Raw genomic sequence first — 57,671 nt, 5'->3', positions numbered from 1 at the left:
GTTGGCACTGTTCCAGGGGCTGGCTATTTTTCGGCCAGTGGCTTTTTGCGCGACGGGACACTGGAACTCACGCGGATGGCGGACCATTTGGGACCAATGGGCAAGTTTAGGGCGGACAAAGAGCCCTATGGCACCCGCCTCCCTAGACCACTCCCTTGAAGTCGAGTCGGGGTAGGTCTAGTTTGCCCATAATATAGAAACCAATTCCATTCATTTGCCGATAAATAGTCGGCATGATTGGTTCTTTTGAATTAAATTTTCTCACTGTAGTGCTTGCTCTTGTGGTCGGCGCATTGGCCCTGACCTTGGGGTATTGTTCTCATTTGCGCCACCAGCTACGAAATGAGAAAGATCGTTTTAAAACCTTGATTGAGGCGGTCCCCTGTACCATTTCCTGGGTGGATGAAAACCTCACCTACATCGCCGTGAACGAGAATCTTGCCAAATTGTTAGGCCTTGAACCCGAGCAGATTGTCGGCAAAAGAATTGGATTCCGCGGCGGAAACCAGGACTACCTGGAATTCGTCAAACGCCTTTTTCACAGCCCTTCAGACCAGCTCAACTACGAGTTCTTGGTGAATACGGAGCAGGACCCACGCACAATTTTGAGCGTGGCGAAGAAATACAGTGGCGGCACCGCCGCCACTATTATCGGCATCGATATCACCGAACAAAAAATGGCCGAGAAACTCATTGTTGATCAACAACAGGCCCTTGTCGCTCAAGAAAAACTCTCTGTTTTAGGACAGGTTTCAGCCGGCATTGGCCACGAAATCAAAAATCCCTTGGCAGCCATCATTGGCCTACTGGATCTACTTGAGTTTCGTGTTAACTCCAAGAAAGAACTTCCCCCTGAGGATATCCTCGTCAATATCGAAAAAATGCGCAAGATGACCATGAGGGTAAATGCCATCGTCGATTCCCTTAAGTCTCTTTCCAGGAACAGCGAAAACGATCCATTTGTTGAAACCTCAGTCAAGCAGATCATAAATGAGGTGAGGGAAATCTACGAGAGCAAATTAAGATCCGCCGAAATCCAGTTTGATGACAGCGCCATCCCTGAACATCTCAAAATTGCCTGTCGTGAATCACAAATTGGCCAGATTTTTCTCAACCTAATTGGAAACTCTATCGATGCCTTGCAGGACCTAGATGAAAAGTGGATCCGCATACACGCTGTATGCGACCAGAACCAGATTGTCATCACCTTCACTGACAGCGGATCCGGGATTCCCAAGGATTTAGCCGATAGGATTCTTGAGCCCTTTGTCACCACCAAGCCCCGCGGCAAGGGTACTGGCTTAGGACTCAGCATCTCCAAAGGGATCATGGAACAACATGGGGGGACCCTCAGCATTAATAGCGAATGTCCCAACACCCAATTTATCCTGACCTTCCCCGTCCGCACCCAAATGAGCACCCCCCTCGCCAGTTAAGCACACCCCCACCCTCTCAAAAGTTGATCTCATTAATGCGTTTCTTACTTGGCCGCCAGACTCCTACGATCAACACGCTTAAAACCTCAGACACAGCGTCCGGCAGCAGCGCTCTCTCTCAGAGCGCAGCGCCAAGCCGAACTCGGTTTTAAGCATATTGATCCTCCGGAGTCTGGCTCGTCAATTCAGGAACCAGTATTAATTTCGATCGAAGGGCAGTCGCCTTCGTCGGGGGCCCCTTGACTATTGATCCACAAAACCATGTGCCGCCTTTGTCCGGGAGAATGGTCGGCAAAGGGCCTGTTGTCACTGACAAAGGATTTTGTGGATCAATAAACAAGGGGCCGGCTTTAACGGCTAAACTCGACCCAGAGAAGCCCACGCAGGTCTCCGGCATGAAAGCCAGTGGCCTGATCATCTGGATAGAGTTTCTTGATCTGCTGTGCCACCTCGGGCTTTAGGTTTTGCCCGTGGCAATTCACACAAAGGGGCATGGTATAAAGAGGCTCTGCATAGCCGATGCGGCCATTGGCGAGCACCACCACTCGGGCTGCGGCCGGAGTGTTTAAGCGTGTGGTTTGCCATTCTTTCAATAAATCCTCCATCCATGGCTCCCCTTTATTGTTTACATTGCGCAATTTCCAACTCGTGCGCCCCATGCGAACTCCCTTTTTTGCCGCCTGGGCTGTCACTTCTTCAGCCCTATCTTTGCAGACGGCAATGGCCTTCACCGGACCGCCCTCCTTTAAGCCTTTGGAAAGCTCACCCACCAATTTTGTTTTAAGTTCCAAAGCCTCCTGTTGTCCGCGCTGCATGTAAACCTTCAATTCGGACTCCATCATATCAGATTTTTTGTTTGAAACACCTGGCCCCACGCAGGCGGACAAACCGCCAATCACCAGCAACGTGAACAGACCTTCAAAGCTTCGACTCAACACAGGTGGCCTCCTTGATTTCTATTCCAGGATGCTCTAAAAAGGGACCAGGAGCAAGGATGAGTCTTGAAGCAAAAAAACTGTTTGACCTGTTGGGACTGGAATTCGATGAGGCCCGCCATCATTTTCAAATCAGCGAGTTACGCCTTAACCTTTCGCAACGACTCGGAGCAGAGCTTCTCCAGCCCCCACATCAATATCGGGTTCCGCGCATTTCAGAGGACAACACCTGTGGATTTGGCATGGTTCAAAACCCTTTTGAACTCAAGTGGGCCTTCGAGCTTCACGACAAAAACCTTCTTCGCCTAAGTCGCCTTTATACGGCTCTGCATTGGCTCAATGAAAAAGTCCATCTCGATTGGCTCGGACTCTACCAAAAGTGTGAGGGCCTGAGCCAGCCGAGTTTTATTGACGATAATTATGGAAACGAACTCGATCAACCCAATCTGATTAAGCTGTGTTACATCGGAGCCCCAAGTCGAGCGGCCTTCCCTTTGACTCAGGAGTTTGCCCGGCAGAGCAACAACTCCCGAGCCTTCCTGAATCAACAACCTCTCTTGATTCAGGATGTGAAGGAAGCTGTGGCCGATGGTGCCCCCTATTATGAATGTGATCCGGCTGTCAAAAGCGAGCTCTGTCTGCCCCTTATCTGGCAAGGACTGGAGATTGGCCTATTTGATGGCGAGGCCTTCACCAAGAACTTTTTTGATGGCGACAAGATCAACGCCTGTTTGGCCTTGGCAGACTTTATCGCCGAAGAGGGACTCCTGGTTTAGTCTAATAATCGGATTTTAGGGACTGATCCCGCTTTCCTCTTTCAATGGCCAGGTGAATAAGCTTTTCGATCAAATCCGGGTAGGAGATTCCTGAAGCTTTCCACAAGGAGGGGTACATACTGATTCGGGTAAAACCCGGCATGGTGTTTATCTCGTTCACCCAGAACTTTCCGTCGGCGGTCAAAAAGAAATCCACCCGCCCCAAGCCAAAACAATCCAAAGTGGCAAAGGTTTTAAGGGCAAGGTCCCTGACTTGGGAACTTTGATCATCCTCAAGGCGGGCGGGAATGACCAAGTCGGCGCCGTTCTCGTCCACGTATTTGGCTTCATAGGAGTAAAAATCCCCCTTAGGTACGATTTCGCCAGCAACCGATGCCTGGGGAGGATCGCCATCCAGAACAGCCACTTCAATCTCGCGGACCTTCTCGCCCTTTTCTACTAACACTTTGTGATCAAACTGAAAGGCCTCAGCGATGGCCGCATCCAGTTCTGATTCACTTGTTGCCCGATTGACGCCCACCGAGCTTCCCATGTTGGCCGGCTTGACGAACACTGTTGGTCCCAGCTCGCCCAATATTTTTTTTGCGTCCCACTTGTGCCCTTGGCGGCGATTCAATGTGACCCAGGGTAAGACTGGCAAGCCGCTATCGCGCAGAAGGCGCTTCATCACATCCTTATCCATGCCTACCGCCGAGCCTAAAACATCTGAGCCAACAAATGGAATCCCAGCCAGCTTTAACAAGCCCTGGACAGTCCCATCCTCACCCATCGGCCCATGAAGAATTGGGAACACCACATCCACCCCTTCAAGAGTCCCTGTTGAGGCCACCAAGGCGCGGTCCGAAGTCCCCGGGGCTACAGAGATCGGCATTCCTGCGGCATTTAATTTAATCAATTTTGGATTCTGAGACTCCAGCAACAATTGAGAGGACTCATTGAGATGCCAACAGCCCTTCTTGTCCACGCCAATTAGGACGACATCAAACTTCTCCCGATCCATGGCCTCAATAATATTGCGGGCACTCAACAGCGAAATTTCATGTTCCGCTGATTTGCCGCCAAAAAGAACTCCGACACGAATTTTTTTCTGCTTGGTCATAACCGAATCCTATCATTTCAAACCCGCAGGGCAACAGGCACATCTATGTAAATTCCCAACCACCGATCATCGCAAAAGTGACATTTTGTTCGACAAAATAGGTCGAATTTTTTTCGGCCAAATCTCATTTTCTGTCAATCGACTCAACAAAATGAACGAAAAAGACAATTTTCACAATTTAAATTCATCTTTGATTTCAAGGCATTATGTTTCTCATTTTAAGTCACGCTACGAGAAGTCGTGGAGTCCCGCTCAGTTAGGCCCAGGACACACCTATGGCTTCACCCTCTTTAAAAACCAGGACTTTCGTCGATAAGATCAGTAACACCTGCATGTAAGCTCCTATTTCTCTAAAGTTCCTACAAAAGGTTGGACGTGTATCAACGGACCATTGGTCCGAACAGGGGGCTTTTTGCCATGAAAAGAACAGGCGCTTTATTGGGCGTTAGTTTCGCCGTTCTTTTGTTGACGGTTGGGTGTGATAAGAATTCACCCAGTTTTTCAATTTTGCCAGACACGGAAGTGTTCTTTCAGAACACTGGCGCGGTGTCGGCCAAGATTGACTTGCTGTGGGTCATCGACAATTCAGGGTCGATGCACACTTCGCAACAAAATATTGCTGATAACTTCGAAAGCTTTATTGGCGATTTCGCCTCGCGAAGTTTCGATTACCGGATCGCTGTCATTGGCTCCGATGCCTATCGTGAAGCCTTTACTGGTAACTCCAATGTTTCTCTGTTTAAGAGCGCCGGAGGAGTTCCCGTCATCACGCCGCAAACCCCAGACATTGCCAACGTCTTTATTGGCAATATCATGGTTGGGACCAGCGGCTACGGTGATGAGCGGACGCTTCACAGCATCCCCTGGGCACTTAACAACCCCGGGAATGCCGGCTTCTTGAGGGCGGACAGTTTTTTTGCCGTCATCCTTGTCAGTGACGAAGACGACTTTTCTCACGATGGTAGCGCCTACATTAAGAACCAATACGACGCTTACACCAATCCTGGTCACTCCTATTACGATTCAGCAAAGGGACATACCATTGCCAAATATATGGAGTACTTGGAGACCCTCACGAACTCGAGCGGGGCGACCAAGCGGTTTAGTGTCAACTCCATTGTTATTCGCGATGGCGATTCTGATTGCCTCTCAGCGCTTTCGGGTGGTGGCCGCATCTACGGCAAGCGTAACCAGGCCATGGCTGAAGCCGCTGGCGGCGTGGTCGGAAGTCTCTGCGGTGACTTCGCTACCGAACTTGAAACCATCTCAGAGAATATTCTGACTCTCTCGACTCAGTTCTTCCTCAAGCGAGAGCCAATTCCTGAGAGCATTACAGTTAAAGTCAACGGACAATTCGTGCCGCGGGTCGAGGAAAATCCTGGACCCCTGTCTGGTGGTTGGGTCTATAATGCTGAGGCTAATAGCATTTTGTTCTACGGGGATTACATCCCTCAGGCCGGGGCTCAGATCTTGGTCGACTTCGATCCTGTTAATATTGAAATCTAATTGGTCTACCTAACGCGTCAGTTTAACATAAGGGAATGAACCGGTTTCTAAAGTTACTAGTGCTGGTCATTCCCTTTTCTTTTTTGATGGGAACCTGGTGGGGACTGCGCAGTATTGAAAAGCGCTTCCTCTTTCGCAACCGGGCCGGCACAGAGATCAAGCTCCTTTATCGTCGAGGTTACCTGCCCCCTCAGGTCTTAACTGGATTCGAGGAGAAAACCGGCATTCAGGTCGTAGGCATCCCCATGGAGACGGATCAAGCCCTCTGGGAGGAAATTTCCGAGCGGCCGGCCAACTACGACCTGATACAGCTTTTCTCCTACATGGCTCAAGACCCCGTCGGCTCGCAAATTTTTGCTGATTTAGACAAATCACGAATCCCTAAAATCAGTAAGGTCTCCGTTGATTTCATCCGCCTTGCCTATGATCCTGATTTTCGTTTCCTTCTCCCTTTAAATTGGGGACTCAACGGCTTTCTTTGGAATCCCAAGGTGGGCTTGCCTCCGGGTGACATGAAATCTCTGATGATCGACAAAAAGCTAAAGGGACGTATTTCCCTACTTCCTCAACAGGTCGAGATTTTTAGTTTTCTTGAAAAAACGGGCACCCTCCTTCCCGAGTGGCTGGAACAGGAAAAGTGGGAACAGCTGGCCATGGCCACCAAAGATCTCCTAGATCAAGTGTCCATTTCCAATGATTTGCCTGGCGAAATGTGGAAACAGGGCAAAGCCGATGTGATTCAGGTTGCCAATGGGCCCGCTTCCGAAGTGATTATGAATCAAGGGGAAACACCCCCCACTTACTGGCTTCCCGAGGACAAAACCAACTTGTGGATCAGCCTGGTCGGTATCTCAAAAACTACCTCTCACCTCAATGAGGCCCATGACTTTCTCAACTACTTGCTAGAGGATTCAACCATTCAACATTTTGTCGCCTTTAACTCCCATGCCACGGCCATCAAACCGACCAAGGCTCAGCACATCCACCCCATGCAACACCCCGAGTATCTGCGGCAGATTGCCCTAAATCGGGTACAACTCCAGTCTGACACGGCTTCCTTGACTCCCATTTGGTTTCGGACCTTGAGTAAAGCTCTACCTGAGGTATTTCCTGATCCCAGGGAAAAGCGAGATGAAGCTCCACCTCCACCGACTGAGACACCCGTCGATCCAAAGGCGCCCAAGTCCTCCGAGAAGCCAATCATCCAAGTCGTAAAGGAAGCTCTCCCGCCTTCAAAACCCGTATCAAGAGCCCCCTCACCCCTTGCAATCAAAGAGAACAAACCCAAACCGCCTGAGACCAAGGCGGCTCCGGCTCCACCACCACCTCCTCGCGAGCAGAAAACCACAGCTCCCGCTGAGAAACCCAGACCAGTGGCAAGAAAGGCCAGTCCACCGCCTGAGCCAAAACCAAAGCCGGTGCTAGCGAAACCTCAACCCCGTCCTGTCATGAAGAAACAATCTGCCGCAGAGGACTCGAAATCTCCCCCAACCAATCACCCAGCTCCGGCTCAAACCAGTCCAACGCCCCCACCAACACCGGTGACGGAATCTAAGGCTGAGAGTAAACCCGTCTCACCGCCTGCGACCAAACCAGGATTGCGGCCCGTCGGCTCCACCTCCAAAGTAAGGCCCGTGGGTACGACAGTTACCGCTCCCTCTCCCCCGTCCGTCACAACTCCTCCCGCGCCAGTAAAAAAGAAAACCACATCTCCCCCGGAAGAGGCGACGGAGGAAGAACCCACAACCGACGTGATCCCCGCCGATGCCGACACAATAACTGAGCCCGCAGGCGAAGAGGGCGAGTCCTCAACCGATGAGGATTCCCCATTTGACTAACTTTCCCATAAATTGCGATATCAACAATTGCTAGACAGACAGATAGCGAAATGACTAGGATCACTCCATGACTCCAGTCAAACACCCATATGTGGCATTGGAAAAGGTCCCACCCGCGCAGGACCTGATTTATGTCCTTTGGACAGCATCAGGAGTGTGCAACCAAAAGTGCAGCTACTGCCACCCGCGTTTTCACGACGGCAAGACGTCCTTTCCAGAGATCAACAAGGTGATTGGCTTTCTTCAACACCTGCTGGACTCGAATCCTGAGAAGCGCCTTTATCTGGTATTTTCAGGTGGCGAACCCACTCTATGGAAGGACATTGGCCCTTTTTTGACATTCTGCCGCGAACAAGAACGCTTGATACTGGAACTCGATTCCAATGGTTCACGACATCTCAATTGGTGGAAAGAAAATTTGGACTCCATTAATTTTCTCGTTCTCAGTTACCATTGGGAGTTTGCCAACCAGGATCGTTTCATTGAACTTCTCCAGGTCGCGGGCCCCAGTATCCCGGTTCATGTCTCGATCCTTGCATTGCCCGAATTTTTTGAGCAGAGTCGGCGGCTCATGGACACAATTCAGGAGTTAGCTCCTGAATGTTCAGTCAAAGCCAAGGCCGTACGATTGGCAATGGGCGCGGAGAATTATCCCTACACTCTAGAACAAAAGAATTGGCTTCTCAAACATGGCAGCCGCCACCCGAGAACCCCCATTCACCCAATCCCTTTGGATCTCAGCAAGCACATTGTGCAACGAAGTGCCGATGGCCACATCAAAGCCTTCAATCGTTCTACGGCAAGCCTTCTGCGCCAAAACCGATGGAAGGGCTGGAAGTGTTTCGCGGGTATTGAGAGTTTCAGTATCGATGTCGATGGTTCCATCTATCGAGCCACCTGTCGTGTGGGTGGCTCGATTGGCAATCTTCACGAGGAGGTGATTTTCCCTCGCCAACCTGTCATTTGCGATAAAGATAATTGTGTTTGCTTAGACGACATTTGGATTAGCAAAAGATTGCCAGAAGTTCGTTCTAGCGGGGAACAAGAGTGATATTTTTTCGCGCTAAAAGGGGGTTCTTGAAAATTTGCCCCTCCGCATCCATACCGACGATCTCCACTTCCAATCGGTGTTCGCGACGAACCCCACCAGTATCCTGAAGACCGGGACGCACGAGGCGGACTCTCATTGAAAAACGGCCGTTGACACACAGGCCATTTAAGCCCAAGAACTGGGACGTCTGAATCATAGTGTTATCCAGGAACAACTCCCAAATGATCACATTTTGGATGTATCCTCCCTCATTGCAATCTCCACCCACATCAAATTCAGTTTCGGCGGGACCGATGGGGAGGTTATTTTCCGAGTTAATTTTAAGCTCCATAAACTCAGAGCTCTGATTGATACAGTCGTCCGTATCCACACAACGAGTGGTCAACTCGGCAAACAGATTGTTCTCTGAATACACGTCGCAGTTGGTGAAGTAGGTCAATAAGACCGCCACCCCAAAACTGACAAACCCAATGGATACGAATTTTCTCATCTTCTCCCGATCCCTATAGGCTTCCGATATCTCATATCGGTACATAGGGCTGAATTCTTAAGCCCCACCCTGGTCTTATTGACTGCATCCTCTGTACCAGGCCACCTCTAAGATGGCGATGTCTGAGGGTTTTTGCCTGTTTATCTTTTTTTCATGTTTCAGGATCTAAACAACTGAAATCACTAATTTTCATTCATTCTGAATAAAAACAAAGGTATAAGCCCCCATGGCAAAAATCTGGAGATCACTGCGCTCAAAATTTGGTCTAATTCTGCTGATCGCCATCAGCCTGCTTTCCTTCAATGCCATTTCAGGTCTGTTGCTTTCGGGAAAACCGGCGGTGTTCCGTTTTCACCTCCTCGGCGAGCCCATGGACTTGGATCCTGCTCACATTTCAGGAGCTTCGGGCAGTTATCTCCTCTACAACTTATATCGATCTCTCTATCGTTATCGGCCCGGCATCGGACTCGTCCCAGAAGGTGCCACCCATTGCAATTGGCAAAACCAAAAGCGACTCACCTGCTATCTGGACCCTTCGCGAAAATGGAGTGACGGAAGCGCGGTAACAGCGACCCAGTACGTGAATGCCTTCCGCCGGCTGGTTGATCCTGCCACTCGCTCGGTACAAACCGAGCTGCTCCTCAGCTTGGCAAATGCCAGGGAAATCCTGGCCGGAAAACTGGAGCCTTCCAAGTTGGGAATCAAGGCAAGGTCTTCTCACATTTTAACCTTTGATTTGGCGACTCCCGATTCAGATTTTGAGTACCGTTTGGCATCTCCTGCTCTGGCTCCACTCCACAGCCTTCCCATAGCCAACAAATCCCGGGCCCAGGAAGTTGTGGTCAATGGTCCCTATCGGGTTGCGGAATGGGGAAACCGAGGGCGCATTCGGCTGGAAGCCAACCCTCATTATCCTGACGCCCAAAAGAGACCGGCAGTTGAGGTATTGCTCGTCGATGATGACACCACAGCCTTGCGCCTTTACGAGACAGGGCACTTGAATCTGCTTAGGCGCCTGCCATCTATTTTGATCGATAAGTATCGCTCTCGCGCTGATTTTTTCCAGGTACCTCTGGCCCGCTTCGATTACCTTGGTTTTGGCCCGGCACTTAAAGATAAGCCTGAACTCCGTCGAGCCCTTACTCTTGCCCTGGATTATGACAAACTCAAAGAACTCTATCATGCTCTTGGCCGACCAGGCTGCCCCAGCCTTCCTATTCACTACATGAAACGTCCGCCCTGTTACCCCTTTGACCAAGATGAAGCTCGTGCGCTGGCTGCTAACCACAGGTACCCTCCGCTGTCCCTTTCAGTGATTGGTTTTAGCAAAATGGGGGGAGACGACATCCAGCGCGGAATGGAATGGCTACAGGGACAGTGGAGCCAGAACCTGGATTGGAATTTCCAGTTAGATGGCCGCGAACAGGGAATGTATCTCCACCAGCTGCAGGTGACTCCCGCTATGGTTTTTCGCAAAGGTGTTTCTCTCGATCGACCCACCTGCCTAGCTGCCTTGGAGAATTTTACTTCTCAACACAGAGAGAACTACCTGAAGTACCACAATCCTGCATTTGACCTTTTAGTTGAAAGGCTCCGGCTGGAGACCCAGGCCCATCGACGCCAGGATATCTGTCAACAGGCGGTAGAGACCCTGATGGCAGATCACATCATGGTGCCACTGGGTGAAATTCATTTCTCCATGTTGCAGGACCAAAACTTTAAGGGCTGGGAAATCAATGAGTTAAATCAACTCGACCTCACTCAGCTTGAAGTGGCAAATGCCGAGGACAGGGCCAACGTCTCGAATTAAAGCACTCCATGGGGACAGCCGATAAGACTGTATTGGCCTAGCAAGGAGTGAATATGGCAAAAAAAGGCAATCCAGAAAACCAGAATCAAGGTGGCGGATCAGTTGCGAAAATACCTGAGCGCTGCCCGGTCGAAAAATGTGGCAAAAAGGTGGTTCGATCCGCATTTTGTGAAGAGCATTTTGTATGGTTCAAGGAAGGACTTGTGAATCGCAAGGGCGAAAAGCCAAAGGACTTCGACAAGAAGTATCAGGCTTATGTGCGCAGACAGCACAAAGCCGCCTGATCCATCGCCAAGGAAATGGAAACAAAAAAGCCGACTTCACCAAGTCGGCTTTTTGCTTTTCAAGGGGGCCAAATCGCCCGTCAAAATTGGGCGAGAAACACCCAGCTGAGCGCAAATGAGATGGCGAACACTTTAAGACCGAACACCATCAGATGGTAACTTGATACTGGGCGCATGAACAGAGTCCTTCCTGGACGCAGAGTTTACCCAATTGTCAATCCTCGACAGTTTTGCTAGTTCTAGTTTACCCATCACCACATGGGCGATGTAGTCCACTCGACCACAACCTGACCAAAGGAGTGATCCATGGCGAAAACGGCTCTGATAACCGGTGCGGGAAGCGGCATCGGTCAGGCTATTGCGCAAGCCTACTCAAAGGCAGGATACGAGGTCTGGCTCCTCGGGCGAAACCCTAAGAAGCTGGAAGCCACCGCGCAGTCTTTGGATGGCCCTGCCCAGGTTTTTCCCTGCGACTTGGCAGATTTGGACCAGGTGGAAAAGATGGGTAAAAGCATCCTCTCCTCGGTTGGCAGCAAAGGCTTAAATGCTCTTATTCATAATGCCGGCTTGATCAAAAGAGCCACCTTTCTGGAATCCACCCGTAATGAATGGCAAGAGAGCTTTCGCGTCCACCTTCTCGGCCCCGTTTTGCTCACCCAAGCTCTACTGCCTCTTCTGGAAAAGGCCGCCCCATCCGCGATCGTCAATGTGTCATCGACTTTGGGACATCGGCCCGTTCCTGGGACAGCCAGTTACTCGGCATTAAAATCCGCGGTGATCAATTGGACACTCTCCTTGGCGGTTGAATTGGCCGACAGAGGCATTCACGCCAACTGTGTGTGCCCTGGAATTGTGGACACCCCCATTCACGGCACACTCTCAGAGGACCAGAGGAATTACCTGGACAAGCTTCAGCCCTTGGGTCGCGTCGGCACCGCGGAAGAAGTCGCCAGAGCCGTGTACTTCTTAGGCTCAGGGGAGTCTTCCTGGACGACGGGAAGCGTTCTCAATGTAGACGGAGGCATATCTCTTGTGTAGAGGCTCCGACAAAGGAACTTTATGAATTCTCAATCCTCTTCTCCATCGGCCACCTTTGTTCGTCGCGTTCATTTTTCCTGCGGGCACCGCTACGAGAACCCTGCCTGGAGTGAATCTAAAAATCGCGAGACTTTTGGTGCCTGCTACTCACCCCATGGACACGGACATAACTATGTGTTGGAAGCCCACTTCACGGGACCGATTGATTCCGCCAGCGGAATGGTGATCAACCTCGTTGATGCCGACCGATTGCTGGCTCAAATCAGCCTGGAACTGGATCACCGGTTTCTCAATCAGGACGTGGAATACTTCAAAAACCACATCCCGACCACTGAGAACATAGCCCTCTATGTGTACCAACGACTCAAATCCTTGGTCGCCGACCCTGCGCTTATTCAACGAGTCCGACTTTTCGAATGTGACGACATTTGGGCTGAAGTGGGCGCTAGCGGTGGGCTGCTCTAATGGAGAAGACCACCAAGGTGCGATTGGCTTACACTCTGCCTTTACAAATCTGGTTTGACTCTGTAACCATGGGTGGACCACTAATCTCTGACTTTCATCTCACCTTTCATTTGCTGGGTATACCCAGCCCGCAAAGTGGCTGGGTATACCCGCGCCCAAGCCTGGAGGCTCTGGCCCAAAATGAGGCAGTTAAATTGGCTGGTAAAAGGGGCGAGAATGGTCCCTATGAGTTTCTACAGAACGTTTGGGGCGACATCAACAAGACAAAGCTGGGGCCCTGCCTTGAGGCGATTAGCCTCTCCTGGAACCAAGGCTATCGTTGCCTGTTCCTTCCTTAGCTATTCGATATCAGCAAATACACAAATGTCGAAAGCACCATGGCCACGGCCGAAAACAAGGCAACTCCCTGAATAACGTCGACCCAGCGCCAAAGGCTGCTCATCGCGGTTTTCTGCTGACGTACCACTCTTTGACTCATATACTCCCACCATCTGGGCCGCACCACCGACCCAAGATTAATTTTAGTCAATCCCCGGAAAAGGTGAGAAGATTTTGACAATCTCTCGGAAACTTTCTCGAAAGAACTCAATGTTTGCCTCATTTGGATTCGATTCATTCCCATTTTTAGGCGGAGGTCACACCCATGGGTGAGGAAAAACTGAGGCTTTCCAAGTTAATGGCCAGTCAAGGAATTTGTTCCCGTCGTGAGGCCGACGACTTGATCTCCAAGGGCTGCGTACGTGTTGATGGAGAGACCATTACTGAACTAGGAACTAAAGTCCTTCCCTCGGCAAAAGTCACTCTCAGTCAAAAAGGCAAGGATCTTCTTGGGAAGAAAGTCACCATTATTCTCAATAAGCCCATTGGCTATTTGTCGTCACCATCGGATGACCCTTATCCTCTCGCCCAGAAGCTGATCCTACCTACCAATCAAGATCGTCGTGATCGTAGCCGCAACCGGTTTAGCCCCTATCATCTAAAGGGCCTTGCATCAGCGGGCCGCCTAGACATCGACTCTAAAGGCTTGTTGATTTTGACTCAAGACGGAGTGCTGGCGAAAAAGATCATTGGTCAGGAAAGTCGCATCGACAAAGAATACCTTGTACGTGTCGAGGGAGACATTACAAAGGCAAAATTGGAGACTCTTCGATTTGGTTTGAGCCTGGACGACAAACCGCTCAAACGAGCAGGAGTCAAGGAGTTGGAACCGTGCCTGTTGCAGTTTGTATTGCTTGAGGGGCGTAAAAGACAGATTCGGCGCATGTGTGAGGCGGTCGATCTAAAAGTGGTCTCCCTGAAGCGAGTTCGTGTTGGACGGCTGAAACTAGGCCCCCTTAAAGAGGGGCAATGGCGCTATTTGGGTAAGAAAGAACAGGTCTAAGCCCTCCCCCCCTCCGTTTATTTCCAGCCTTGTCAAAGCTTGCCTTTTACCAGTCCCGCAGACATCATGTTGACTCAAATCGAATACCGACAAGGATTAGGCTCATGGGAAAAGGTTGGAAAAACGCAAGTAAGGTGGCAATGGCGGCAAAGAAGGGCGCCATGTTCACCAAGTTCGCCCGAGAAATCGCCGTATCGGCAAAACTAGGCGGGCCCGACCCAGCATCCAACTCCCGGCTTGCCTTGGCCATTGCCCAGGCAAAGGCGGCCAGCTGCCCAAAGGACACGATTGAACGGGCGATTAAAAAAGGGGCTGGTATCGGTGACGACGGTGTCACCTATGAAGAAACGGCCTACGAGGGATTCGGCCCCCACCAGGTGGGAGTGATCGTTGAATGTCAAACGGACAACAAAAATCGAACGGTCACGGAGATCCGCAACATCTTCAAAAAACATGGCGGCCAAATGGGAGATTCCGGAAGTGTTGCCTGGATGTTTGACCGCGTGAGCTTGGTTGAAGGGAAAAAAGAAGCCGTTGGGGACCCGGAGGAAGAAGCCATTGAGGCCGGAGCCAACGAAGTCGAAGGCCCGAGCGAAGAAGGAACCTATAGTTTTTATGGGGTCCCCGAAGATTTGGACAATATTCGCTCAACCCTTAGTGAGAGAGGCTGGGAGGTCACCGTTGCTGAGCTCAGTTACAAGGCCAAAAACATCACTGAACTTAACGAAGAGCAGACCCAAGAGGTGCTTACATTTTTGGAAGCTCTCGATGACAACGATGACTCTCACCGGGTACATGCGACCCTTCCATAAGGTTTCCCTCCTGGCGGATCTAAGATTGCCATGAAGGCCCCCGGATGTTAGGACCACCTCATGTCTAATCTTACTCTCCGTCAAAAAGAACTCATTGAGGAGTTCTCCCAGCTCAACTCTTGGGAGAATAGATACAAACGCCTGATCGCTATTGGCAAAGAACTCCCTGAGTTACCTGAGGAAAAAAAACGGGACGACTACAAGGTGAAGGGCTGCCAAAGTCAGGTATGGCTACTCGCCCGTCTCGATGATAATAAGAAAATTCAATTTGAGGCAGACAGCGATGCCATGATTGTACGGGGACTGGTCGCCATCCTATTGCGAGTCTATTCTGATGCCACTCCAGACGAAATACTCTCTACGCCGCCTGATTTCGTCAAAGAAATGGGTTTCGAGGCAAACTTGTCACCCAGCCGCGCCAACGGACTGATTTCGATGATTAGACAAATCATGTACTACGCCACGGCCTTTAGGGCCTTGCTGGCAAGCCAACAGGCCTAGGAGATTTGGCCTTCCACGAACATCGACGATAAGCCTGCACCACCCCATCAACATAAGGGCGAGCCTCTCGCGCAAATTCCCGTTCCCAGTCTTTCGGCCTCAATCCTTGAACCCATGAATAGGCGCCAAGGAGAAACTCCCTTTCTCTCCCCAGCCAATGATCCCAAATTCTTTGGTGTTCCCAGTCGGAGAGACACCAATTCTGGCCATCTCCACTTTTGAACTCAAGCCGTTTCAAAAGAGCCATTTGGGATTTGAAGTCTACGGGCAAAAAGCCGGTAAGCAAAAGATACTCCTGGCTCAGATTGACCTCCACGAAAAACAAAAACTCGTTAAAGGCTCGCCAAAAACGTTCGCCGGCCTCCCCTTGTTCGCTTTGACAAAAGTAGGAGCGACATTCGGAACTCCTCAGACGCCACACTCCACAGCCACCCGTGCCCTTCGCAAAAAAGGGGCAGAGAAGATCGGGGTTATTGCCAAATGCCCCTGCGCTTTTGTTAACAAATCGCCATTGATAGGCCGGAGATGGGCCAAGGCCGACAGGAAGGATAAATTGTCTTTGCTCCAGCTGCCTGAGAATCAAACCCCTGCCCTCCCCTGGCTCTGCTAAAACGCCTCCAACCAAATAGTTGGGCATTAAGGGATAAAAAGTGCAGCATTTTAGACTCTCTTGATAGCGCGGTCGGGACCCTTTCCGGATTTGAGGGCATGATTCACAGGTGGCCAATGATTCCTGCACCCGCAGCTCCAAAACTGGCGCAGGAAGAAAGGAATGATAAAGATCAGGTAACGACTCACCAATGAGGCCCATTCTTTTTGCCTACACTGAACCACCGAAGCCTGTCCACAGTCTGATCACCGGTCGAACCAATTTTGGCCCATTACCGGGAATGACCATTTTTGCTCCGATGTCGAATAATTACGTTCGTAATTACAGATATTTAGGCGGCCGCTGAGGGGTCGAGTTGGCGTTTCAATTGCTCTAAAGAGTCACAGAGATGAAGGAGAAACCCATGAAATCCCTATTGACCATGATTGCCGCTCTTATGTTTCTGGTCGCTGCTCACAGGGCCCTAGCCTCTGGCGTCAATCACCAGACCACCAGCCCCTCAGCCAAAGTGCAGATGATGAACCCTCCCCAAGAAGCTGCCCCGCGCAGTTTTACCTGCAAATTCCACTCGGGTGATGTGGGCACCATCGTCGGCGTTGGCGCCAGCCGGAATGCAGCCCATGCAGATGCGGCTGAGAAGTGTTTTGATCGACGAGTATCACTTTATGAAAGCGTCCGCGGTCAAAAAGTGGATATGGACCGTGGCCAACTTCTAATTGATGCCTGCGTTAACCTCACCTGCAGCTAAAAAGGACCGACTATATGGATAGCAAATGGGCATTGGCACTGGTTGCTCTGGCACTCATTGTTTTTGTACTGAGCAAGACAGGACTGCCTGCCATGAACGCCGTAACACAAGGCGCAAATAATTCTCTGCAAATTTTTAACCGGTGACCAGTTGATACTGGTCTAAGTTTGCTTGAGTCAGATTGGCTCCACTTTTTCCCTCAAATCAAAACCAAGTTACTTTGAGGTTGGCACATCCTGTGCTCAAAGGCATGAGTGTATCACAAGTTTTATCTTGTGCTGATTGATCCAAGAGGGGGAAAAATGAAGAATACACTTATGGCCATTACCGGCCTTCTTACTGCTTTATCTATGATGAATGCCAACGCCGACAGTTTTGACTTCGGCCATGCCCGTCCCGGTCATCCGGGAATGAACCTGCCGGGTAACGATTTTGGTGATTTGGTTCGACCTGATCGCCCTGGCCGCCCGGGAAGACCTGGTCGTCCCGACCGTCCCGTTAGGCCCGGTCGCTTCGAACAAGTGGAAATCTACTATGGCGATCAACACTTTGTTGGTCGTGACAGTGTCCTCTATCTGAAGCGCGAAATCATGAACCAACATCCCTATATGAGTCTGCAGGATTACGACCTGGAAGGCGTGACTCTAGTCGCCAAGTCTAAAATGGGTCGTGGTCAAGCCGAGCTCATGGTTGGCAACTCCAGTCAGGATCGGGGAACAATTGGTGGCGACCCACGGGATTTCCAAAGCGCTATGGAATACACTTTTGACCGGGTTCAGTTAAATAACTACAGCGGCCGCGATAACGGCGCTTGGCAGATTCACATGGACGGCAACATCAAAGTTCGTTCTGTTATTGTTTATCTGCAGCGCGAGTTCTCACGTCCACCTCACCCTCCCCGTCCTCCTCGTCTGACAACTGTCGAGCTTGGAACCGACAAGGCTGACAAAGTGATTGAAGATCGCGAGAGCTTCAGCGCCAACCAGCACAATGTGGGTGAGATCATCATTCAAGGACGTGACGAAGTCGTCGATATCCGCGAAGTGGTCGTTGTCTTCGGCAACGGCGACCACCAAAGGATGTGGGAGCTTGAAGGCTATGTTCGTGATGGTGAAAGTCGTCGTGCTCAGCTTTACGGTTTGCGCAATGTACAGCGAGTCATTGTCACTGCGACCTCGCCAAATTTGATTGGCAGCCGCGGAAAGTACGCTGTCCTTTTGGGGGTAGCCCGCTAAGACCTGAATCCTAGACATTAGGATGAGTCATTCACTGAAAACCTCGGAAGAATTGTCCTTCCGAGGTTTTTTTATTAGTCTGGCCAAGCATGAGCAAATTTCCCAGATTCAACACCACCTTGATCCCCTTTACTTTTGGCCCACTTGGTCTTTTCGCAGGCCTTTTCCTAGTCGGCTGCCTGCAAACAGGTGGCAGCGACTCTCCCATTTATTCCTTTATACCCGACGTGGAGGTTGAGTGCGCGGTCGACGCTGTTCCCAGCTGCAACAGCTCGGGTAAAATCATCTATGTCGGATTGACTTCAGATACCGATGTGGACTGTGAAAGCTACCTGGTGGTTCTCAGTTCGACCAATTTTGCCTTTTCCTTTGATGGCTCAGGTAGCGCCACATCAAGCTATGATGGATTGGCCATAAGAGGGACCGTTTCGAGTTGGCGAGGCTCCCAAGGGCAGATCATAGGTGAACTGGAAAAGCGCACCTATAGAATTTGCGCCTATATCGATTCCAACGGCGATGGCAACCTGGATGTCAACGAGCCAGTCGGCTCTGGGCTTCTCTCTCCCGGCAGCTCCACTGTCCAATTGACAGACTGGTTTGCCTACTTTTTCCTCTAAATGAACTTCCTTGACGCAGACTGATATTTCTCCCCCCTGCATCTTTTATTTTTGCCAAATTTGGGTTGAAGTAGAGGGCGATAAGTTAATCATTACAGGAGGACAACAGGTGATTGAGCGTCTCAGTAACATAGGTCTGGAATTTAAATGTCAGTTAGCTCCAGATCAGGACGATTTGATCCGCGAAATCGGCTATTCCGCGGCCACTCACAAGTTTGTGCTCCTGCGCCAACAAACACATCTCACGGCAGGTCGCTTTGTGGACATTACCAAGAAGTTTGGCCTGCACGCCCCTCAGGACACCTGGGCCAACCACAAGGAGCATCCTGAGATTTTCCGCGTCACCAACAAGGTCATTGATGGTGAACACATGGGCTGGTTCGGGGACCGGGAGCTACTGTGGCACTCCAATGGAGTCCTCCACTCCGACCCTGAGGACTGTGTGGCCATTTGGTGTGTTGACCCTGCCCAAGGAACCGGCGGCGACACCTGGTTTAATGACAATCAGCTGGCCTACGAGGATCTTCCTGATTCCTTCCGACGCGAATTGGAGCAACTTCACTGCATCTACCGCCCCTTCGCTGAGATTCATGGCAATCAAGGATTTTACAACTTCGACGATTTTGAGGCCAAGGAATTTGAGAAGATGGCCAATCGGATCCGCCCGGGAGAGGAAACGGGGCAGAAGGCCAACTGGATAGATCAATGGCAAACCACTGACGGGATTGTAAAGAAGCTTGTTGTGGATCACCCCGTCACCGGCGAAAAAGGCCTTTATTTCCCTTTTACCATGATTGCCTCATTCAAAGAACTCAGTCAGGCCGAAGGCAAAAAGGTCTTTGATCGCCTGGTGGAGCACGTGATTCAGGACAAGTATGTCTACAAGCACAAGTGGTCTAAGGGTGATTTGGTGTTTTCGGATCAAGTGCACAGCATTCACAAGAGGACGCCTTTCACAGGTATTCGCGAGGTCTTTCGCACCACTTTTTGGTACAATCTGAATGCGCCTCAAAAACAACAGGCTCGAGCATCCCTCGATGCCCATTTAAATTGAGGTGTTTGGTGTACCGCCTTCTCATCCCACTGGTTCTGCTTTTCGGATGCCAGATGGTGCAAAAATCTCCCCATTACCCAATTCCAAAGAGCCAACTCTTGAAGTGCCAAGGGGACACCAGCCAGGTTCAGGTCGAATATCTGCGCAAAGACCAGGACTATGACCTGGTCCAACTGCAAACGGATAGGGCCAAATACGTCTTCGGCAAAGAGCCTTGGCAAGTGATCTCGTCAATTTCTCGTCTCATACTGATTGACGACAAACACGAGATTCGCCAGGAAGTCATCGAAGGGGATCTGTCGGACATCATGACCTTCCCTGAGGGAAAGGTTTATGCAGGAAAGATCCGAGAAACCAACCCCAGTGGGACCTTGATTCGCGAATTTTCGATTGAGGTGAAACCTCCCATTCAGTACGAATCTCCTCATTATGGAAAGATGGAGGTCATCCCTTTTCATGAAAAAATGTGGGGTGGCAAATGGTCCAGTGACTTGCTGCTGTATTTTTCCAAAGAGATGGGAACCAAGGTGTATTTCAAATATCGGAGCGACACTCTGGAAAGGGAATGCCATTTAGCTCAATCATCAGGAACCCCTCCTTAAGGATGTGATGTGCGGAATATTTTGATTTGCATTCCCCCGTTTCAAGATCAGGTTTACCTCCCCTATGTGGCTGGCCTGCTGGAGTCTCACTGCAATACCTACCCTGAACTAAAGATTCACTACAACTGGATGGAGCCCTTGTTTTTACCCGGGACTCCAGAAGCAATGCTCGGAAAGGTCAAGGGTCCGCTGGATCAAATTCACATTCTGGGACTGAGCTGTTATGACTGGAGCTGGGACGCAAATTTGGAAATCGCCCGCCTTGTCAAGATCGCTCATCCCAGCTGTCTGGTTGTCGCCGGTGGCCCCGGAGTTCCGTTTCGCGATCCCCAATTGTTTCGCAAATACCCTCAGCTGGATGTTGTCGTCGTCGAGGACGGCGAAATTCCTTTTGCCCGGATTCTCCAACAGCAGCTAAGTGACACTCCGAACCTGGAGAGTGTTTCCGGCCTGATCATCAACAAGTCTGGGTACACCCACGCCACCGGACCTTCGCAGAAGATCATGGAGTTTGCCCTGGTGAGCCCCTATCTTGACTCACCTCTTATGAATCAGGTGGCTCAGAAGTATGGCAAACTGAAATGGACCAAAGCCCTTTGGGAAACCAACCGGGGCTGTCCCTACAAGTGCCGGTTTTGCGATTGGGGCTCCAACACCTACTCAAAAATCCGCCAGGTCCCAATGGAACGCCTGAATCGCGAAATGGACTGGTTCTGCGAGCATGAGGTTAATGCTGTATTTATCGCCGATGCCAACTTCGGCATTCTACAAAGAGACCTGGAGATCACCGATCAGTTGATCGCTAAGACCCGCGACAGTAGCGTTGCCGAGGTTTACTGGGCGCCGACCAAAAACAAGGCTGAGCGGATATATGAGATTGGCAAGAAGCTCTACGACGCCAATTTGCTGGCCACCATCGTGGTCAGCATACAATCCACAAATCCCGACACTCTGGAAGTGATGGAGCGCATGAATCTCAGTACGGGAAAATACCTGGATCTCATCAAACGACTCCAAAAGGATCAAGTCTCGACAACTGGTGTTCTGATTATGGGCTGCCCAGGGGAATCTCTGAATGATTACAAAAAGTCCATCATTGACCTCCTCGAAATTGGTTTTCACGAGGAAATCCGTTGCCACATGTACACTCTTCTCCCCAACGCGCCAGCATCAGTCCCAGAGTATGTGGCAAAACATGAAATCCAGTCCAAATTGAGATCGGTGACGACTCAACGCTGTCTCCGAAGCGTTGGAACTCGCCCATTTGCGGGAAGGGCTCGGGTCATTACCAGCCACAGTCAGATGAGCGAAGGCGAATGGATGGAAATGGTACTTTATTCGACAATGATAATGGCCCACCACAACTTTGCCCTCACCCGCTTTCTCGCTATTTATTTCCATTCCACAGGGAAAATGGGCTACAGGGAGTTTTATGATAGGCTCTACGACCATTATTCATCCAGTTCAGGACTGATGAATCAGCAGTTTGATTTCCTCCGCAACCACTTTAAAACCTTTCTTGCCAAGCCAGACGCGCTTTACGTTCTCGACCCGAAGTTGGATGATTTTTTGTATGAACCAGAGGAGTGGTGGTTTATCCAGGCAGCCGTTAATTATGAGGAGTTCAGCCATGAGTTACAGGAATTTGCTTTCCATCACCTGAACCCAGCGGAAAACGACCCGGAGCTCCTACAGGATTTACTCAACTACCAAAGGGAGATCTGCATATCTCCAGACTACGACCGCAGAAAGGGCAAGACCTTCCCTTCTCTCTATGACTGGCCTCTTTTTTTCGCTCCACTGCTTCACTCTCAACCGGCAACTCCTCCGCAAAGAGGACGATTTCTCATCCGCATTGGCGACCAAAAAAACAGCTTCGGCATGTACCGCAAGGATTTGGATTGGGCTGAGTTAAGGGAGGCCACAAGCGAGGAACGGCTGGCGCGATTTGCTTTGCAAACAGTGTCCCCTTGCTACATTCGCCATGCGTCCACTTACTTTACCGATGTTGACTCCGAAATAATTTAAGGCAGCAGAGTTGGGTCGTGGGCCGCGCAAACCGAAGTCGGATAGTAATCAGTAAACCCACCCTCAATAATACCTCGATACGCCCGCATGACACAGTTGGGCCGCCCTTCTCCATCAAGATCATTATTATCCAAATAGGAGCTCACCCACCAAATTGCAGGATCAACAGGAACCCCAAGGATGGTGCCCCCTTGGTCCCAATCATAGTCACGATTATAATACTCCTCGGACCGACCCGTCCCCGTGATCATAGTGGTGTTACAGCCGATGATGGTAGTGTCCGGGGGGCATCGTGGCGCCTGTACCCGCCACTCATTAAAACCAGCTTCGTAGTTGGTAATGCCCAACAAATCGCCGGCAGCTCCCTGCAGAACACCCGGCCCCTGAAAGGCATTATAGCGAACCCCAGTTGCCCTATACCGTTTGGTGTGAGTTTTCATCCGGCACTTCCCGCCGACGAGGGTGCCGGAAAACAGCTGTTCACAAATTTCCTGGGCCGAACTGTTGGAGGCGCAGGTGTCCACCGCTCCGGTCGCCTGAACCAAATACATCATCAGTGGTACCACCACCGGCCGGTTGCCTCTGGCCCCGAGAGCATCGTCACTTTTTTCAGATCTAAGTTCCAGGTTCACGACATACTTGTCATAAACAATTCCCCCAACCGTTTTCGTGCCAACTGGCACCGGCGGGTTTTTAATCAGCTTAATGGTTTTAATGTCGAGCCCGGATCCAAATTTCCCCGGAGCCAGGGAAAAGAATACGTGTATTCCCGATCTCACATTCAGATTTAAAATATTGATGTCAGGACCGGGGAAAACCGTGCCCTGAAAGGTGTTTGTGCAAATTGCGTCGTCACGCAAGAATAGGGCTAAATCCGTTCCCAGAGCACGAAGCTCAGTTGTCTGAGTCGTGGCATGGAGGCTGGTCATAAAAAAACTGGTCGACCTCAAGGTCGCCAAGGTTAGGATCCCGAGAATCCCAACCGCCATGACCACCTGGACCAGAGAAAAACCGCTCTGGTCAATGATCAGGGCGGACCTTTCCCGAAAACAATCATCATCCTCAGTTTCCACTGCTCTCACGCGCACGTCCATTTGTTTGCCAGGTTTCGTGAGTCTACCACTGCTCTCTTAGACCTTTCAGTTACTTCATCGCCTGTAACTGAGCCTTTGTTTTTTCCTCGGAGTTGGTGCCACCCCCCTCAGACTGTTTGCTGACATCTGGGCGGGCGTTTCCATTCTCCACTTCGGCTCTCTTGCCTTCTTTTGCAGCGGGCTGCTGAGGCTTAAGTGGATTTGCCTCCCGCCTCTCTTCCTTTTTAATCTCAATCGGTTTTACCAATTGATTACGATGAGGAGAGTTCATCATCGCTTCCAAAACCTGATTTGCCTGGGTCTTTGAACTGACAAAGGCTGTCGTGGCGACGGTTTCATACACCGTTCGCCCCTCTCGATGTCGGCCACCGGCAGTTGCCCTCCGGATGACCAAGGTGGGAGTTCCGTTTTTGTCCACGTAGACATTTGGGTTCTCGCTCACATGGACCTGACCATTATCATAGATGTAATACTTTTTGCCCGCCTGCTTGCCGTGAGCAGGAGATAAGAAAAAGAAAAAGGCTATAAGCCCCACCAGGCCTTTCAAAGCCCAAGTGGCAATTCCACAGTTACTCATAACACGTCCCTCCGACCGTCATTTCCGTGACGATTCTTTCCTTTAATTTTAGCGAGATGCCGTTTGGAACACGATGGTATTTTGGGCGATCGAGATATTATGATACGCCCTGCATAGAAGTTGGAGACTTTGCCATCACCTTAGTTTTGAATTTCTGTCGACAACAATGACAGCCCCATTTTTGGACGAAGAACGCCTCAATTAGGCTCTGTCTGCTGCCACCTAAACCCGAACCCCAAGGGTCAGCCCCTCGCCGGTAGGGAAAATGGTGGTCTTCCAGTGAGGGGACCCTGCTAAGTGGGAATTAAACTCCTGAAGAGCAAATACGGAGGTCGCGTCGGCCTGGGGAGGGTCCTGAGCAATCCGTCCAAAGGCAAAGGTGTTGTCGCCAATAACAAGCCCACCCTTGCGAAGGTGGGACTCAGCCCATTTGAGATACTCCGGATAGTTGCCTTTGTCGGCGTCAATGAAGACCAAATCAAAAGGCCCCTCATGCTCAATTTGCGGGAGCCGTTCAAGGGCTGGGCCCACATAAAGAGAAACCTGATTTTCCAAGCCAGCCATTTTGAAGTTGCGATGGGCCACCTGGGCATGGAGTGGGCTGTATTCAAAAGTATAGAGGTGCCCGCCGTCCCCCATCCCTCGCAGCAAACAGATCCCCGAATAACCCGCTAGGGTTCCGATCTCCACAGTCTTTTTTGCTCCAGAAAGGAGGGCGAGAATCTCCAAATGACGACCATCCAAACCGCCCACCTGAATCTCAGGCATTCCAGCCGCCAGGGCTTCTTGTCGCGATGCTTCAAGGATGGGGTCCTCAGGTCTCAGTAGGTCGTATACATACTTCCCTATCGCCTGATCACTATTGCCAAAACTTTTATCCATTTAGGGCTCCAGGCTATTATGGTTTTCACGAATTGCATTTTCATTCCCAATCACGGTAGACTCTGCCCACTATGGGAATCATGAACACGCTTTTAGACTTTCTGTTTGGCAAGAACAACGACATCTTTGATGAAAACGGCCAGGTTCGCCACAACCTTCCCCAGAACAAGTGGGATGCTTGGCAACAGCGTTATCAAAGCAGCCCTGAGTACAATTGGAAAAACCACTCTGGGATGAAGGCCAAGGAAAAGAAGAGCTCCCATCGCTAGCTCAGTCTCGCTTTCCTAATTCAGTACTGATCCTTTCTCACCAAAAAAACGAAAGTTTAGTGAGTTTGCCGGACTCTTGTCCAGAATAGTGCCATTTTGGAACCCTTTTAATCCTTTCCTCTAGGAGGAGCGCTTCGACGTGGCCTATTCTTTGTTCGCAACAACCAATTAAGCGTTCATTCGAGGAAAGGATTCCCCCTATGATAACAAAAAGGATTTTGTTTACGCTCGCACTGATGGCCGGAGTTGGGTTCGGTCTGTCCATGACTTCACCGGAATATCTGTGCACGGGCTTCGTCGAAGAAAACAATATGAATATTCCCGTCGGTGCCACCGCCGGTGGCCTTACTGAGGCCGAATTCAATGATGTGCTGGATGCCGTTCAACAGGTCTACGGCCCCATCATTTCAGCAAAAGGTGGCAACCTAATGATTCGCCGCTTGTGGAGCGATGGAACAGTAAACGCCTCAGCCATGCGCAGTGGCCGCAACTATGTGGTCAACATGTATGGCGGTCTCGCCCGTCACCAGGAGATCACCAAAGACGGCTTTGCTCTGGTTGCCTGTCACGAAACTGGCCACCATATTGGCGGCACCCCAAAGGCCGGCGGTTGGTTCAACACCTGGGCAAGCAACGAAGGTCAGAGCGACTATTTTGCCGTCCTCAAGTGTTTACGCCGGGTTTTTACACCTGAAGAAAATCTGGAATATGTAGAGAAGAACACCATCGACCCCTTCCTCGCCGGAGAGTGCGCACAGAAGTTTCCGGGCGAAGAGGCCACTGCTCTTTGTATTCGCACCTCAATGGCTGGTATGTCCACGGCACTTTTGTTCAAAGATCTTCGTAAGGAAAGTGCTGACCCCGGCTTTGACAGTCCAGACCCCAACCAGGTCAATCAAACCGATGATAATCATCCGGGGACCCAGTGTCGCTTGGACACCTACTTTCAGGGTTCACTCTGTACGGCTGATGTGAACGACGACGTCCACGACTCTGATCCCCGTCAGGGCACGTGCACTCGTACAGCAGGCTTTCTTGCCGGCTTGCGCCCACGTTGTTGGTACAAACCCAATTAAGCGAAGCTTCTGTATTAATCGTTGTGTTCTTTAGCCAATTCGTTTTGCAGAGCCCTGGCACGCGCCAGGGCTTCTTTTTTTCCGGCGACCTCTCCGGCAATTTGCGCTCTGTAGAGGTCATCTAAAACCAATCCCATTTCAGGACCTGGAGAAAATCCTAGTGCCGACAGGTCCCCACCTTTGACCCATGGGTGAGGCAACTTCCCTGTTTTGGGATCGACTCTCCACAGATACTCCTGATGGATAAAAAGCACCTGCTCCTGCCCCACATTTTCCTGAGCCGCAACCGCCATGGCAAAGTCAAGCAGGGTCAATCCCTCTGGATGATCAAGGAGCAACAACTTTCCCACCTCAAAACTTGGGAGAGTGGTCCGTGGGAAAGGCTTAAAGTCATCGCTCTCTGTCACTTCCAACAATTCCCGATAGTGAGTCAAAACAAACACTGTCTCACTGATTTCCTGGTTGGAACACTTCAGTCTGCGCAAGATCAGTTCGACCAAACCCTTAACCAAGGGTGGCCAGTCATCCGCACTGACCAATTCCTGCCTCAGCCCCTCCACCTCTTGCCACAATAGTAAAGACCATAGAATCCCAGGCCTTGCCTCATCCCCTAACAATTGCCCCAAGTGTTTGCTCTTACGCGCGGCCAGTTCCTGGTTGATGGAAAAATAACCCAATTCTGGAAGCACCTCTATGGCCAAACCGCTGACTTGTAAATCGTGCAGTGCCTGGATACGGTTTTTAAGGCTCAACATTTTTTTTATCTCTGCCGTCACCCTTTCCTGAGACACCACGCAGACTTCCTTGGCCCAATCACAAACTGCCTTAAACGTCGCCCGTTCAATATCAAAACCCAGTTGAGCGGCAATGCGGACAGCTCTCAAAATCCGCAACCGGTCTTCGGCAAATCGCTTTTGGGGGTCGCCAACCGTGCGCAGGAGTTTTCGTTCTAGGTCAGCAATGCCACCCACATAATCGATCACTTTGTGTTCAGACAAATCATAAAAAAGGGCGTTGACGGTAAAATCCCTTCGGCCCGCATCATCTTCGGGCGTGGAAAACGTGACCTTTTCTGGATGCCGGCCGTCCTGATACTCCCCATCTAAACGGAAGGTGGCCACCTCAATCTGAAATCCATCGAAGGGCAAAATGACCACGCCAAACTGCTTCCCCACCGCCAGGGACTTCGGAAACAAGGCTTCGATTTCATCGGGATTGGCACTCGTGGCAACATCGAAGTCGTTGGAAGGACGTCCCAAAAGGGCGTCACGAACACAGCCGCCAGCCAAGAAGGCCTGGTAGCCAGCCTCCGTCAGCCGACGACAAACCGACTCGACCTCCTTAAAGTGAGGATGGCGTGAGAAAATTTCCAAAGACTACAAGCCTCCGTCAGAATCGTGTACGTTTAAGCCATGAACCACCCTATCATGGCACAAATAGAGGACCAGATCAAAGCACTGGGATTTCAGCGGGTTGGCATGACAAGTCTGGAACCTGCCATCAGCCTCCGTCAGTATGAAGAGTGGTTAGCCAAAGACTATCATGGCGACATGACTTATCTGCAGACTCACCTTGCCCACAAAACAAGCCCAAGCAACCTTGTCCCGCGGGCCATCAGTGCCCTGGTGGTCTCCTGCAACTACTTCCCGGAAGTACCGGGAAGTACGGACCTCCCTTTTAAAGCCAACCGAGTCGCCCTTTACGCCCGAGGCGAGGACTACCATCATTGGTTCAAGGAACGCCTGGAGGCTCTTTGCCAGAGTCTCAGCGAGATGTATAAGGATCAGGTGTTTTGGCCGGCCACTGACTCGGCTCCACTGCTCGAGAGGGACCTGGCCTACCGGGCCGGACTGGGGTGGATTGGCAAAAACACCTGCCTGATTCACCGTCGCCAGGGGAGCCTGTTTTTTATTGGTGAAATCCTCACCAGCTTGCCAGCTCCGGCGACAGCGACTCCTTCACCTGACCACTGCGGAACCTGCCATCGCTGTTTGGATGTTTGCCCCACCCAGGCGTTTACCAAAGAAAGGGAGATGGATGCCAGAAAGTGCATTTCCTATTGGACGATTGAAGCCAAGACCAGCCCACCCCTGGAGTTGAGAGACAAAATGGACGGCTGGCTGTTTGGCTGTGACCTTTGTCAGACCGTCTGCCCCTGGAACGAGAAGATTTTTGGCCCCTCCCTTCGAGAGGCCCAATCTGTTTCTCCTTCAGACCCCGAGTTGGAATCAGAATTACGCCTCATTCTCACGACTTCAAACAAAGAGCTCAATCGTCAACTGAGAAGGACGCCATTAGCCAGGGCCGGGGGTAGGGGACTCAAACGCAATGCCCTGCTGGTGGCCGCCCATTACAGGCTCACCGGTCTCACCCCAGAAATCGAAATGTATTTGAGTCATCCCCGCCTTGGGGAACTGGCAGACTGGACTCTCAACAGAATCAGCTCACACCCATCCGCTTCAGAAGATCATTGATGTTTTCGCCAAAGTCCTTCGCTGTCCCTTGAGTCCCAGCAATCTTGAGAGAGCTTCTGGTGCCATCCTGAAACTGCTCGGAAACCCACTTCAGTCGATCGACCACAGTCAAATAAAGGGGGGAACTCAAATCAAAGTTCTTTTCTGATCCCACCTTCTCGACCATAGTCTGCAACATTTCCGTCATATCGAGAAGCAAACCAATCACAGCTTTGGCAAACCCACCTTGTTCTTCAGGAATTTGTGACCCCCGATAGCCCACCGTTTTACAAAGGCCTGCACAGGCCCCAATCTGATTTAACAAAGGGTCATTGTCCATGGCCGAGGCGAGGCTCATGGCTCCTCCCATAATTCGATCCACCTTTTGTCCGTAGCCGTCCAGTTCGTTCACCCGACCTGGGTCTTCTTCCAAATCCTCCAAGAGAGCCGTCAGGCGTGCGAGAATTTCCTGCGACTCTGATTTGAATTCCGTTACGACCTCGTCCATAATCAAAGGATACCTCTATGACAGAAACAGAAGCAAAAGAATTTCTCCCCATTCGCGTCTCCACCCTCCGGGGAGATTTAAAAATTTCCTTCGATGCTTACGTTCAGGTGGCAGGTAAGTTTATTCTCTATTGTCGTCTTGGCGACAGTTTTGAAGGCAGCCGCCTCACTCGCCTGAGAGAGAAAAAGCTCAAAAAGCTGTACATCCCCCCTGATCACGAGACGGCCTACCGAGCCTATCTGGAAGAATCCATTGAAACCGCATATGATCCTAAATCGGAAAAACCACTCAATGTCCGGGCCGAGGTGATTCAAGGCTCACAGCAAGCAGCAGCAGAAGAAGTCATGGATGCTCCAGAAAAGAAGGAATTTTACGACGAGGCCCGCAAAGGGTCCAAGCGCTTTGTGGAATTTCTCAAACGAGAAACTTTTGGCCTTAAAGCCGTTCAAGATGTTCACAATGTCGACATGAACCTGGCCCACCATGGGGTTTCCGTGGCCAGTCTCTCGGTCGGGATCGCTGAGAAACTGGGGTTTACCGAGAAATTCCCTCTCGACATACTTTCCCTTGGCTGCTTCCTGCACGATATCGAACACCACTACACTCCCGTTGATTACACCCGCCCGTTGAACTCCATGAATCCAGGCGAAAAGCAATTGTACCTTCAGCACCCGCAAAAGGGAGTCGATCGGGTCAAAGGTTATAAGCACTTTGACGAAGCCGTCATGCGCATTATTCTTGAGCATGAAGAGCACATCGATGGCAGTGGATTCCCTAAGGGCCTTCGTGAACTCCAGCTTGACCCGATGGTGATGATTGCCTCGACGGCCAATGCCTTTGACCGCTATGTGAGCTTTTACAAAATGAGCCCCAAAGAGGCGCTCAAAGAACTTTTGGTGAACAAGATCGCCCAGCATCCTCTTGAATACATGAAGGCCCTCCAGGACGAGCTCAAGTTCCAGTCTTTAATCTGAATTGAATCTTAAAGCTCCTTATTACTGGCGTCACAAATTGGCCGCCTTGCCTGCCTCCCATGGACGAAGTATAAAGAGAGGTTCTGAAAGGAGAACTTATGGCAATTGAATTACCGGCGCTGCCGTATTCCAATGATGCGTTAGCCCCTCACATTTCACCTGAAACCATCGAGTACCACTACGGCAAACACCACAAGGCTTATGTGGACAAGCTCAACGGCATGATTGAGGGGACTGAATTTGCAAAGATGTCTCTAGAGGAGATCGTTAAGAAATCCTCGGGCGGAATGTTTAACAATGCTGCTCAGGTTTGGAACCACACCTTTTATTGGAACTGCCTGAAACCCAAAGGGGGCGGAGAGCCTACTGGGGCTTTGGCTGATAAGATTAAAGCTGACTTCGGATCATTTGCGACCTTTAAAGAGCAATTCACCCAAGCCGCTGCCACACAGTTTGGCTCTGGCTGGGCCTGGTTGGTGAAAAATGCCGGTGGCAAATTGGCTGTGGTTGCAACAGCGAATGCGGAGAACCCAATGACTAAGGGGACTACTCCACTGTTGACCTGCGATGTTTGGGAGCACGCCTATTACATCGACTACCGAAATGCTCGGCCCAAATACATCGATACCTTCTGGAATCTTGTAAACTGGGACTTCGTTGCCAAGAATCTTTAGGCGCGCTTGCTAGGAGGATGTGGCCGCCTCTTGAGGCTCCATTTCCTCACCCTGATAAAGACCTTGAAAGTGGAAGGCCGCCCTCTTGAGGCGGTTTTCTAATATTTGGCGCAAGTCCTTACGAAACACCAAATCGTCCAAGACATGACCCACTAATCCAAAAGGCAACTCATAGTCGACCACATCGGTAACCAGAGTCTCATTTTTGCCGTGGGTAGAAAATTTTTGGGTATGTACCCACTTGCGAAACACTCCCTCCGTTTGCCGGTAGGTCATGACTGTTCCCCTCGTCAGATCCTCCACCCGGTAACGCACCTGCTGAGAAATTCCGACTCGCGTCATCAAGTAGGTGAATTCCGCACCTTTCTGGAGTTCAGGCTCGGCATTGACGACTTCCACATCAATTCGCCCTTCCAGCAAATGGGGAACCCTTCTCGGGTCGCAGAGAAAGTCAAACACCTCTTTAATGGGGCCGGGAACGACTAGGGAGCAATTAATATGTGCCATGGGAAAATCATAGGTGGACTCTTACCTTTGGTCATGAAGTAGTGCGCAGAGTCATCGCGCTTCATTCGAAAGTTTGCGTCATGGGAATTGTGTTGCCACCGACTCGGATTCTTTCTATCAAGGGTTCGATGAAAAATTTCCAAAACTTTTGCATACTTATTCTCTTTTTGGCCGCTCCCTTGGCTGGTGCATCAGTTTCGATTGAAGGGGTGGTTCGTCGCCAGGACAACATCCTTCTGATTCAACTTGCAGAGACCGGTGTGGAACATCAGATCTTCACCCGTAACCCTCACGTGATGGACGATCTTCGCAGCTTGGAAACCGGCGATTACCTCTCCGGAAAAGGCTGGGTCTACGGCATCAATGGGACCGTGGAAATGACGACGGTCGAATTTGTTGGCCTCAAAAAATTATTGGGCATTTGGCGAACTCCCAGTTGGGAGGTTTTTGATTTCAAGAATTTTAGCCGTCTCGATTTATACGAACCGACCAATTCCAAGACCCTTAATGTAGTTCAACTGCGCAGCCTCCGCTACACAGTCGCTCCTGACGGCGGCCATGCCTGGTCGATCCTGATTGTCGACTCCAATTCTGTCGACGTGGGCAGTCTTTCTGTCAGCCAGGAGGCCATCCGCATTGACCTGTTTGATCCTCAGACCGGAGACGTGGCCAAAACCATTCAGCTCAAACCATTTAAGTGGTAAGTGAATCTCCGAAGTTTGCTAAAGCCTGGTAGGTGTTATGTCGGCCTTTTTGCCTATATCCGCTGATCTTTTCTTTTCCAAACAGGATAAACTTGATCCCCGCCTCGGCGAGCTGGTGCAGATTTTTTCTGCCCAAGGGCCCATCCAAAAGGACCATATTTATCTTTTGGGCTACCCTGACGATGAGGGCATTCGACTCAATGGCGGTCGGCCAGGAGCACAAGATGGCCCCGACCGGATCCGCCAGTTTCTCTATCGCCTCACACCCCCTTACCGATCTGAAGCCCCCCGTTTATGGGAGGCGGGAAACCTCTCTCTCCAGTCAGACATTGAATCAAGGCATGAGACCGCACAGTCAATGGCCCAACAAATTCTTTCCTCCCATGGTCGAATTCTGAGTTTTGGTGGTGGCCACGACTATGGGTATCCGGATGGGGCGGCCTTTTTGGAGTCCTGCCGAACCACTGCAAATAATCGTAAGCCTCTCGTCATCAATTTTGATGCCCATCTGGATGTACGCTCCAGCGAAAAAGGCTTGTCGAGCGGCACCCCCTTTTACCGCCTCATGGAAAAGTATGGAGACTCTTTTGATTTGATAGAGCTCGGGATCCAATCTCAGTGCAACAGTTCCTATCACATTGACTGGTGTCGAGAACGCGGGGCTCGCCTGCTCTTTTGGGAGGACATCATGTTCTCTGGGGAGCCTGCCGCAGTTGTCGTTGGCCGTTTCCTCGAAGAAGAGCTCCTGCGTCCCCGTCCTGTTTTCTTGTCCATCGATATCGACGGATTTTCTTCATCCATCGCTATGGGCTGCAGCCAATCCTGGGCAACCGGCTGGTCGGCTGAGGAGTTCTTTCCGGTTTTCCATATGTTTCTCTCGCGCTGGGATGTCAGGTCACTGGGGATTTATGAAGTTTCCCCTCCCCTTGATCAGGACAACCGAACGGCCAAATTGGCAGCCCAAATTGCCCATCGCTTTATTTTTCACAACAAGGTGGGTGAATGAGTTCCGTTGAGAATTTTGAGTTTCGACCGGGATTTGGCAGCGACAACCACTCAGGCGTACATCCCCGTCTGCTGGAGTTCCTGCTCCAGCTCAACCGCGGTCATGCCCACTCCTATGGAGGCGACGAGGTTAGTGCCTTGGCCTACGAGGAGTTCAAACGTCATTTTGGCGAGGACATCGATGTCCATTATGTGTTTAACGGCACGGCCGCCAATGTTTTGTGCTTGAATGCTCTGCTTAAGAGCTATGAGGCCGTCATCTGTTCCGACCAAGCCCACCTTCACCTGGATGAGTGTGCCGCCCCCGAGAAACACTTGGGCTGCAAGCTGATCCCTCTATCCACCACCGATGGCAAAATCACCCCTGAACAGGTTCTTCAGACCCTTAAACGCCGGGGAGACCAGCACCACGCCCAGCCAAAAGTCATTTCCATCACTCAGCCGACAGAACTTGGTACCGTCTACACGATCAAAGAAATGCAGGCCCTGGTCGAACTGGCCAAGGCCAACGACCTTCTCGTTCATGTGGATGGCGCACGATTTGTAAACGCGGCCATTCATTTACAGGTGGACCTCAAAGCTCTGACCAGCGGAATCGGCATAGACGCTCTTAGTTTTGGCGGCACAAAAAATGGCCTTTTAGGGGCGGAAGCTGTGATTCTTTTTGGCCAGAGTCGGCGATCAGATTTTAAGTTCCTGCGCAAGCAGGCCATGCAGCTACCATCTAAGATGCGTTTTATTAGCGGTCAGTTTTTGCTCTACCTACAGGAGGGCTTGTGGAGAGAAATTGCCCTCCACTCCACAGGTATGGCGCAGCGGCTTAAGGCCGCTCTCCAGGAATTCCCACAGATCCAGATCTGTTACCCAGTCGAGAGCAATGCTTTGTTTGTCAAGATTCCCAAAGCATGGACGAAAAGACTCCGTGAACAGGCATTTTTCTATGTTTGGGATGAGGATTTGTGGGTCATGCGCTGGATGACGAGCTTTGACACCACCGAAAAAGATCTGCAAGATTTTGTATCATGTTTACGCCGTCTTCAAAGTGAAGAGCATTAAATTTAGTCAAGGGAGCTCACGATGAGTCAGTATCCACCCGTTCATTATCACGACTACCTGGCCCTGGACCGCATTTTGAATGCCCAGCAAAGACGAAGTGAGGAGTTTGGTGAACCGGCCCACGATGAAATGCTCTTTATTATCACCCACCAAACCTACGAACTGTGGTTCAAACAGGTTCTTCACGAAATCGATTCCATTATTGATATTTTTGCCCAGGGCCGCGTGCGCGAGGAAGACATGGGGACGGCCATTTCCCGCCTCGGCCGGGTGGTGGAGATTCAAAAGGTTTTGATTGATCAGATTCGCATCATGGAAACCATGACACCTTTGGATTTTCTTGATTTTAGAGATTACCTCTACCCCGCCTCCGGCTTTCAAAGTTTTCAGTTTCGTTTGGTAGAGAACAAATTGGGCCTTAAAGCCGACCATCGGATGCGGTACAATGAGGCGAGCTATCGTTCCTACGTTCGCCCTGAACAATCTCAAGCTCTGGAGAAAACGGAGAACACCCCGAGTCTTTTTGACGGTGTTGAAAGATGGCTGGAAAGAACGCCCTTCCTGCAGGTCGGCAATTTTGACTTTTGGAAAGTGTACCGGGAATCCGTCATGAAGATGTTTGACACTGAATCAGACGTCGTCAAGGTCAACCCGACACTGCAAGCTGGGGACAAGGAACGAAATATTCAAAACATTGAGGACGCGCGCAGCCTTTTTGAAGCCCTTTTTGACGAAAAGAGGTACCGCGATTCAGTGGACCGAGGGCTTTGGCACCTGTCCTATCCAGCGATTCATGCGGCCCTGTTTATTCAACTGTACAGACACCTGCCAGGCCTACAACTCCCCTTCAAACTCATTACCACTTTGTTAGATATTGATGAGCTGATGACAAGCTGGCGTTACCGCCACGCTCTGATGGCCAAAAGAATGATTGGCACTAAAATTGGAACTGGCGGATCCTCTGGCTACCAATATCTGCGAGAAGCAACCGACCGACATAAGATCTTTAATGATTTCTTCCAACTCACCACATTCTTTGTCCCTCGCTCGGCCCTGCCGGAGTTGCCTGCTGAGATCCAGAAGAAGTTGCGCTTTAACTACGAACTCTAGGATCTCACGGGAAGCCTTTCAGAGAGCCAGGGGAATGTCTGTCTCCACCTCTTGTCATGGATATCGTCCAGGAGATTCAGATAATGAATGGTTTCATCTAGAGAGGAACTCCCCTGGCCTCGGCCTCCTTTAAAGGCGGCCCGTAAAATTCCTGGCAAATTTTTCAGACTCGATTCATTGGCAAGTCGGGAGTTTCGCTTTTCAAGATCCCCTAGATACTGATCAACGAGAGCAAGCACCTCTTGTTGTACTCCAGCAGGGAGACTGGCCACCGAAATGCCCGTGGGAGTGCCAACCACATTCCAGTGAATGCGTGTGTGCAGGGGAGTCTCCATCCACTTCTCTCCCAAACCCTCAAGCCAATTGAGAAATCTTGGTATCTCAGCCACACTTAATATCTGAACCGTGTAAGCAAAACGCCACCTCCACGGGTTGCGGTTCCAAGACAACAACAGTTGCACAACTTCTTCGATCCGTTGCCACTTTGCCGGCGTGCGGATGTATTCGAATTGCTCGCCGACTCCATCGACAGAAAGCTGCAGGTCCAGGTTTTCAAAGTGGCTCCATCTTTCCAGAGTCTCATTGGTAATCTGCGTGGCATTTGTGTTGTAGTCCAAAGTAATGTGCCCGGCATCCCCAGAATCAATGAGAGTGTCGAGAATTTTATCGTGGTTTTTGAATAGAAGCGGCTCGCCACCAGCAAACTGGATCTCCCGCAGCTGCCGAGCATGATCGCGAAACCACTCCACCACAGAAGGGTCATCGCCCCACTTAGGAGTTCCGCCTTCGATAATTTCGGTATGTTTTAAATAGCTCGGCCTACGGGTTGGGCCAGGCCAAGGCGACTCCATCAATTTTTTGAATACCGACTTCCAACTGGTGGAAAACTCAGGTGTGCACATCACACAGGTCAAATTACACACATGGCTGAGGCGAGCATCAACGGCCACGGGAGGAAGATCAATCCGCCCCTCCCCATCTGTGGCTGCGAGCAAGGCAATGGGGTCGACTTTCATAATTTCCGCCCAATAATAAATCTGACCCTTGCGCTTACTCATGACCCCATTTTCTTCCTGATACCGACAGTAATAGCACTCCTTAGGCCACTCTCCCGCCATCATGGCCTTACGTGCTTGGCATACACTTGGATGATTCCAATACTGGTCCAACCCCTCTCCTCTCTCTATTCTGAGATTCTCCCCATCCTCATTAACAAAACATTTCGATGAGCAGCAGGCTTTCAGTTTCCCGCTTGGATCAATTGTGATCTTGGACCACAATAATGGACAAAAGGTGGTCGGCAATCCACCTCGCTCCTTAAGGGAAAAAAAGTATCCATTTGCCACAGAATCCTCCGCACTCACAGGTTAATCCTTAACCAGAATCGCCCGTACAGGTGAGGCGTCAGCCCCTTCAATCCTCAGTGGCAGAGCAATCAAGGTGTAGACCCCCTCGGGCACTTGTCGAAGCACCAACCCCTCTAGTACAGCCAAATCATGTTTGGCCAAGGCCTGATGGGATTCCAAGGCTTTGGACAAAAATGGGTCTACGCTAGGAGTGTCGATCCCAACTAGGCTCACCTCCCGCTCAGCCAAGTACTCAATCAAGTCAGGAGATAGGGAATTAAAATCCTCATTAAACTTCTGAGGATCAGGAAATGAGCCCGTGCCGATCAACAATCGCTCGGCCACTGGAGAGAAGCCCTGGGGTAAGTGGCTGGGTAATAACCTTTCCCCCCGAGGCACCTGCACTTGGATCACTTGGCAGTCCCCATAGTAGAGAAGTGGATTTCGCAAATGGATGGGCTCACCATCCTTTCTGTAGTGACTTGGGGCGTCGGCATGTGCCCCTAGGTGGACGGTACTGGTGACCGCACTCAATGTCAGGTGATCCCCCTTGCTCATGTCGAGAGCCACCTGTCGAGAAAAGGCCACGTCGCCCGGCCACACTCCGATACCTTCATTCACGAGAGGGGAGATTTCAAAAAACGTCGACCTGATACCACTCATAGCTTCAGCCTATCCGGGAATTTCCGTCTAGCCAATTTATCCGCTCCATGTCATTATAGGCCGGCGAGGTGAATAATGTCTTTAAATCCTGTGCGGGGAACTCATGATCTCCTCCCCGATCAACAGAGAATCCACAGCTGGATTATCCATAAGGCGGCTCGACTCAGTCAGTGTTATGGTTTTGAACCAATCGATACCCCCATCTTTGAGTTTACTGAGGTCTTTAAGCGCACCCTCGGAGAGTCCTCGGACGTGGTCAACAAACAGATGTACACCTTCCCGGACAATAGCGGTGAGGAAATGACATTGCGGCCAGAAGGGACCGCAGGCATTGCGCGTGCCTTCATCAGCAACGGCCTGCAAAGACAAACTCCTCTCAAGTACTATTATCACGGCCCCATGTTTCGCTATGAGCGACCACAAAAGGGAAGGCAGCGGCAGTTTCACCAGTTTGGCGTGGAATTGATCGGGGTTGAGTTCCCTCAGGCGGACATCGAAGTCATCGCCCTCGGCTACAGCATCCTCAGCTCTTTAAAAGTCATGGACTCGACCACTTTGGAAATCAACACCATCGGTGACAGTGAAAGCCGACAGGCCTATAAGTCCCGATTGGTTTCCTATTTGGAAAAATATGTCAGCGATTTAAGTGAGGATAGCCAACGAAGGCTCAAGATTAATCCGTTGCGCATCTTGGACTCCAAGGACGAAGGCGACCAGAAAATCGTTGCTGGAGCCCCCGACTTTAGGGATTCCCTCAATTCGGCCTCCAAAGATTTTTTTGATCGGGTCCAACAAGGCCTCACCAATCTTGGCATCCAATACCACCTCAACTCCCGGTTAGTGCGTGGCCTGGACTACTACTCTCACTGTGTTTTTGAATTCAAAAGCTCAGCATTAGGTGCTCAAGATGCCATCCTGTCTGGTGGCCGCTACGATGGACTGATTGAGCTGATGGGCGGCAAACCCACCCCCGGTGTGGGCTGGGCAGCAGGTATGGAGCGATTGGCCCTGTTGATTCAGCCAGAAATCAAAGTCACCCGCCCCATCGCCTTGATTCCTTTGGGGGATACGGCCCAAATGGAAATGGAAAAGCTGGCTTTTCAATTGCGCATGGAGGGCGTCCCCGTCGAGATGTCCTACTCCGGTAACCTCAAAAAGCGGCTCGCTCGCGCCACCAAGGCCCAAGCCAGTCACGCCGTTATTATTGGCGAGAGCGAACTCGAAAATGGCCAGGCGGTTGTAAAGGATTTGGATCAGCACACCCAGCAGGAATTGCCTCTCTCTCAAACCCTATCAAGCCTCATCACTGCCTACAGGTCCAAGTAGGGACTTACTTTCTAAAGTCGCGCCAAATCCCGAGGGACTCCTTGGGAAGGCCATCATAGGTTCGATACCCCATACTCTGGAAGGCCCGCAAGATCGCGTCGTTCTGAACTCGCTGGGTAAAATCACCGCCCTGAAGGCGAAAGATCTCCGCGGTTTCGCAGAAGCTGCGTGAGTCTTCACATGGACAGCTGCCGATGAAGTCTTCTGGAAACACATCGCGAGCCGACCACCATGTGACGAGTTCCATATTATGGTCTTTCGCTGCCTGCAAGACGGCCTTTAACCACTCGACTTGTTGGTCGTCTGAATGTTCCACAGCGGTTAAACATTGGGCCTCCCCCGCCGGTCCACCATTGACTAACAGGGAAGATGACGGATGCCCTGTTTCGGCAATCACCAGCTGGCGGTCCTTCACCACATCCAGTGCTGCCGCAAGGTAGGCAGAGTTATCGGGAATCCCACCCACGACATGGGGATATATCGACAGACCCACTCGATCCATTTTTAGGCTGGCCATTTCTTCCCAAGCAAATCGCATACACGTTTTGGCTACTTCCAAATCCAAGCCCGTGTCCCGATAGCACACACCCCCTGGGCGAATATCCATCATGTAGCCGACCTGAAGACTGGGAAACACGACAATCTGTGGATCAATCTCCTTTGCCAGGTCATAGACCTGATTCAGTACTTTAATCAATGCCGGGAAGGCTCCCGGGTCAAAAGAGCGACAGCTATTCTGAAACATGGTGACCTCAATGCCATTGGTCAGGTAGCGAGGCTTAAATGTGCGAATCATGTACTCAGAGTAATTTAAATAAGCCCGACGCCACTTCTCCCCATCAGGATGAGTGTCGAAATTGAAACAAGGATCTGTCCACCTCGCCTGGCGGACTAATTTGCCTTCATCATCTTCAAAAAGATGTTCTGCCAGGTAACGACGATTTTCATTGTGACTGATGGCAAGAGATAAATAGAGGGGGCGGTCCCATCGATTCACTCTCTGTTTTAGCTCCTGGATCAAGACAGCAAAGTAATCAGGCGCCGTCTTTGACTGGCTAAAGGCCTCCCAAGGCACACCGAAAAAGTCTTCGTGCAAGGAAACCACGTCTACATCAGCGGCCAAACTGTCGTCCACCTCAAAATTAAACAACAGATTGGGGTTCCTTTCACTGGCCTGAATCGGGGTTGAGGCCAATAAGGTCCTCCCCAAAGGCGCCACCGGAGGATCTTCTGAATCCCGATTTTCTCCCGAACACTGACTCAAAACGAGAACGACGGCTGACCCTAACAGCCATCTAAGGATCTGTCCGCACATAACTCTGTCCCTTCTTCTTCCATCCTTTAATGAACGAACAAAGGCATTGGTTTGTGCCGTTTTTTATTGGGTTCCAGTAGAAGGACCTAAAACGCCGGTGGACAGGCCCTCAATGCGGGTCGAGCAAAGATTCACTCGGTAAAGAGTGAGGGTGTTTCCGAGCCAGAGCCCGGCCGTCGAGACCCGGTCAATTGCTTTGCCATCACCTTTGATGAGCTGGTGACCTGGCAGGGCCTCCATCTGCACTGAGCTGGATGGATTTCCGCCCTTAAAGGTGACTTTCACCACTGTTGGTCGCGACAGGTTCTGCTTGGCGCGAACGGCCTGATCAACCGCAGCCTGGCATGCCTCCAGATTGGCCAGCAAATACTTAAACCAATCGCGGTAGTATCTGGCCTCGGCATCTTGCCGACTCCCAAGGGATGCTATTCGGCTACGCACCAAGGCTTTGCGACCGTCCACGTAAGATCTTTCATAGCTTCCCCGACATACCATATTGTAGGCGTGATTCACATCCATCACCACAGGCCCCTCTTTGTCCGGAAGACTCATGTCACCTATAACATCATTGTTTTTGCAGACTCCATCGTGGTTAGCTGTCGCACTCGGACCTGTCGCCACCACTCGCCCCCCTCGATCACCAGTGGAGGCAACCACCTCGGCGGCACCTTCGGAGACGGTTACGTCCTTGACAGCAGCACTTGCCACGACTGGCGCCTTGGCGGTGAATCCACCAGCCGGGACCTTTACCAATTCCGGCAGAGCCTCTCCCCCAAGTAGTTTATTGAGCTGAGTCAGCCTCCTCTGAATGATCCAACACACTTCCTGTTGTTTGCCATCCTGACAACTTAATGTGGCACTTTGAAAACGGGCGACAAACTCATCCCACTCGGTCTTTTTGTCTTTTAATAAGGCCGCCACCTCTTCCACGGACTTGCCACTCTTCAAACAAGTGGTGGTCGCGCGAATTCGCTCCTCTCGACTGCGACCAGGAACACACACGCCCGGCCCCACCAGTAAAGGATTGCACTGAAAGTGCCCAGCTTGTCCTTTGCACTCAGGTGGTCGCGAACAATTGGTGCCATTGGCTGCATAGGCCTGAATCCAACCGGCATAAATACAGGCCCGCTCTTCAGGTCCTGCTCTGACGCCTTTCCAGTCCGCTTCACCAACAGGTGCGACTTCTCCTGTCGCCGTCGTCGGGGCGCTCGTTGTCGTGGTCACCCCGGTTCCCGTCAAGGTTCCATCAATGGCTGCATCAGCAGGAACCAGAGTCAGATCTTTTAGGCGCTGTCGGCGAGCTTCTTCCTCGTCAACATCCCCTCTTGGATCAATTTTCGCCTCCGCCTGAGGAACCAACCAGGAGTAGAGTCGAGCCAACTCCTCAATCTGGCGGGAGGGCACTCCCGCAAAAATCTGATTGCGATTATCCCTTTGCCATTTCTCCCAATCCTGAAACATCAGACGCAAACCCACCAGATACTGAACCTGCCGAGCGCGTGAGAGCCGGCGAAATTCAGCATGGGAAAGAAGCCGCAATCGCGGCGAAGCCAGTCGATTAGCTGTTTTTTTCGCCACCTGTTTTTGTGTCCGCGCCAAGGATTCCTTAGCGCCAACCAGACCCAAAGCAACTAGGGCAACCATACAAATTTGGACACTCGCTTTAACAAAACTCACCGGATTCTCCATTCCTAACTCTTGCCCCGGAGCCCGCAGTCCTAGGCACCTACAAGGAAGTCCGAGGGCTTCTCTGTGCCAAATGAGGAGAAAGAAGATTGGGCTCAACCGGCGCCATCAAATACTCCCATTCCTTTTTCGGCACATCCTTAAGTGAGCTAAAACGCCACTCTGGACGTTTGTCTTTGTCGATTAATAGGGCTCGCACACCCTCTTGAAATTCAGGCTCTGAACAAAAACGAATAGCTAAAGACCATTCCACAGCAAATACTTGAGCTAGACTTAGGTTGCGGCAGCGCCCGATGTGCTCATAGATCACTCTTGCCACCAAGGGCGAACCATCGACGTACTCGATTCGGGCTGATTCTAATGCCTCATGACTGATCTCCTGATGGCGCAGGAACTCATCCACCTGCTCCAGAGTCGAAAAACCACTCAGCCTGCGCCCCAATTCCGTCAGGGGCAGGGCTAAATCCGACTGGATTTCGTGAAGCCTAAAGCTTTCCAGGGCCTCACTCATTTTGGCAAAATTCTCAACTCCCGCCTCGCTCCAGTCCGTCTGAGAAAGCCGGTCAACCACTTGCTGTTTGTCTTCATGTTTAATAAGACTATCGGCCATGCCGAGGGCCACCGCATCTCCGCCCCGAAAACGCGCTCCCGTAAGACCTAAAAACAAGCCCACCCCATCCGGAAGTCGATTAAGGAAATAGCCCCCTCCCACATCGGGGAAAAAACCAATCGAAATCTCAGGCATGGCAAAGAGACTGGCCTCTGTGGCTACCCTGTGACTGCAACCGTTCATCAAACCGATGCCGCCGCCCATGGTGATGCCTTGGGCCCAACACAAGATGGGTTTGGGATAGCAATGGAGATCATAATCCATCGAGTACTCGGCAACGAAAAACTCTTGGGCAAAATCCAAGTCCTCTTCCCGAGCCTTTAGGACAACATTTTTTACGTCTCCACCGGCGCAGAAAGCGCGATCAGACGAGGAATCCAGAATCACTGCCTTCACATCCGGATCCTTCTCCCAGGCCTCCAGGGCCACACGCATTTGCTGAAACATCTCTGCACTCAGGGCATTCAATGCCTCTGGCCGTCTTAGAGTGAGACAGCCGAGCGCCCCCTTTTGAATCGCTATTTTCTCAGCATGAACAAGCACTTGGACCTCCCCATGTGTCTAATGTAGAGACATCCGGGCCAGGTGACAAGACCCGCTGTTGTCCATTTTCTCGCCAGTGCTTAAAAGTTGGCAGATGGCCCCGGACAAGCCCCCTCTGATTTCGATTTGAGCTGGCATAATTCATGGAATTTCAACTGAGTATCGAAGTCGTGACCATTGGGGTTGTCTACATTTAATGGTCACTTCAAGAGCAAACGCATGAAACCGAGGGAGTTGGGGACATGACTCAATTTGGACACTGCCCGGCCTGTCATCGGCCAATACCACAAGACCGGATCTTCGGAACTGTCATTGTTTGTGAATGTGGTTGGACCGCATCATCATTCGCAAAGGCAGCCGAGAGAAGGGTGACAGATCGAATCTCAGCCATGATTATCGTCTTTGCCATGGTTCTCATTGGTGCCTTTATCCATGCCATTAACTGGGACACCTATTTCTTTGAGATAATTCCGCTTAAAGCAAAAGAAATGACAGGCACCGCCAATACTCAGGATCTATTTAAGATCGTCGAGATCTGCAAGGCTCGCCACAAACACAATTGTGTGAAGGACTCCTACAAGCAGATTTACCGAATAAATAAGGACATCACCATTTTGGCCAAGCTGGGGGAACTTCAGCACGCCACCGGCGATATCCAGGCAGCGGCCCATACTTTTAAGGAGTATGTGAAGCTCGGCGGAAGCGAAGCTGAACCCACCTATCGCTATGCCCAGGTTCTGGCCGGTATGGGACAGGTGGATGAGGCCATCCGCTTTTATCGCCAGGTGCTGGAACTCAAGCCCAACACCCTGCAAATCACTGTGACGCGAAATTATGTTTTTATGCTCATTGAACACAATCGCTATGAACACGCCTTAGAAGTCATCCAGTACTACCGCAAAAAGGCCGACAACACCGGTTACTTCATGGAAAAAGAACTCCAGGCTCTCAATCGCATCCTAAAGAAGGGCCAAGATTCAAAGCGTAGTTGATGAATTATTAGTTTCCGAAGCCATATTACATATTACTCATTCCGCAAAAAAAATGGGACTCCTCTCGAGAGGGTCCCATTTTTATTTCTAGCTCTAAATCAACGAAATTAGAATACGTTGATGTTGGCAGAAAGAGCAACGTTGGTCAGGTCTGCGCGGATGTTCTCAGGCAGGAACTGAACGTTGGGGTACAGGTAAATATCACGAGAAACAGAGATTCCCAAGCCAACCGACTGGTAGATCTTATTCTTCTCGAATGTGAATGTAGAACGCTCCGAACGAAGGTGGTCATAAACCCACAGGCCAGAGATCGTGCGGAAGTTCAGAGTGTCATTAATGACGTACTCAAGGAAGGGATAGAACCCGATAGAGTAGTCAGCGCTTCCAGCTTTAGCTGCATCATCAAACTTGTCGAAAATGCTGCCGTCAATACCGGAGTAAAGACCCACGCTGAATCCAGAGGTTCCAATGTCCTTGAGAAGAGTCTCTGACACAGAAATGTTTGCCACGTAACCAGTTTGACGAGAGTAGTCAGTTGTCATGCCGGTCACGCTTGCAGAAGTCACAGACTGGAATCCACCGATCTTGTCGATGTGAGTGAGATCAACATAGGGGTTGTAAACGTCAGCACGCTCAACACCGTTGATTTTGGAGGTATTCAAGCTGTCATGGAAAGGAGTCAACATACGCAGACCAACACCGGCGCTGACGCTGTCCTTAGTTCCCAGACGATATTTACCTGCGATCGAACCGCTCAAGGAAGCCAATGCCACTGTGTTGGCTGCTCCACGAATGTTCGGACGAATACGCGCGCCAGGCTTGTTGATGGTCGCACCACTGTAGTTGAAAGAAGTGGAAACGCTCAGCTTGGACTTGGAGCCAGTTTCTGCACGAAGCTTGCGATTAGTGATCAGTTCATCAACGTCGCCTTCTCCGGCCTCACCTTTAGCTTCTTCCATCTTAACTTTTGTCTCGGAAGAACTCTCTTGCTCTTCAGCGTAAGCAGCAAATGACAATCCTGTGGCCACAGCTGCCCCGACAAAGAGGCTCAATACTTTCTTAGTTGCTTGCATGTGATATCCCCCTCTAATTAGCTGTCCTTTGACCACGAATGATCAAAGTTATTAAATCCCCTTAACAAATCCCCCACTTCAGGCACACAAGGGCCTAAAGGAAACCGAAATAACTGAGGCACCAGCCATAGACCTCGGTCTAGGAGCTGTCGATAATGCATTGCGGTCGTTGAAAGTGTCAAACAAAAAGCCGGTCGGGTGAAAATTTCAGATATTGACAGAATTTCAACTAATTAGACCAGTCGAGTTAGGGTCCAAAGTTTTGATTTTGAACCCCAAAAAACACTCTTATTTCGTCATCTTGAATTCGCCACGGCGCAGTTTCCCAAAGTAACTAGAAGACTCCTGACGCAGCTTGGGAAGTAGGATCAGAACGGCAATTAAGTTGGGAATGACCATGAGACCCAACATGAGGTCAGAGAAGTTGAGCACAGGCCCAATTGCCCACAGGGCTCCGGCCACAGCGACCACGCAAAAGATGATCTTGTAGGCGAGAATTCCCTTCTCTCCAATCATATAATCCACCGCTCTTTCACCGTAGTAAGACCAACTCAACAGGGTTGAGTAAGCAAACAATGTCACCGCAACAGGCACAAAGTAACGACCAAACCCTGGCATGGCAGAATCAAAAGCTAAAGCGGTCAACTCCACGCCATTGGCATCTTGTGTCCATGCACCAGAGAGCAAAATCACCAAGGCTGTCATGGTGCAAATCACAACGGTATCGATAAATGGCTCCAACAAGGCCACAGCACCCTCCCGCACTGGTTCCTTTGTCGATGCCGCCGAGTGGGCAATGGGGGCAGACCCCAATCCCGCCTCATTGGAAAAACAGGCACGCCTCACCCCTTGGACGAGGACCTCGCGAACGGCGATCCCGGCAAAGGCGCCTTCCGCTGCGGTTCCAGAAAATGCATCGCTAAAAATTTGCATGAGCAGTGACGGTATCGCTGAAAGGTTAGCGAAAATCACTATCAGAGAGCCGATAATATAAATACCGCCCATAAAGGGGACCAATGTTGAAGTCACCTGCCCAATGCGTTTAATTCCACCAATGATCACCACGGCTGTAGCGATGGCCAAGGTCAAGCCCGTGGCCAATGGCGGTACATTGAAATTGGATTCCAGAATTGCAGCCACTTGGTTGGTTTGAAACATATTGGCCGCGCCAAAACTCGCGCAAATGCAAGCTAGGGCAAAAAACACGGCCATGGGCTTCCAGGCCTTACCCAAACCACGCTCGATGTAGTGAAAGCCTCCACCATGAACGATACCTCTCTCGTCCACGTGACGATACATCATGGAGATGGAACACTCGGAAAACTTCGTCGCCATTCCAACCAAACCCGTCACCACCATCCAAAAGGTGGCTCCCGGTCCGCCCAAATGAATGGCTACAGCAACACCGGCAATATTTCCCAATCCCACTGTGGCGGAAAGCGCCGTACACAGGGCCTGAAAGTGACTAATCTCACCTGGATCATCGGGGTCGTCAAATTTACCGCGCACAACTTGAATGGCGTGGAGAAAACCTTTGAGTTGAGGAAAGCCCAAAACAACGGTCAAAAGGATGCCGGTCCCCACCAGCAGGAAGACCATGGGCAGACCCCACACGTATCCGACCACTGTTTCCAACGCTGAATTCACGGACTCCATCAAGCCCCCTCGGTGAAGGTTTCTCTCTCGGCTGAGATTTTAATGATATTAAGCACTTCGATATCAACTTGAAGAAGCTGGGTCAATCCTCCCGAGCCACGCCCTCCCCATAGGATGCGTTGCATTCCAAATACCCTTCGCTTTCACCTCCTCCCGAGCTGGATTAAGATGTTCTTTATGGGCTCCTGGCTTCTCAAGTCTATTATTGGCATCACGCTCGTTTATTTGGCCTTTGTCGGCATGGTTTTCTGGTTTCAGGAAAAACTTCTGTTTTTTCCTGATCACACTCACCTGGATCAAGCCCCCCAATTGCGCCGCCTCGGATTTTCAATCAAGGAGTTCACCTCTCCCCATGGTGACCTCCGCTACTACATTCGCCGCCAACCTGAGTCCCAGGCGACACTTTTGGTGTTTCATGGCAACGCTGGCCGCGCCGCTGATCGGGGCTATCTCATTCAGGGACTCTTAAATTTACCCATCGATATCGTGATCGCCGAATATCCAGGATATGCGGGGAGCGCAGAAAAGCCTGGGCAAAAGAGCCTCACACAAAATGCCCAAGAGCTTTTTGATCACCTGATGGACAATAACCTACCGAACAGGATATTGGTGATGGGAGAATCTCTCGGTACCGGTGTCGCCGTAAATCTCGCCAGCCAGCGTCCCGTGCAGGGCCTAATTTTGATTAGCCCTTATCCTTCCATTTCCAAGGTGGCTCAGTTTCACTACCCTTATTTGCCGGTCTCCCTGCTGATTCGCCACCCCTTCCCCAGTCACAAGTGGGCGGCTGATCTCAAATCCATCCCGGTGTTGGCCTTTCACGGTGAGGAAGACGAAGTGATCCCCTATGCACTGGGTGAGAAATTTTGGCAGTCCTTGCCAGCATTTGTCGCCGACAAAAAGTGGGTCTCCGTTCCCGGTGCCCATCACAATGATTTGATCGATTCTTTAGGGTCTCAATACCCCCAACAAATCAAGGATCATTTTTTCCCGTCACCCGCCAGCAACTAAGAATGGGCTACTCGCACCAAGCCCGCAGGCAGGTTGAACTCAATAGCTATCTAGACCAAAGCTCAGGGTCTCTGCTTACCCCGGTTTTTGGTTTTCCAATTTGTCTGATTGTTTTAGTCTCGGAGTATGGAAGTCTCTACCCAGTACTGGCGAAAATGCAGCTCATGCAAAAAAGAAATCCCCTACCGCCACTCTTACTATCAGTGCAATGTATCCACCTGTAACCGCAAGCGCACGGGCCTGGTCTTCTGCTCAGTCTCCTGCTTTGAGCGCCACCTGCCAGGAGCCAGGCATCGAGACGCCTATGCGATTGAAGAAACCTCACCTTCATTGGAGCAGTGGCGCCGGGAGGTCGAGGCGGAAGAGGTTCAATCACAGCCTTCTCCGCCGACGACAACAGGCTCGGCAATCAATAGCACCCCAACGAGGAGGATCATTCCGGCCACCAAGAATTCCACCTCATCACCGAAAAAGAGCTCATCCCCATCTGACCGGGAAATTTTGGTTGTCGCTTCAAAGGTTAAAGACTATATTCGCCGCCATTCAGATATGAACACCTCGGCGAGCGCGCTCCAGGCCCTCTCCGACCACGTTCGCCGACTGTGTGACGAAGCTATCGATGTGGCCCGTGAAGATGGCCGCAAAACCGTGATGGACCGGGATTTTCGCTCGTAAAGTGATGGCAACATGAAAGAACTTCTCGCCTATTTTCTCTTTGTTTTTACGAGTGTGTTTACCATCGTCAATCCTATTGGCACCATGCCGGTTTACGCGGCTTTCACCGAATCCGTTGATCGACGGCAGGCTATTCGTGTGGCTCGCACCGCCGTACTGGTGGCTTTCGCTGCCATGGTCCTCTTTGCCCTGACGGGCAAATTGGTTTTTAATTTCTTCAACATCTCTGTTGACGGCCTCAGGGTCGTTGGTGGGGTGCTCTTTTTTATCACCGGCTATGATATGCTTCAGGGGAAGAACTCTCGAATTAAAAAAGTCACTCATGCCGAAGCGGCTCTCATTGATGAGTTTGCCATCACGCCTCTAGCCATCCCCATGATCTGCGGACCTGGCACTATTACCGTAGTGATTGTGCAGATTCAGGAGGCCCATTCCATTATTCACAAATCCATCCTCTTTGGCACTTTTGCCCTTGTCAGCCTGGCGACATTTATTATTCTCATCAGTTCTAAACGTCTATTGGCCCTCATGGGAAGTAGCGGCAGCAAGGTTTTTTTCAGACTCATGGGATTGATTCTCATGATGATTGCCGTAGAGTATTTTTTTAAGGGGTTGACCCCTTATGTTCACAAGCTACTAAAGATTTGAAGTCGAGGAGATGACTGATGAAAATCACCAGATGGATTCTGACCCTGGCCGCGACCCTTATTGCCGGTTCTTACCTTTCCTCTGCCTGGACAGCCGATGCCGTGGATTTCAAAAAAGTCGCCGTCGAGGTCAATAAGAATGATGCCATTCTCTTGGATGTACGTGAGATCTCAGAATTACAGGAAGAAGGCCTGGCCAAAGGCGCTCTATGGTTGCCGAACTCGGAAATTCGTATTGCTTCAAAGGGCTGGGAGGCCTTCTTGAGACAAACTCCGAAGGATAAGAAAATCTACATCTATTGCCGCTCCGGAGGAAGAGCTGGACAAGTTCAGCAGCGACTCAAAGACAAGGGCTACCTCTCAGTGATCAACATTGGCGGACTCAAGGACTGGAAGGCCCAGGGACTGCCAACCATTCCATTCGGGAGCCAAAAAGGCGGGCCGAAACCTAACGATGGAAAAGATTGAGTATTGGAAGTTCATAGCAGGCCTTGGCTTCTTCCTTTTTGGCATGATTCGCATGGAGGAAGCTCTCAAGGAGTTAGCCGGACGAAGCTTTAAACGCTTTCTCCGTCACTACACCACCAACCATTTTCTTTCCATAATCAACGGCGCCGTGACCACGGCTGTTCTACAAAGCAGCTCAGTGGTGACACTCATGGTATTGGCCTTTGTTGGGGCCGAAATCATCACTCTAGGCAATGCCCTTGGCATTATCCTTGGTGCTAATTTTGGAACCACCTTTACCGGCTGGGTGGTGGCTTCCCTCGGCTTCAAGATGAACCTTGAGGCCCTTGTCCTTCCTCTCATTGGAATAGGCTGTTGTGGTCTTGTATTTCTCGGACCTCGTTTCCGCTTTTACCACTTTCTCGCCTTTCTCGCTGGCCTGGGATTTCTATTTATGGGCCTTGATTTCATGAAGGCCAGTATGGAGACCTTGTCGCAATCGGTGAGTCTCGCTTTCCTGGCTGGCTGGGGCACCTTCATGTATCTTTTGTTTGGAGTGGGCTTTACGGCCCTGATTCAATCTAGCTCAGCAACAATGATGATCACCCTGAGTGCCCTCAATGCCGACATACTCACCCTTCATCAGGCTGCGGCTCTTGTCATCGGCGCCGACTTAGGAACCACTGTGACGGCCCTTTTAGGGGCTGCACAAGGGACTCCCACTAAAAAACGCGTGGCTATGGCCCACTTTCTATTCAATCTGATTACCGACCTTCTCGCATTTGCGCTGCTCGGCCTGATTCTCAACTTTTTGCAGACTCAGATGGATATCGACAGCCCCCTTTACACCCTGGTGGCCTTCCATAGCAGCTTCAACCTTATCGGCATTGCCCTGTTCTTGCCCTTTCTGCGCCCCTTTGAACGCTATCTCAGCAGCCTCTTTGTCAAAGACGATGACCACGCCTGTTTGTATATCCACAAGGTCGGCGTGGATGTGCCCGATGCCGCCCTTGAAACCGTGCAGAGAGAACTGACTCGCCTTTGTCAGGATGTCTTTCGCTACAAGAGTCATTTGATAGGTCTTTATCATCCCGACCACGACAAATCCCACCCATCGGGACTGTTGGGACTTCTTCTCAACGACGACGACTCCTCTGAAGAGTATGAGGGCATCAAACAATCCGAAGGTGAACTGCTCACCTACTTTAATGAGATTCAAAAGCAAAAGATCGATGATGAAAACTCGACTCAGCTTCACCAGTACATCCTTGCTCTTCGCCACGGAGTCCAGAGCGCAAAGGCGGCCAAAGATATTCAACACAATCTAAAAGAGTTCGAACAAAGCGTGAGTGACGATGTGGAAAGACTGGAAGGGGAGATCAAAAAGGACTATAACCCCCTCCAGGAACAGATCCTCAAGACCTTCGGTATAGAAGCTCCCCAAGCACTTTTTGAACACCTGGCCCGTCTTTTTGATTCCAACGAGTTAGCCTACAAGAGGGTGAACAGCTGGGTCTACGGCGAAACCAGTCACCGCAGAGCCTTCGCTTCGACCGCAGCTACCTTTTTGAATGTGAATCGCGAGATATTTAGCTCAAATCGCTATCTGCTTCAGGCGCTCAAGGACACCTTGCTCTCCCCATCCTCTTCACGGGACCTCACCAACCTGCCACGAGCCTAGTTGCGCGGGAAAGGGATGCCGGCGCAAAGGATGGTCGAAAAAACGACCACCTCAACCTGCTCCACTTACTGAAGATCGATACGCAAATGTTTGTATTCTTCTTCCGAAACCTTGCCGGCAAAGACGATAACTTCGTTGCCTTCCTGTTTCCAGGTGCCTACGCGCATTTTCTGCTTAAGGCGCAAACGAGACAAATCCAGACCTTGCCACTTCACCGCTTTAACGGGCTTAAAGCCAACATGCACGCGAAAAGACCACTCTCTCTCTTGTAAGGCTCCCGGATAATCCCCCTCGGCGGGAGCTACAAGAATATCCCAACCCGCACCAGTGGGTTTTTGACTGATCCTTGTGCGCTTAAACACACCCTCCCGATAGGCCATGGAAACTCCATCATCTTCGATCAAATCAAACCATGAAGGCTTCAACGATGGGAACACCCGAATCTCTTTGGCCAACCCAGACGTTCCACTCAAATGAGTGGTGTTTGCGAGAGCCATTGGGATGATCGCCCCCTCGCGAACCATCAGTGGCAAACGAAAACGGCCATTCTTCCACAAGGACTCACTCTGAATCCAATCCCCCGCACTTACGTACTCATTTCCTGAGTGAAAATCAAACCAGGTTCCGGCCGGCAAATAGATCTGCCGTGAGGATTGCCCATAGGCGGCCACGATCCCAGTCATCAACCATGGGCCGATCATTTTCTGGTGAGCAAGTGACCGGGTCAGGGGATCATCCTGAAAATAATAGAGGAGCGGAGGAAACATGGGCGCCCCCGTCAGATAGGCTTCGTGGGCGAGCGAATAGTAATAAGGGGCCAGTCGGTAGCGCAAAATGATATTTTCACGATTGCTCTGCAAATGACCAACTCTGTCGGGGGCCGTCTCTTTACAGTTGCAAAGATTTTCCACATGGGGACGAACCGGAACATCCAACAGGGAGGCATTGGCAAACCACTGAGTGTAAAGATCGTTGATGCTGCCATCCAAACCGCCGCGATGAAAACCACCGATATCAGCGCCATAGTAGTCAAAACCCGATAGAGACATGTGCATTTGCGAACGCAGATGTGCAGCAAGGCTCTTCATGTTGGAGCCAATATCTCCCGACCACATGGCGACACCAAAGCGCTGAGATCCCGCTGCCGCCGAACGGCTCATGACGAATGGTCGTCTTTCCTGATGGTATTTTTCATAGCTTTGAAAAATTCCCTGATGCCAGAAAAATGAGAAATAATTGTGCACACTGGCGTGCCCGTGGAGTCCCCTGTCTGCAAAGCCATAATACCAGGAATAGGGCTGAAACATTTCCGGTTCACCCAAGTCCGTCCAATGACCCATGACTCCGGAATCGACCAAGGGTTTCCGCTTCCACTTATGCCAATACAGACCCACATCCGGATGAGACCAATCGATCATGCCACCTTTTCCCCACCAAGGATTGCTCTCGATATATGAGGGGCCACAGGTCTCACAGTCACGAGCTAAGAATCCTTTAGCCGCCAGATCCTGATGCTCCTGACGGGCACGGCCGACGTAAGATTCCTCAATCAAAATGAGTCCCAGATTCTCCTTATCCCGCAAATCTGCCAGCTTCTTTTCGGGATCGGGAAAGTTGCGACGATCCCACTTGAGCCCACCCATGGGCGTGTCATCCTGGGAACGAACACCTCCGAACCACTGCAAATCCAACACAAAACCATCGAGAGGAAATCCCTGCTGCTGGAGGCTGGCCTTTTTTGAGTCCAGCTCAGACCAATTGTCAAAGCCATATTCAGACACCCAAAGACCGAACATCTTTCGCGGCGGCACCAAAGGTTTTCCTGTCAATTCCACATATCCCCGGCGCCAAGCTGGAAGATCCGCCCCCGAAATTAAGAAACCGCGAATGGTGTCACGCCCAGTACTGGCTTCCCATGGGCGAGAACGAAAATCCCAGGTCAACTTCTCGATCGCATCTAGATAAAGACCGTACCCCAACTTTCCAGCTCCGAGAGCATAGAGTATAGGTACCTGTGTGTCGCCCACAGCACCGCCAATAAAGCTCTTCATGAAGTTTCCAAATGGACTCGGGGATTCACGACGCCGGCCAACCCAGTCATCCCCCAGGCTTCTGTCCTCGTCCGGGTTGTCCAGCTGCTGACCAAGTCCATAGGCGTGAGTCATCAGACTCCCCTCGATGGTCAAATCACGGCCTATTTTGTACTTTGTTTGGCTGCAAAACTGTCCAAGAACTCGATTGTGATACTTCTTTTCCTGAATTATCAGGCAAAGGCCCTTAAGAGGAATGACAATCTTGAGATCACTGGTTTCAACAAAGTCTTCACCACCGGGCCCCGTGCCTTTGGTGTAGGAAACACTTGGATCCCTTCTCTCCGGCAAGATGGAAGGGGTATGCCAAATCCGCGGTTCAGCCGAACCTTGCCCGTACTCAAAATGGATCAGGTCGGAACGCCAAACCTCCAGCTGTATGTACTGGCCGTCGCGAACAAAGACTTCTGAAGTCTGAGCATGAGCGAATCCCGCAACACACACAAATCCTGCCACAAGAGCGACAAGTTCCCCGATTCCCCTCATTTACTACCCCCTTAAATGATCTTCCTTTGGGACGCCCATGTAACCTGATTACCTTTGCAGTTTCAATTCTTTCCGGCCGCGGACATCCGGCTTGTGACGCAACGACTTGGATATATCCTGGCAACTCTTATGTTACGGTAATGGCGCGAATATTGTACTTGCCTGGCTCCTCATCACTGTTCAGGATGGAGTTTGGGGCAGGAGGGTAGTGTTCGCATGGCGTCATCAGCTATTTTCGAGGGTGTCAGCCACGAAAACCAGCGTCGCATTGGGCCCATTCTCATCAGGTTGGATGAGTTTTTGGGCTTTCTTGTTCCCCTCTATCTGCAAATGAATCCGGTCCAACAGGAAAAAGCCCGGCGCCAACTTATCCTGGTGTTAGACCGCCAAAGTCCAAAGAACCTTTTTCGACTCCACCTGTTTTTGCGCCTCATGAGTTGGTGGCCACGCCTTCGTTATGGTCGCAGTTTTCGCCGACTCCCCCATCACCTACAAAACAGCAGCATAAGGATCTTTTTTAGCTGCCCGATTGCCCTTTTTCGCAAGGGCTTTTGGGGGGTCAACACTCTGGCCAAACTGACTGTTTATTCTCAGTCCTCTATCTACGAAAAGATTGGCTACAATCCTAAACCCACACCGGATTTGGTAAAGAAATGAGCTTTCGCCAACTGGAATATGACATCGTTATAGTCGGTTCGGGTGCTGGAGGTGGAACTGTTGCGAAGGAGCTGGCCCCTCTCGCTAAAAAAGGGGCGCGCATCGCCCTCCTTGACTGGGGCGGACGTTTTGATCCGAGTCTTCACCACAGCCGAAATGAAGTCGACATGGCCATGAAGTATTACTTCGATATGGGTGGCTATCAAACCGTTTCCCAGGATTTGACATTGGCTTTCGCCAAGGCCGTCGGCGGCTCAACCAACGTCTACACTGGGACTTCTCTGAGAATTCCCGAAACTGTTTTGACCAAGTGGGCCATTCCCGGCCTCGCCCGGGAAGACTTGGACCCGCGCTTTGAAAAATACGAAATCGAAAACAATGTCCACCTGACTCCTGAGAATGACCTTAATGACAACAACAAACTTTTTCGCCAGGCCTGTGCGGCTCTCAACTGGCGCGTAGAGCAGTTCCCGGTAAATACCAAAAACTGTGTGGGCCTTGGCACCTGTAACCTGGGTTGTGCCATCGGCGCCAAACAGGGAACAGCGGCGGTGCAAATCCCTCTCGCGGAGAGAGCTGGAGTGGAGGTCATCCCCTGGTGTCGGGTGGACAAGATTTCAAGCTACGGAGTCTACGCCACCATCGAAGAGGCTCGGCCTGGATTTGAGCGAGGCCACCACGTTCCCGGTCCCTACCGCATTCTTGCTAAAAAAATTATCCTTGCGGCTGGTGCTGTTTACTCCCCGCTGCTGTTAATGAGATCCGGAATAAAGAGTCCCGCCCTCGGCCGCTACTTCACTTGCCATCCCGCCCTCATTCTTGTCGGCAAACATCCGCAGCCCATCTCAAATATTCAGGGACACCCAAAGAGCTTTTATTGTGACCAACACATGGAAAAAGACTGCGTGCTACTCGAAAGCTGTATGTATTTCCCCTTCACTCTGGCCAAAAACCTAACCGGCTACGGCGAAGAGATGGACGATCTCGTCCGCCACTTTACTCACCTCCAGATGATTCTTGTTCTGGCGATTGACGAGGCCGAGAAGTCCAACCGAGTGACATGGGGACGCGACGGCCGGCCAAAGATTCACTACCGGATCAGCCAGAAAACCAAAGAATCTCTCATCGCGGGAGTTAAGGCCTCCTCCCGTCTGTTTTTTGCGGCGGGTGCACAGCAAGTTCATGCCCCAGGGGCCAGCCGTTTTTACCTGTCTCGCAACGAAGTTAACCGGCTCGATCATTTGATTAGCAAAAAGAATTTTCGCCTCGGACAGGTTTCAATCGCTGCGGCCCATCTCATGGGTGGTTGCCGTATGGGAGTTGATCCTAAACGCTCGGTGACGGACCCTTGGGGACGGGTCCATGGACAGAGAAATCTTTATGTGGCCGATGCCAGCCTCTTCCCCGCGGCCTCAGAGATAAATCCTTATCTGACCATCATGGCCCTTGCCGATCGGGTGGCCCAAGCTGTCCGTTCAGATTTGGGAGAAAAGCAATGAAATGTTCGGGCGCAAAGCTTGCCGCAAAAGCCCTCGTCGATGCCAATATCGAATTGGTGTTAGGTATACCCGGCACCCACAACATTGAACTCTACGATGCCATGAGAGAGGAACCTCACCTTCGTCCACTCCTGGTTGGCAGTGAACAGTCAGCCTCCTTTATTGCCGATGGCTACGCCCGAGCCAGCGGCAGACTGGCTTGCGTGAACGTGGTCCCCGGAGCGGGAGTCACCCATGCTCTGTCGGGAGTCGCCGAAGCCTATATGGATCAGATCCCCATGCTGGTCTTGGCGACAGGAATCCGCTCCGATTCTGGTGCCCACTTTCAACTTCACGACATCGATCAGTGTGCCATCCTCAGACCCGTTTGCAAGGGCGTCTTCCGCGCCCTTTCCCATCGAGATATTTACACTGTTATTCGCAAGGCGGCCGACCTTGCCTTAAGTTATCCTCGTGGCCCAGTGGCCGTTGAAATCCCAGCCAACCTTTTGTTGTTCCCAGGAGAAGTGAGTGACCAGGATTTGGTTCACCACCCAATCTCTTCAACTTCACTCTCGCCAGAAGACGAGCGGGCCCTGGACGAAATTGCGGAGTGCCTAAAGTCCTCATCCAAAACCTGTCTTTATTTGGGTCTGGGCTGCCTGCCCGCCGCCAAACATTTGGCCCAGCTGGCGGAACGACTCCAGGCTCCGGTCTTCACCACCATTTCTGCTAAAGGTCTGTTTCCCGAAACTCATCCGCTCTTCGCTTGGAACGTCCCTGGCGAGGGCGCTCCTCCTCAACTCAAAGACCTTTTTAATGAAGCCGAGGTTATTCTCGCCATTGGTTGCCGCTTTGGGGAAGTGGCCACAGCCAGTTACGGAATTGGGATTTCCGGCAAGCTCATTCACATAGATATTGATCCCCACTCCCTCAACGCCAACTACCCAGCACACCTGTCTCTCGCCATTGACAGCCAGTTGGCGCTTCCTTATTTGTTGCAAAAACTTTCCCCATCAATTGAAAGCAACTACCTAGCCGAGGAAAAAATCTCTCGCTTTCGACAAGACCTCAGCGATGAGCGCAGAAGACTGCCGATTCAAGCCGACCAGGTTACCCCCGCTCACTTTTTTCTTGCGCTCAATGAATCCTTTTCCTCCCATGCCGCTTTCATCACCGACAGTGGTAACGGTACGTTTTTGGCCATGGAACATCTGCACCTTTCTCATCCCCAACGATTCATGGCCCCAGTGGATTTTTCCTGCATGGGCTACTCGGTTCCTGCAGCCATTGGCGCCGCACTGGCTCGCCCCGATCAGCCCGCCATCGGATTAGTCGGCGACGGAGCGTTTTTAATGACCGGGCTTGAAATGCTGACGGCGACACGAGAAGGGCTGCCCGTGGCTTTCTTTATTCTTCGGGATCGCGAGCTCTCGCAGATAGCCCAATTTCAGCGCCGGGTACTCAATCGCACCACTTTGACTGAACTTCACTCCATGGATTTTAAGGCCTATTCCCAAAGCCTTGGCCTGGAATACTTCCATATTGATCAAGACGCTCAGATTCAGGAAATCCTTGGGGATGTCCGCACTCATTTAGGCAATAAAGTCCCCACTTTAACTGAGGTGAACATTGATTACTCCCGGGAGACCTTCTTCACCCAAGGTGCTCTTAAAACCAACTTCGATCGATTGGATATTAAAAGCAAAATACGCATGGCTGGAAGACTTGTGGGAAGGAAGATTTTTTCCCGCGATTAGATAGTTTCTGGCCAAGACATCAAAATTCCCCAGCCTTCACATCTGATTGTCATTTGTCCATGGGCCCTTGAAATCTCTTCCCTGGACAAATTGTTGGTCCACAAACCATGATCCACCTCGTTTGCAATCCAAAAAGTAGGTCGATCTATGAAATTTTCGTTGCGGTATCTTTCTAGAACCATTCCATTTATTATTCTGTGCTTGGGAGCAATTGCAGCTAGTGCCTCTTCCCAAAAGGGTGTAGAGATCCAGCGCTCAGATATCCCTGCGTTCTACCTTCTCGAACCCCTCACCGGCCTCACTGATATCCAACAAATCGCCAGC

59 protein-coding genes (2 of these 59 running past the window's edge) are annotated in these 57,671 nt (G+C 51.0%); 40 read left to right on the top strand and 19 right to left on the bottom strand.

The annotated features are described in order from the left end of the window. Positions 1–159, top strand: the 3' portion of a protein-coding gene (locus H6624_04250) for a hypothetical protein (protein MCB9083527.1). 822 nt of this gene lie to the left of the window's left edge; 159 of the gene's 981 nt are visible here — the last part of the coding sequence; the start codon falls outside the window, past its left edge; its stop codon occupies positions 157–159. A gap of 74 nt (positions 160–233) precedes the next feature. Then, on the top strand, positions 234–1,436 hold the full coding sequence (locus H6624_04245) for a PAS domain S-box protein (protein ID MCB9083526.1): 1,203 nt from the start codon (positions 234–236) through the stop codon (positions 1,434–1,436). Positions 1,437–1,786: 350 nt separating this feature from the next. Here H6624_04245 and H6624_04240 read toward each other — a convergent pair whose 3' ends face one another. After that, positions 1,787–2,374: a DUF3365 domain-containing protein gene (locus H6624_04240; GenBank protein MCB9083525.1), complete on the bottom strand. Its 588-nt coding sequence runs from the start codon at positions 2,372–2,374 to the stop codon at positions 1,787–1,789. A gap of 56 nt (positions 2,375–2,430) precedes the next feature. On the opposite strand from H6624_04240, the gene H6624_04235 reads away from it, so the two are divergent. Continuing rightward, the gene (locus H6624_04235; GenBank protein ID MCB9083524.1) at positions 2,431–3,147 is read left to right on the top strand and encodes a hypothetical protein; all 717 of its coding nucleotides are present in this window, start codon (positions 2,431–2,433) and stop codon (positions 3,145–3,147) included. Position 3,148: 1 nt separating this feature from the next. On the opposite strand, the gene ddlA is transcribed toward H6624_04235, so the two are convergent. After that, entirely contained in the window at positions 3,149–4,246 is a 1,098-nt protein-coding gene (ddlA, locus tag H6624_04230) for a D-alanine--D-alanine ligase (GenBank protein ID MCB9083523.1), read from the bottom strand. Between the two features lie 417 nt (positions 4,247–4,663). Between ddlA and H6624_04225 the strand changes: the two genes are divergently transcribed. The 3 genes from H6624_04225 to H6624_04215 all read left to right on the top strand — a co-directional run bounded on the left by H6624_04225 (position 4,664) and on the right by H6624_04215 (position 8,641). Beyond that, positions 4,664–5,752, top strand: coding sequence for a hypothetical protein (locus tag H6624_04225; protein ID MCB9083522.1), 1,089 nt, complete (start codon positions 4,664–4,666; stop codon positions 5,750–5,752). Between the two features lie 35 nt (positions 5,753–5,787). Beyond that, positions 5,788–7,590 carry a hypothetical protein gene (locus tag H6624_04220; GenBank protein MCB9083521.1) on the top strand — a complete coding sequence of 601 codons (1,803 nt, stop codon included), beginning with the start codon at positions 5,788–5,790 and terminating at the stop codon, positions 7,588–7,590. Between the two features lie 67 nt (positions 7,591–7,657). After that, positions 7,658–8,641 carry a 4Fe-4S cluster-binding domain-containing protein gene (locus H6624_04215; GenBank protein ID MCB9083520.1) on the top strand — a complete coding sequence of 328 codons (984 nt, stop codon included), beginning with the start codon at positions 7,658–7,660 and terminating at the stop codon, positions 8,639–8,641. Here H6624_04215 and H6624_04210 read toward each other — a convergent pair. Further along, on the bottom strand, positions 8,622–9,131 hold the full coding sequence (locus H6624_04210; protein ID MCB9083519.1) for a hypothetical protein: 510 nt from the start codon (positions 9,129–9,131) through the stop codon (positions 8,622–8,624). The genes H6624_04215 and H6624_04210 overlap by 20 nt on opposite strands. A 226-nt stretch (positions 9,132–9,357) precedes the next feature. Here H6624_04210 and H6624_04205 point away from each other — a divergent pair, with 226 nt between their 5' ends. The 5 genes from H6624_04205 (at position 9,358) to H6624_04185 (ending at position 13,066) form a co-directional block, all read left to right on the top strand. Next, a complete protein-coding gene (locus H6624_04205) occupies positions 9,358–10,941 on the top strand; it encodes a peptide ABC transporter substrate-binding protein (protein ID MCB9083518.1) in 1,584 nt (527 codons plus the stop codon). Positions 10,942–10,994: 53 nt separating this feature from the next. Continuing rightward, complete coding sequence (locus tag H6624_04200) at positions 10,995–11,225, top strand: hypothetical protein (GenBank protein MCB9083517.1); 231 nt, start codon at positions 10,995–10,997, stop codon at positions 11,223–11,225. A 306-nt stretch (positions 11,226–11,531) separates the two neighbouring features. Then, positions 11,532–12,263 (top strand): SDR family oxidoreductase, encoded by a 732-nt coding sequence (locus tag H6624_04195; protein MCB9083516.1) that lies wholly within the window; start codon positions 11,532–11,534, stop codon positions 12,261–12,263. 21 nt (positions 12,264–12,284) lie between these two features. Then, the gene (locus tag H6624_04190) at positions 12,285–12,728 is read left to right on the top strand and encodes a 6-carboxytetrahydropterin synthase (protein ID MCB9083515.1); all 444 of its coding nucleotides are present in this window, start codon (positions 12,285–12,287) and stop codon (positions 12,726–12,728) included. Continuing rightward, the gene (locus H6624_04185; GenBank protein ID MCB9083514.1) at positions 12,728–13,066 is read left to right on the top strand and encodes a hypothetical protein; all 339 of its coding nucleotides are present in this window, start codon (positions 12,728–12,730) and stop codon (positions 13,064–13,066) included. Before H6624_04190 ends, H6624_04185 begins: the two co-directional genes overlap by 1 nt. Here the strand turns inward: H6624_04185 and H6624_04180 are convergent. Then, complete coding sequence (locus H6624_04180) at positions 13,063–13,206, bottom strand: hypothetical protein (GenBank protein MCB9083513.1); 144 nt, start codon at positions 13,204–13,206, stop codon at positions 13,063–13,065. The genes H6624_04185 and H6624_04180 overlap by 4 nt on opposite strands. 165 nt (positions 13,207–13,371) lie before the next feature. Between H6624_04180 and H6624_04175 the strand changes: the two genes are divergently transcribed. From H6624_04175 to H6624_04165, 3 genes are all read left to right on the top strand, one after another. Then, positions 13,372–14,109, top strand: a complete 738-nt coding sequence (locus H6624_04175) for an rRNA pseudouridine synthase (GenBank protein ID MCB9083512.1) — start codon at positions 13,372–13,374, stop codon at positions 14,107–14,109. A 104-nt stretch (positions 14,110–14,213) separates the two neighbouring features. Further along, positions 14,214–14,921 (top strand): YebC/PmpR family DNA-binding transcriptional regulator, encoded by a 708-nt coding sequence (locus tag H6624_04170; GenBank protein ID MCB9083511.1) that lies wholly within the window; start codon positions 14,214–14,216, stop codon positions 14,919–14,921. A 60-nt stretch (positions 14,922–14,981) separates the two neighbouring features. Further along, positions 14,982–15,422 (top strand): SufE family protein, encoded by a 441-nt coding sequence (locus tag H6624_04165; protein ID MCB9083510.1) that lies wholly within the window; start codon positions 14,982–14,984, stop codon positions 15,420–15,422. Here H6624_04165 and H6624_04160 read toward each other — a convergent pair. Continuing rightward, positions 15,391–16,005, bottom strand: a complete 615-nt coding sequence (locus H6624_04160; protein MCB9083509.1) for a hypothetical protein — start codon at positions 16,003–16,005, stop codon at positions 15,391–15,393. The two genes, H6624_04165 and H6624_04160, sit on opposite strands and share 32 nt — an antisense overlap. Before the next feature lie 430 nt (positions 16,006–16,435). On the opposite strand from H6624_04160, the gene H6624_04155 reads away from it, so the two are divergent. The 6 genes from H6624_04155 to H6624_04130 all read left to right on the top strand — a co-directional run bounded on the left by H6624_04155 (position 16,436) and on the right by H6624_04130 (position 22,316). Then, on the top strand, positions 16,436–16,780 hold the full coding sequence (locus tag H6624_04155) for a hypothetical protein (GenBank protein MCB9083508.1): 345 nt from the start codon (positions 16,436–16,438) through the stop codon (positions 16,778–16,780). 302 nt (positions 16,781–17,082) lie between these two features. Further along, on the top strand, positions 17,083–18,015 hold the full coding sequence (locus tag H6624_04150; GenBank protein ID MCB9083507.1) for a hypothetical protein: 933 nt from the start codon (positions 17,083–17,085) through the stop codon (positions 18,013–18,015). An 89-nt stretch (positions 18,016–18,104) separates the two neighbouring features. Further along, on the top strand, positions 18,105–18,632 hold the full coding sequence (locus H6624_04145; protein MCB9083506.1) for a hypothetical protein: 528 nt from the start codon (positions 18,105–18,107) through the stop codon (positions 18,630–18,632). A 109-nt stretch (positions 18,633–18,741) separates the two neighbouring features. Then, positions 18,742–19,686 (top strand): TauD/TfdA family dioxygenase, encoded by a 945-nt coding sequence (locus H6624_04140; protein ID MCB9083505.1) that lies wholly within the window; start codon positions 18,742–18,744, stop codon positions 19,684–19,686. 8 nt (positions 19,687–19,694) lie between these two features. Continuing rightward, the gene (locus tag H6624_04135; protein ID MCB9083504.1) at positions 19,695–20,288 is read left to right on the top strand and encodes a hypothetical protein; all 594 of its coding nucleotides are present in this window, start codon (positions 19,695–19,697) and stop codon (positions 20,286–20,288) included. Positions 20,289–20,297: 9 nt separating this feature from the next. Further along, positions 20,298–22,316: a radical SAM protein gene (locus H6624_04130; GenBank protein MCB9083503.1), complete on the top strand. Its 2,019-nt coding sequence runs from the start codon at positions 20,298–20,300 to the stop codon at positions 22,314–22,316. Here the strand turns inward: H6624_04130 and H6624_04125 are convergent. The 3 genes from H6624_04125 to H6624_04115 all read right to left on the bottom strand — a co-directional run bounded on the left by H6624_04125 (position 22,313) and on the right by H6624_04115 (position 24,869). Then, positions 22,313–23,398 (bottom strand): hypothetical protein, encoded by a 1,086-nt coding sequence (locus H6624_04125; protein MCB9083502.1) that lies wholly within the window; start codon positions 23,396–23,398, stop codon positions 22,313–22,315. The genes H6624_04130 and H6624_04125 overlap by 4 nt on opposite strands. A 61-nt stretch (positions 23,399–23,459) precedes the next feature. Further along, a complete protein-coding gene (locus H6624_04120; GenBank protein ID MCB9083501.1) occupies positions 23,460–23,987 on the bottom strand; it encodes a hypothetical protein in 528 nt (175 codons plus the stop codon). Between the two features lie 222 nt (positions 23,988–24,209). Then, positions 24,210–24,869, bottom strand: coding sequence for an O-methyltransferase (locus H6624_04115; protein MCB9083500.1), 660 nt, complete (start codon positions 24,867–24,869; stop codon positions 24,210–24,212). Between the two features lie 71 nt (positions 24,870–24,940). Here H6624_04115 and H6624_04110 point away from each other — a divergent pair, with 71 nt between their 5' ends. Beyond that, on the top strand, positions 24,941–25,138 hold the full coding sequence (locus H6624_04110) for a hypothetical protein (protein ID MCB9083499.1): 198 nt from the start codon (positions 24,941–24,943) through the stop codon (positions 25,136–25,138). A gap of 311 nt (positions 25,139–25,449) precedes the next feature. Then, positions 25,450–26,214, top strand: coding sequence for a hypothetical protein (locus H6624_04105; protein ID MCB9083498.1), 765 nt, complete (start codon positions 25,450–25,452; stop codon positions 26,212–26,214). Positions 26,215–26,228: 14 nt separating this feature from the next. Here the strand turns inward: H6624_04105 and H6624_04100 are convergent, their stop codons facing one another. After that, entirely contained in the window at positions 26,229–27,587 is a 1,359-nt protein-coding gene (locus H6624_04100) for a CCA tRNA nucleotidyltransferase (protein MCB9083497.1), read from the bottom strand. Between the two features lie 54 nt (positions 27,588–27,641). Between H6624_04100 and queG the strand changes: the two genes are divergently transcribed. Further along, on the top strand, positions 27,642–28,688 hold the full coding sequence (gene queG, locus H6624_04095) for a tRNA epoxyqueuosine(34) reductase QueG (GenBank protein ID MCB9083496.1): 1,047 nt from the start codon (positions 27,642–27,644) through the stop codon (positions 28,686–28,688). Here queG and H6624_04090 read toward each other — a convergent pair. Next, complete coding sequence (locus H6624_04090; protein ID MCB9083495.1) at positions 28,654–29,175, bottom strand: hypothetical protein; 522 nt, start codon at positions 29,173–29,175, stop codon at positions 28,654–28,656. The two genes, queG and H6624_04090, sit on opposite strands and share 35 nt — an antisense overlap. A 17-nt stretch (positions 29,176–29,192) precedes the next feature. Between H6624_04090 and H6624_04085 the strand changes: the two genes are divergently transcribed. Continuing rightward, the gene (locus H6624_04085; protein MCB9083494.1) at positions 29,193–30,149 is read left to right on the top strand and encodes an HD domain-containing protein; all 957 of its coding nucleotides are present in this window, start codon (positions 29,193–29,195) and stop codon (positions 30,147–30,149) included. Between the two features lie 98 nt (positions 30,150–30,247). Further along, positions 30,248–30,823 carry a superoxide dismutase [Fe] gene (locus H6624_04080; protein ID MCB9083493.1) on the top strand — a complete coding sequence of 192 codons (576 nt, stop codon included), beginning with the start codon at positions 30,248–30,250 and terminating at the stop codon, positions 30,821–30,823. Between the two features lie 9 nt (positions 30,824–30,832). On the opposite strand, the gene H6624_04075 is transcribed toward H6624_04080, so the two are convergent. Next, positions 30,833–31,330, bottom strand: a complete 498-nt coding sequence (locus H6624_04075) for a hypothetical protein (protein MCB9083492.1) — start codon at positions 31,328–31,330, stop codon at positions 30,833–30,835. Positions 31,331–31,458: 128 nt separating this feature from the next. Here H6624_04075 and H6624_04070 point away from each other — a divergent pair, with 128 nt between their 5' ends. The 4 genes from H6624_04070 to H6624_04055 are packed head-to-tail and all read left to right on the top strand — an operon-like array spanning position 31,459 to position 35,205. After that, positions 31,459–32,034: a hypothetical protein gene (locus H6624_04070; protein ID MCB9083491.1), complete on the top strand. Its 576-nt coding sequence runs from the start codon at positions 31,459–31,461 to the stop codon at positions 32,032–32,034. Between the two features lie 37 nt (positions 32,035–32,071). After that, entirely contained in the window at positions 32,072–33,040 is a 969-nt protein-coding gene (locus H6624_04065; protein MCB9083490.1) for a formimidoylglutamase, read from the top strand. Further along, complete coding sequence (locus H6624_04060; protein ID MCB9083489.1) at positions 33,037–34,095, top strand: aminotransferase class V-fold PLP-dependent enzyme; 1,059 nt, start codon at positions 33,037–33,039, stop codon at positions 34,093–34,095. Before H6624_04065 ends, H6624_04060 begins: the two co-directional genes overlap by 4 nt. Positions 34,096–34,116: 21 nt before the next feature. Continuing rightward, positions 34,117–35,205, top strand: a complete 1,089-nt coding sequence (locus H6624_04055; GenBank protein MCB9083488.1) for a tryptophan 2,3-dioxygenase — start codon at positions 34,117–34,119, stop codon at positions 35,203–35,205. On the opposite strand, the gene H6624_04050 is transcribed toward H6624_04055, so the two are convergent. Next, on the bottom strand, positions 35,202–36,551 hold the full coding sequence (locus H6624_04050; protein ID MCB9083487.1) for a twitch domain-containing radical SAM protein: 1,350 nt from the start codon (positions 36,549–36,551) through the stop codon (positions 35,202–35,204). The genes H6624_04055 and H6624_04050 overlap by 4 nt on opposite strands. A gap of 21 nt (positions 36,552–36,572) precedes the next feature. Beyond that, positions 36,573–37,214, bottom strand: a complete 642-nt coding sequence (locus H6624_04045) for a cyclase family protein (protein MCB9083486.1) — start codon at positions 37,212–37,214, stop codon at positions 36,573–36,575. A 72-nt stretch (positions 37,215–37,286) separates the two neighbouring features. Between H6624_04045 and H6624_04040 the strand changes: the two genes are divergently transcribed. Further along, entirely contained in the window at positions 37,287–38,540 is a 1,254-nt protein-coding gene (locus H6624_04040; protein MCB9083485.1) for a histidine--tRNA ligase, read from the top strand. A gap of 4 nt (positions 38,541–38,544) precedes the next feature. On the opposite strand, the gene H6624_04035 is transcribed toward H6624_04040, so the two are convergent. From H6624_04035 to H6624_04025, 3 genes are all read right to left on the bottom strand, one after another. Beyond that, positions 38,545–39,855, bottom strand: a complete 1,311-nt coding sequence (locus H6624_04035; GenBank protein ID MCB9083484.1) for a hypothetical protein — start codon at positions 39,853–39,855, stop codon at positions 38,545–38,547. 63 nt (positions 39,856–39,918) lie between these two features. Next, the gene (locus tag H6624_04030; protein MCB9083483.1) at positions 39,919–41,532 is read right to left on the bottom strand and encodes a hypothetical protein; all 1,614 of its coding nucleotides are present in this window, start codon (positions 41,530–41,532) and stop codon (positions 39,919–39,921) included. A 49-nt stretch (positions 41,533–41,581) separates the two neighbouring features. Then, a complete protein-coding gene (locus tag H6624_04025; protein ID MCB9083482.1) occupies positions 41,582–42,694 on the bottom strand; it encodes an enoyl-CoA hydratase/isomerase family protein in 1,113 nt (370 codons plus the stop codon). Positions 42,695–42,936: 242 nt separating this feature from the next. Here H6624_04025 and H6624_04020 point away from each other — a divergent pair, with 242 nt between their 5' ends. Continuing rightward, entirely contained in the window at positions 42,937–43,686 is a 750-nt protein-coding gene (locus H6624_04020; protein ID MCB9083481.1) for a tetratricopeptide repeat protein, read from the top strand. Between the two features lie 107 nt (positions 43,687–43,793). Here the strand turns inward: H6624_04020 and H6624_04015 are convergent, their stop codons facing one another. Together H6624_04015 and H6624_04010 are read right to left on the bottom strand one after the other, a co-directional pair. Beyond that, positions 43,794–44,759, bottom strand: a complete 966-nt coding sequence (locus H6624_04015) for a hypothetical protein (GenBank protein ID MCB9083480.1) — start codon at positions 44,757–44,759, stop codon at positions 43,794–43,796. Positions 44,760–45,047: 288 nt separating this feature from the next. After that, positions 45,048–46,406 (bottom strand): sodium:alanine symporter family protein, encoded by a 1,359-nt coding sequence (locus tag H6624_04010; GenBank protein ID MCB9083479.1) that lies wholly within the window; start codon positions 46,404–46,406, stop codon positions 45,048–45,050. A gap of 186 nt (positions 46,407–46,592) precedes the next feature. Between H6624_04010 and H6624_04005 the strand changes: the two genes are divergently transcribed. The 5 genes from H6624_04005 to H6624_03985 all read left to right on the top strand — a co-directional run bounded on the left by H6624_04005 (position 46,593) and on the right by H6624_03985 (position 50,876). Continuing rightward, on the top strand, positions 46,593–47,426 hold the full coding sequence (locus H6624_04005) for an alpha/beta hydrolase (GenBank protein MCB9083478.1): 834 nt from the start codon (positions 46,593–46,595) through the stop codon (positions 47,424–47,426). 126 nt (positions 47,427–47,552) lie between these two features. After that, positions 47,553–48,101 carry a hypothetical protein gene (locus H6624_04000; protein MCB9083477.1) on the top strand — a complete coding sequence of 183 codons (549 nt, stop codon included), beginning with the start codon at positions 47,553–47,555 and terminating at the stop codon, positions 48,099–48,101. Between the two features lie 12 nt (positions 48,102–48,113). After that, a complete protein-coding gene (locus H6624_03995) occupies positions 48,114–48,749 on the top strand; it encodes an NAAT family transporter (GenBank protein MCB9083476.1) in 636 nt (211 codons plus the stop codon). A 17-nt stretch (positions 48,750–48,766) separates the two neighbouring features. Beyond that, positions 48,767–49,216, top strand: a complete 450-nt coding sequence (locus H6624_03990) for a rhodanese-like domain-containing protein (protein ID MCB9083475.1) — start codon at positions 48,767–48,769, stop codon at positions 49,214–49,216. Further along, a complete protein-coding gene (locus H6624_03985) occupies positions 49,203–50,876 on the top strand; it encodes a Na/Pi cotransporter family protein (GenBank protein ID MCB9083474.1) in 1,674 nt (557 codons plus the stop codon). The genes H6624_03990 and H6624_03985 overlap by 14 nt, the downstream gene beginning before the upstream one ends. A 65-nt stretch (positions 50,877–50,941) precedes the next feature. On the opposite strand, the gene H6624_03980 is transcribed toward H6624_03985, so the two are convergent. Beyond that, entirely contained in the window at positions 50,942–53,452 is a 2,511-nt protein-coding gene (locus tag H6624_03980; protein ID MCB9083473.1) for a DUF5110 domain-containing protein, read from the bottom strand. Between the two features lie 216 nt (positions 53,453–53,668). On the opposite strand from H6624_03980, the gene H6624_03975 reads away from it, so the two are divergent. From H6624_03975 to H6624_03960, 4 genes are all read left to right on the top strand, one after another. Next, positions 53,669–54,109: a hypothetical protein gene (locus H6624_03975; GenBank protein MCB9083472.1), complete on the top strand. Its 441-nt coding sequence runs from the start codon at positions 53,669–53,671 to the stop codon at positions 54,107–54,109. Further along, positions 54,106–55,608, top strand: coding sequence for a GMC family oxidoreductase (locus H6624_03970; protein MCB9083471.1), 1,503 nt, complete (start codon positions 54,106–54,108; stop codon positions 55,606–55,608). Before H6624_03975 ends, H6624_03970 begins: the two co-directional genes overlap by 4 nt. Next, positions 55,605–57,347, top strand: a complete 1,743-nt coding sequence (locus tag H6624_03965; protein ID MCB9083470.1) for a thiamine pyrophosphate-binding protein — start codon at positions 55,605–55,607, stop codon at positions 57,345–57,347. Before H6624_03970 ends, H6624_03965 begins: the two co-directional genes overlap by 4 nt. 147 nt (positions 57,348–57,494) lie before the next feature. Further along, a protein-coding gene (locus H6624_03960) for a M4 family metallopeptidase (protein ID MCB9083469.1) crosses the window boundary here: on the top strand, positions 57,495–57,671 show its 5' end (the start). Its footprint extends 1,866 nt past the window's final position; the window shows 177 of its 2,043 coding nt (coding positions 1–177); its start codon is at positions 57,495–57,497; its stop codon lies off the right edge, out of view.

The organism is Pseudobdellovibrionaceae bacterium, assembly GCA_020635075.1.
Taxonomy (GTDB): domain Bacteria; phylum Bdellovibrionota; class Bdellovibrionia; order Bdellovibrionales; family UBA1609; genus JADZEO01.
This window is presented reverse-complemented; position numbering and strand designations above follow the sequence as displayed.

Bases quoted from the DNA above. Each gene is read 5' to 3' on its own strand.
- H6624_04000 (MCB9083477.1), top strand. From the start codon at position 47,553: ATGGAAGTCTCTACCCAGTACTGGCGAAAATGCAGCTCATGCAAAAAA.
- H6624_04195 (MCB9083516.1), top strand. From the start codon at position 11,532: ATGGCGAAAACGGCTCTGATAACCGGTGCGGGAAGCGGCATCGGTCAG.
- H6624_04110 (MCB9083499.1), top strand. From the start codon at position 24,941: ATGGGAATCATGAACACGCTTTTAGACTTTCTGTTTGGCAAGAACAAC.
- H6624_04175 (MCB9083512.1), top strand. From the start codon at position 13,372: ATGGGTGAGGAAAAACTGAGGCTTTCCAAGTTAATGGCCAGTCAAGGA.
- H6624_04245 (MCB9083526.1), top strand. From the start codon at position 234: ATGATTGGTTCTTTTGAATTAAATTTTCTCACTGTAGTGCTTGCTCTT.
- H6624_04120 (MCB9083501.1), bottom strand. From the start codon at position 23,987: ATGAGTAACTGTGGAATTGCCACTTGGGCTTTGAAAGGCCTGGTGGGG.
- H6624_04090 (MCB9083495.1), bottom strand. From the start codon at position 29,175: ATGGACGAGGTCGTAACGGAATTCAAATCAGAGTCGCAGGAAATTCTC.
- H6624_04210 (MCB9083519.1), bottom strand. From the start codon at position 9,131: ATGAGAAAATTCGTATCCATTGGGTTTGTCAGTTTTGGGGTGGCGGTC.
- H6624_04055 (MCB9083488.1), top strand. From the start codon at position 34,117: ATGAGTCAGTATCCACCCGTTCATTATCACGACTACCTGGCCCTGGAC.
- H6624_04035 (MCB9083484.1), bottom strand. From the start codon at position 39,855: ATGTGCGGACAGATCCTTAGATGGCTGTTAGGGTCAGCCGTCGTTCTC.
- H6624_04170 (MCB9083511.1), top strand. From the start codon at position 14,214: ATGGGAAAAGGTTGGAAAAACGCAAGTAAGGTGGCAATGGCGGCAAAG.
- H6624_04020 (MCB9083481.1), top strand. From the start codon at position 42,937: ATGACTCAATTTGGACACTGCCCGGCCTGTCATCGGCCAATACCACAA.
- queG (MCB9083496.1), top strand. From the start codon at position 27,642: ATGGCACAAATAGAGGACCAGATCAAAGCACTGGGATTTCAGCGGGTT.
- H6624_04220 (MCB9083521.1), top strand. From the start codon at position 5,788: ATGAACCGGTTTCTAAAGTTACTAGTGCTGGTCATTCCCTTTTCTTTT.
- H6624_04060 (MCB9083489.1), top strand. From the start codon at position 33,037: ATGAGTTCCGTTGAGAATTTTGAGTTTCGACCGGGATTTGGCAGCGAC.
- H6624_04215 (MCB9083520.1), top strand. From the start codon at position 7,658: ATGACTCCAGTCAAACACCCATATGTGGCATTGGAAAAGGTCCCACCC.
- H6624_03990 (MCB9083475.1), top strand. From the start codon at position 48,767: ATGAAAATCACCAGATGGATTCTGACCCTGGCCGCGACCCTTATTGCC.
- H6624_04075 (MCB9083492.1), bottom strand. From the start codon at position 31,330: ATGGCACATATTAATTGCTCCCTAGTCGTTCCCGGCCCCATTAAAGAG.
- H6624_04235 (MCB9083524.1), top strand. From the start codon at position 2,431: ATGAGTCTTGAAGCAAAAAAACTGTTTGACCTGTTGGGACTGGAATTC.
- H6624_04180 (MCB9083513.1), bottom strand. From the start codon at position 13,206: ATGAGTCAAAGAGTGGTACGTCAGCAGAAAACCGCGATGAGCAGCCTT.
- H6624_03980 (MCB9083473.1), bottom strand. From the start codon at position 53,452: ATGAGGGGAATCGGGGAACTTGTCGCTCTTGTGGCAGGATTTGTGTGT.
- H6624_04205 (MCB9083518.1), top strand. From the start codon at position 9,358: ATGGCAAAAATCTGGAGATCACTGCGCTCAAAATTTGGTCTAATTCTG.
- H6624_03965 (MCB9083470.1), top strand. From the start codon at position 55,605: ATGAAATGTTCGGGCGCAAAGCTTGCCGCAAAAGCCCTCGTCGATGCC.
- H6624_04105 (MCB9083498.1), top strand. From the start codon at position 25,450: ATGAATATTCCCGTCGGTGCCACCGCCGGTGGCCTTACTGAGGCCGAA.
- H6624_04155 (MCB9083508.1), top strand. From the start codon at position 16,436: ATGAAATCCCTATTGACCATGATTGCCGCTCTTATGTTTCTGGTCGCT.
- H6624_04070 (MCB9083491.1), top strand. From the start codon at position 31,459: ATGAAAAATTTCCAAAACTTTTGCATACTTATTCTCTTTTTGGCCGCT.
- H6624_03970 (MCB9083471.1), top strand. From the start codon at position 54,106: ATGAGCTTTCGCCAACTGGAATATGACATCGTTATAGTCGGTTCGGGT.
- H6624_04145 (MCB9083506.1), top strand. From the start codon at position 18,105: ATGAGCAAATTTCCCAGATTCAACACCACCTTGATCCCCTTTACTTTT.
- H6624_04185 (MCB9083514.1), top strand. From the start codon at position 12,728: ATGGAGAAGACCACCAAGGTGCGATTGGCTTACACTCTGCCTTTACAA.
- ddlA (MCB9083523.1), bottom strand. From the start codon at position 4,246: ATGACCAAGCAGAAAAAAATTCGTGTCGGAGTTCTTTTTGGCGGCAAA.
- H6624_04005 (MCB9083478.1), top strand. From the start codon at position 46,593: ATGGGCTCCTGGCTTCTCAAGTCTATTATTGGCATCACGCTCGTTTAT.
- H6624_04150 (MCB9083507.1), top strand. From the start codon at position 17,083: ATGAAGAATACACTTATGGCCATTACCGGCCTTCTTACTGCTTTATCT.
- H6624_04165 (MCB9083510.1), top strand. From the start codon at position 14,982: ATGTCTAATCTTACTCTCCGTCAAAAAGAACTCATTGAGGAGTTCTCC.
- H6624_04225 (MCB9083522.1), top strand. From the start codon at position 4,664: ATGAAAAGAACAGGCGCTTTATTGGGCGTTAGTTTCGCCGTTCTTTTG.
- H6624_04080 (MCB9083493.1), top strand. From the start codon at position 30,248: ATGGCAATTGAATTACCGGCGCTGCCGTATTCCAATGATGCGTTAGCC.
- H6624_03995 (MCB9083476.1), top strand. From the start codon at position 48,114: ATGAAAGAACTTCTCGCCTATTTTCTCTTTGTTTTTACGAGTGTGTTT.
- H6624_04065 (MCB9083490.1), top strand. From the start codon at position 32,072: ATGTCGGCCTTTTTGCCTATATCCGCTGATCTTTTCTTTTCCAAACAG.
- H6624_04190 (MCB9083515.1), top strand. From the start codon at position 12,285: ATGAATTCTCAATCCTCTTCTCCATCGGCCACCTTTGTTCGTCGCGTT.
- H6624_03975 (MCB9083472.1), top strand. From the start codon at position 53,669: ATGGCGTCATCAGCTATTTTCGAGGGTGTCAGCCACGAAAACCAGCGT.
- H6624_04085 (MCB9083494.1), top strand. From the start codon at position 29,193: ATGACAGAAACAGAAGCAAAAGAATTTCTCCCCATTCGCGTCTCCACC.
- H6624_04045 (MCB9083486.1), bottom strand. From the start codon at position 37,214: ATGAGTGGTATCAGGTCGACGTTTTTTGAAATCTCCCCTCTCGTGAAT.
- H6624_03985 (MCB9083474.1), top strand. From the start codon at position 49,203: ATGGAAAAGATTGAGTATTGGAAGTTCATAGCAGGCCTTGGCTTCTTC.
- H6624_04115 (MCB9083500.1), bottom strand. From the start codon at position 24,869: ATGGATAAAAGTTTTGGCAATAGTGATCAGGCGATAGGGAAGTATGTA.
- H6624_04015 (MCB9083480.1), bottom strand. From the start codon at position 44,759: ATGCAAGCAACTAAGAAAGTATTGAGCCTCTTTGTCGGGGCAGCTGTG.
- H6624_04200 (MCB9083517.1), top strand. From the start codon at position 10,995: ATGGCAAAAAAAGGCAATCCAGAAAACCAGAATCAAGGTGGCGGATCA.